Origin of the sequence: Bacteroides sp. FSHCM14E1 (assembly GCF_019633785.1) — a bacterium.
GTDB lineage: Bacteria > Bacteroidota > Bacteroidia > Bacteroidales > Bacteroidaceae > Bacteroides > Bacteroides hominis.
Genome location: NZ_JADKYL010000014.1, coordinates 57672 through 115342 on the forward strand (window position 1 = coordinate 57672; position 57671 = coordinate 115342).

The 57671-nt window shown below is 41.6% G+C and carries 42 protein-coding genes (2 of these 42 cut by a window edge); 18 read left to right on the forward strand and 24 right to left on the reverse strand.

Translation table 11 applies throughout. The annotated features are described in order from the left end of the window. A protein-coding gene (locus ISX59_RS18000; RefSeq protein ID WP_220576132.1) for a TonB-dependent receptor crosses the window boundary here: on the forward strand, positions 1-286 show its end. 2975 nt of this gene lie to the left of the window's left edge; 286 of the gene's 3261 nt are visible here — the last part of the coding sequence; the start codon falls outside the window, past its left edge; its stop codon occupies positions 284-286. A gap of 14 nt (positions 287-300) precedes the next feature. Further along, a complete protein-coding gene (locus ISX59_RS18005; RefSeq protein ID WP_005781777.1) occupies positions 301-2328 on the forward strand; it encodes a RagB/SusD family nutrient uptake outer membrane protein in 2028 nt (675 codons plus the stop codon). A gap of 228 nt (positions 2329-2556) precedes the next feature. Here the strand turns inward: ISX59_RS18005 and typA are convergent, their stop codons facing one another. Continuing rightward, positions 2557-4356 (reverse strand): translational GTPase TypA, encoded by a 1800-nt coding sequence (gene typA / locus ISX59_RS18010; RefSeq protein ID WP_005811760.1) that lies wholly within the window; start codon positions 4354-4356, stop codon positions 2557-2559. A gap of 155 nt (positions 4357-4511) precedes the next feature. Between typA and rpsO the strand changes: the two genes are divergently transcribed. From rpsO to ISX59_RS18025, 3 genes are all read left to right on the forward strand, one after another. Further along, positions 4512-4781: a 30S ribosomal protein S15 gene (rpsO, locus tag ISX59_RS18015; RefSeq protein WP_005781774.1), complete on the forward strand. Its 270-nt coding sequence runs from the start codon at positions 4512-4514 to the stop codon at positions 4779-4781. A gap of 158 nt (positions 4782-4939) precedes the next feature. Further along, entirely contained in the window at positions 4940-5515 is a 576-nt protein-coding gene (locus ISX59_RS18020; protein WP_005781772.1) for a helix-turn-helix domain-containing protein, read from the forward strand. Positions 5516-5550: 35 nt separating this feature from the next. After that, positions 5551-7200, forward strand: coding sequence for an AMP-binding protein (locus ISX59_RS18025; protein ID WP_032535413.1), 1650 nt, complete (start codon positions 5551-5553; stop codon positions 7198-7200). Between the two features lie 57 nt (positions 7201-7257). Here ISX59_RS18025 and ISX59_RS18030 read toward each other — a convergent pair whose 3' ends face one another. Then, the gene (locus ISX59_RS18030) at positions 7258-8826 is read right to left on the reverse strand and encodes a PAS domain-containing protein (RefSeq protein WP_005822395.1); all 1569 of its coding nucleotides are present in this window, start codon (positions 8824-8826) and stop codon (positions 7258-7260) included. 186 nt (positions 8827-9012) lie between these two features. On the opposite strand from ISX59_RS18030, the gene ahcY reads away from it, so the two are divergent. Beyond that, positions 9013-10431 (forward strand): adenosylhomocysteinase, encoded by a 1419-nt coding sequence (gene ahcY / locus ISX59_RS18035; RefSeq protein WP_005781763.1) that lies wholly within the window; start codon positions 9013-9015, stop codon positions 10429-10431. 104 nt (positions 10432-10535) lie between these two features. Continuing rightward, complete coding sequence (locus ISX59_RS18040; RefSeq protein ID WP_032539119.1) at positions 10536-13037, forward strand: YfhO family protein; 2502 nt, start codon at positions 10536-10538, stop codon at positions 13035-13037. Positions 13038-14208: 1171 nt separating this feature from the next. Here the strand turns inward: ISX59_RS18040 and ISX59_RS18045 are convergent. From ISX59_RS18045 to ISX59_RS18060, 4 genes are all read right to left on the reverse strand, one after another. Further along, a complete protein-coding gene (locus ISX59_RS18045; protein ID WP_032539118.1) occupies positions 14209-15750 on the reverse strand; it encodes an arylsulfatase in 1542 nt (513 codons plus the stop codon). A gap of 131 nt (positions 15751-15881) precedes the next feature. Then, the gene (locus ISX59_RS18050; RefSeq protein ID WP_005781752.1) at positions 15882-17831 is read right to left on the reverse strand and encodes a RagB/SusD family nutrient uptake outer membrane protein; all 1950 of its coding nucleotides are present in this window, start codon (positions 17829-17831) and stop codon (positions 15882-15884) included. A 21-nt stretch (positions 17832-17852) separates the two neighbouring features. After that, positions 17853-21365 carry a TonB-dependent receptor gene (locus ISX59_RS18055; RefSeq protein ID WP_005811775.1) on the reverse strand — a complete coding sequence of 1171 codons (3513 nt, stop codon included), beginning with the start codon at positions 21363-21365 and terminating at the stop codon, positions 17853-17855. A gap of 51 nt (positions 21366-21416) precedes the next feature. After that, positions 21417-22397, reverse strand: coding sequence for a FecR family protein (locus ISX59_RS18060; RefSeq protein ID WP_032529846.1), 981 nt, complete (start codon positions 22395-22397; stop codon positions 21417-21419). 129 nt (positions 22398-22526) lie between these two features. Between ISX59_RS18060 and ISX59_RS18065 the strand changes: the two genes are divergently transcribed. Then, entirely contained in the window at positions 22527-23078 is a 552-nt protein-coding gene (locus tag ISX59_RS18065; RefSeq protein WP_005781745.1) for an RNA polymerase sigma-70 factor, read from the forward strand. A gap of 242 nt (positions 23079-23320) precedes the next feature. Here the strand turns inward: ISX59_RS18065 and ISX59_RS18070 are convergent, their stop codons facing one another. The 5 genes from ISX59_RS18070 to aroQ all read right to left on the reverse strand — a co-directional run bounded on the left by ISX59_RS18070 (position 23321) and on the right by aroQ (position 27602). Next, on the reverse strand, positions 23321-24559 hold the full coding sequence (locus tag ISX59_RS18070) for an FtsX-like permease family protein (RefSeq protein ID WP_005781743.1): 1239 nt from the start codon (positions 24557-24559) through the stop codon (positions 23321-23323). Continuing rightward, positions 24556-24888 (reverse strand): 30S ribosome-binding factor RbfA, encoded by a 333-nt coding sequence (gene rbfA / locus ISX59_RS18075; RefSeq protein ID WP_005781741.1) that lies wholly within the window; start codon positions 24886-24888, stop codon positions 24556-24558. Before rbfA ends, ISX59_RS18070 begins: the two co-directional genes overlap by 4 nt. Before the next feature lie 164 nt (positions 24889-25052). Continuing rightward, entirely contained in the window at positions 25053-25691 is a 639-nt protein-coding gene (locus ISX59_RS18080; protein ID WP_005811781.1) for an O-methyltransferase, read from the reverse strand. 6 nt (positions 25692-25697) lie between these two features. Continuing rightward, complete coding sequence (gene pyk / locus ISX59_RS18085; protein ID WP_005781737.1) at positions 25698-27155, reverse strand: pyruvate kinase; 1458 nt, start codon at positions 27153-27155, stop codon at positions 25698-25700. Positions 27156-27182: 27 nt separating this feature from the next. Further along, complete coding sequence (aroQ, locus tag ISX59_RS18090; RefSeq protein ID WP_005781735.1) at positions 27183-27602, reverse strand: type II 3-dehydroquinate dehydratase; 420 nt, start codon at positions 27600-27602, stop codon at positions 27183-27185. 73 nt (positions 27603-27675) lie between these two features. Between aroQ and xerD the strand changes: the two genes are divergently transcribed. The 6 genes from xerD to ISX59_RS18120 all read left to right on the forward strand — a co-directional run bounded on the left by xerD (position 27676) and on the right by ISX59_RS18120 (position 36366). After that, positions 27676-28635: a site-specific tyrosine recombinase XerD gene (xerD, locus tag ISX59_RS18095; RefSeq protein WP_005811782.1), complete on the forward strand. Its 960-nt coding sequence runs from the start codon at positions 27676-27678 to the stop codon at positions 28633-28635. A 203-nt stretch (positions 28636-28838) separates the two neighbouring features. Further along, complete coding sequence (locus tag ISX59_RS18100) at positions 28839-30530, forward strand: tetratricopeptide repeat protein (protein ID WP_005811783.1); 1692 nt, start codon at positions 28839-28841, stop codon at positions 30528-30530. Positions 30531-30640: 110 nt separating this feature from the next. Then, positions 30641-31711 (forward strand): TlpA disulfide reductase family protein, encoded by a 1071-nt coding sequence (locus ISX59_RS18105; RefSeq protein WP_032539117.1) that lies wholly within the window; start codon positions 30641-30643, stop codon positions 31709-31711. Between the two features lie 35 nt (positions 31712-31746). Beyond that, complete coding sequence (locus ISX59_RS18110; protein WP_005781730.1) at positions 31747-33285, forward strand: YifB family Mg chelatase-like AAA ATPase; 1539 nt, start codon at positions 31747-31749, stop codon at positions 33283-33285. Between the two features lie 22 nt (positions 33286-33307). Beyond that, positions 33308-34990 carry a hypothetical protein gene (locus ISX59_RS18115; protein WP_032539116.1) on the forward strand — a complete coding sequence of 561 codons (1683 nt, stop codon included), beginning with the start codon at positions 33308-33310 and terminating at the stop codon, positions 34988-34990. 176 nt (positions 34991-35166) lie between these two features. Then, positions 35167-36366 carry a 6-bladed beta-propeller gene (locus ISX59_RS18120; protein WP_005811787.1) on the forward strand — a complete coding sequence of 400 codons (1200 nt, stop codon included), beginning with the start codon at positions 35167-35169 and terminating at the stop codon, positions 36364-36366. Between the two features lie 280 nt (positions 36367-36646). Here the strand turns inward: ISX59_RS18120 and ISX59_RS18125 are convergent, their stop codons facing one another. From ISX59_RS18125 to ISX59_RS18185, 13 genes are all read right to left on the reverse strand, one after another. After that, complete coding sequence (locus ISX59_RS18125) at positions 36647-37030, reverse strand: DUF3244 domain-containing protein (RefSeq protein WP_233484689.1); 384 nt, start codon at positions 37028-37030, stop codon at positions 36647-36649. Positions 37031-37270: 240 nt separating this feature from the next. After that, positions 37271-38938 (reverse strand): tetratricopeptide repeat protein, encoded by a 1668-nt coding sequence (locus ISX59_RS18130; protein WP_234191562.1) that lies wholly within the window; start codon positions 38936-38938, stop codon positions 37271-37273. Positions 38939-39111: 173 nt separating this feature from the next. After that, a complete protein-coding gene (locus ISX59_RS18135; RefSeq protein WP_005822416.1) occupies positions 39112-40197 on the reverse strand; it encodes a TIGR04133 family radical SAM/SPASM protein in 1086 nt (361 codons plus the stop codon). Then, complete coding sequence (locus ISX59_RS18140) at positions 40187-40675, reverse strand: radical SAM-associated putative lipoprotein (protein ID WP_032539115.1); 489 nt, start codon at positions 40673-40675, stop codon at positions 40187-40189. The genes ISX59_RS18135 and ISX59_RS18140 overlap by 11 nt, the downstream gene beginning before the upstream one ends. Before the next feature lie 98 nt (positions 40676-40773). Next, complete coding sequence (locus tag ISX59_RS18145; protein WP_032539114.1) at positions 40774-42834, reverse strand: acetate--CoA ligase family protein; 2061 nt, start codon at positions 42832-42834, stop codon at positions 40774-40776. A 271-nt stretch (positions 42835-43105) separates the two neighbouring features. Further along, a complete protein-coding gene (locus tag ISX59_RS18150; protein WP_032536902.1) occupies positions 43106-44341 on the reverse strand; it encodes a redoxin domain-containing protein in 1236 nt (411 codons plus the stop codon). Positions 44342-44461: 120 nt separating this feature from the next. Continuing rightward, the gene (locus ISX59_RS18155) at positions 44462-45625 is read right to left on the reverse strand and encodes a 6-bladed beta-propeller (protein WP_005811797.1); all 1164 of its coding nucleotides are present in this window, start codon (positions 45623-45625) and stop codon (positions 44462-44464) included. Positions 45626-45641: 16 nt separating this feature from the next. Further along, positions 45642-46532, reverse strand: a complete 891-nt coding sequence (locus tag ISX59_RS18160; protein ID WP_005811800.1) for a formylglycine-generating enzyme family protein — start codon at positions 46530-46532, stop codon at positions 45642-45644. 556 nt (positions 46533-47088) lie between these two features. Further along, positions 47089-47619 (reverse strand): hypothetical protein, encoded by a 531-nt coding sequence (locus ISX59_RS18165; protein ID WP_234059415.1) that lies wholly within the window; start codon positions 47617-47619, stop codon positions 47089-47091. Positions 47620-47701: 82 nt separating this feature from the next. After that, positions 47702-48883 carry a 6-bladed beta-propeller gene (locus ISX59_RS18170; RefSeq protein WP_005822422.1) on the reverse strand — a complete coding sequence of 394 codons (1182 nt, stop codon included), beginning with the start codon at positions 48881-48883 and terminating at the stop codon, positions 47702-47704. Positions 48884-49102: 219 nt separating this feature from the next. After that, positions 49103-50227, reverse strand: a complete 1125-nt coding sequence (locus ISX59_RS18175) for a 6-bladed beta-propeller (RefSeq protein ID WP_032539112.1) — start codon at positions 50225-50227, stop codon at positions 49103-49105. Between the two features lie 35 nt (positions 50228-50262). Further along, positions 50263-50553, reverse strand: coding sequence for an NVEALA domain-containing protein (locus tag ISX59_RS18180; RefSeq protein WP_032539222.1), 291 nt, complete (start codon positions 50551-50553; stop codon positions 50263-50265). Positions 50554-50659: 106 nt separating this feature from the next. Continuing rightward, positions 50660-52054, reverse strand: coding sequence for a hypothetical protein (locus ISX59_RS18185; RefSeq protein ID WP_005822425.1), 1395 nt, complete (start codon positions 52052-52054; stop codon positions 50660-50662). Between the two features lie 688 nt (positions 52055-52742). Between ISX59_RS18185 and metG the strand changes: the two genes are divergently transcribed. From metG to ISX59_RS18205, 4 genes are all read left to right on the forward strand, one after another. Then, positions 52743-54782 (forward strand): methionine--tRNA ligase, encoded by a 2040-nt coding sequence (gene metG / locus ISX59_RS18190; protein WP_022012088.1) that lies wholly within the window; start codon positions 52743-52745, stop codon positions 54780-54782. 117 nt (positions 54783-54899) lie between these two features. Next, positions 54900-56345: a lipopolysaccharide biosynthesis protein gene (locus ISX59_RS18195; RefSeq protein WP_005781688.1), complete on the forward strand. Its 1446-nt coding sequence runs from the start codon at positions 54900-54902 to the stop codon at positions 56343-56345. A 3-nt stretch (positions 56346-56348) separates the two neighbouring features. Continuing rightward, complete coding sequence (locus ISX59_RS18200) at positions 56349-57533, forward strand: glycosyltransferase (protein WP_022012087.1); 1185 nt, start codon at positions 56349-56351, stop codon at positions 57531-57533. 12 nt (positions 57534-57545) lie between these two features. Next, positions 57546-57671: the start of a glycosyltransferase family 1 protein gene (locus ISX59_RS18205; RefSeq protein ID WP_220576134.1), read on the forward strand. The gene runs 882 nt beyond the window's last position; only the first 126 of its 1008 coding nucleotides appear in the window; it begins with the start codon at positions 57546-57548; the stop codon falls past the right edge of the window.

The following is a 57671-nucleotide window of genomic DNA, read 5'->3' on the forward strand; positions in this document are numbered from 1 at the left end:
AAGAAACGGCGGTAAGAATACGAATGTACAAAGCCGTTATTTGCAAAACGCAGCTTATTGCCGTCTGAAAAATATCCAGATAGGTTATACTTTGCCCAAAACATGGACAGAAAAGGCAGGCATGTCGTCTGTACGTGTCTATGTATCCGGAGACAACTTGCTTACTTTCTCCGATATCACAGGCATCTTCGACCCGGAAGCAATCGGAAGTACATATGATGCGAACAACGGTAAACTGTATCCGTTGCAGAGAGTCATTTCAGTCGGTTTAAATGTTAACTTCTAAAAAACACCAAGAATATGAAAATTAAAATGAAATATATCGTGGCGCAGGCTTGCCTCGTAGCGGGAGCATCCATGGCTCTGACTTCGTGCAACGACTTTCTGGACAGAGAGCCGCTGGATCAAGTCACTCCGCAAGAGTATTTCCAAACTGCAGACCACCTGGCAGCATATACTATTTCAAAATACAACTCTATGTTCTCAACACATAGCGGATGGAATGCCGGTACGGTAAACAATGATGGCGGTACAGACAACATGGTAGTAGGTGGTTATAACTCTACCTACTATGAAAAAGGGATCTGGAAAGTACCTTCAAACAATGACAACTGGTCCAACGGATTGTCACTGGCCCGCTATTGCAACTACTTCTTCGAACAGGTATTGCCTAAATACGAAGCCGGAAAGATCTCGGGATCAGAAGATGACCTCAAACACTACATCGGTGAAATGTATTTTATGCGTGCATTGGTATATTACAACCAGCTACGCAAATACGGAGATTACCCTATCATCACTGAGGTGCTTCCGGATGATGAAGCGATACTGATTGAAAAGAGTGTACGTCAGCCACGTAATAAAGTGGCCCGCTTCATTCTCGAAGATCTCGACAAAGCCATCGGGTTAATGAAAAACCAAGGCTTCATGAACAACAATCGCCTGAACAAACAGTGTGCTTTGCTGATCAAATCACGTGTGGCATTATACGAAGCTACATTTGAGAAATATCATCAGGGAACAGGCCGCGTGCCGGGTGACGAAACATGGCCGGGAAAGAGCGTACATCCGAATTTCTCACTTGATGTAGCAGCCGAAATCAACTTCTTCCTCGACCAGTGTATGGATGCAGCTTCACAAGTAGCGGACGCTATCACACTGACTGAAAACACAGGGGTATTCAATCCGCTTAGCGACAGCGAATATTCCGGTTGGAATCCCTACTTTGAGATGTTCTCTGCCGAAGATATGAGCGGTTATTCCGAAGTTCTCTTCTGGAAAGACTATCTTCGTTCGGGAAGTATCAACATCAGCCACGGTGCTCCCAACTATATTTATTCAGGTGGAAACAATGGAATGTTGAGAAGCTATGTACAGACCTTCCTGATGGAGAACGGATTGCCTTGGTATGCCAGCAACAGCGGATTTAAAGGCGACAGCAGGGTTCAGGAAGAAAAAGAAGGACGTGACCAGCGCTTGCAACTTTTCTTATTCGGTGAGAAAGACAAGCAGGCTCCGAGAGCCGATGGTGACGGCACTATGCCCGAGTTCGGCGAACCTGCTCTCTTTGAGCTGCAAGAAGTAAGAGATTTGACAGGATATCGCATCCGTAAATGCCTGACTTATAAAAAGGATCAGATTATCTCCGGTTCCGACCAGTCGACCACAGGATGCATCATCTATCGTGGTGTGGAAGCTTACCTCAACTATCTGGAAGCATATTATCTGAGAAATGGCAAGGTAGATGGAAAAGCAGCCCAATACTGGACCGCCATCCGCAAACGTGGTGGGGTGGACACAGATTACGAAAAAACCATCCGCAATACAGATATGAGCAAAGAAGTAGACTGGGCTAAATACTCCGGTTCTACATTGGTAGACGCAACTTTATTCAATATCCGCCGTGAACGTCGTTGCGAATTCATCGGTGAAGGTATGCGTTGGGATGACCTGATGCGTTGGAGAGCTATGGACCAATTGCTCACAACCAAATATGTTCCGGAAGGATTCAACTTCTGGGATGAAGCTTATGATGACTATGTGGCAATGAAAAACGACAAAGGCGAGCCTAAATATAAGATTGTATCAGACGGTAGTTCAACAGCCAATATGTCAGCAAAAGAATTAGGTAAATATGTACGTCCATACTCAATCGTAAAAGCAAATAACGCTGTATTCGACGGTTACACATTCGCTAAGGCATACTACTTGTATCCGGTGCCGATACGGCAGATGGAGCTACTGTCTCCGGACCGTTCAGTCAACAGTTCTGTACTTTACCAGAACCCATACTGGCCAAACAAAACAAGCGAGCCTGCTATCGAATAATAGTTTTCCAATAGGAATCAAAATATAAAAAAGTATTGATTTTTAGTATATAATAAAGTTGTTGTGGTAAGAGATTTATAGCAACTACACAAATTTAAAAAAGGAAAATTGGAAAAAGGGCGTCCGTGAGGATGTCCTTTTTTATATTACATATTAGAAGAACGGTATATATAAGCAAAAAGGCCGCGCAAATTGCACAGCCTTTCATTATATAAATATCCGGAAATATCAGCTCTTGTTAGCGCGTTTACGTTCGTTTTCATCCAAAAGCACTTTACGCATACGCATAGCCTTCGGAGTAACCTCTACATATTCGTCTTCCTTGATGTACTCTAATGCCTCTTCAAGAGAGAACTGTACAGGAGGAATCAAACGGGCTTTCTCATCAGAACCGGAAGCACGCATGTTAGTCAGTTTCTTCGACTTAGTCACATTTACAACCAGGTCTTTTTCGTGAGCATGTTCACCCACTACCTGGCCAGCGTATACCTCTTCCTGAGGGAAAATAAAGAATTTACCACGATCCTGCAGTTTATCGATTGCATAAGCAAATGCAGTACCACTTTCCATAGCGATAATCGAACCATTGGTACGACGTTCGATATCACCTTTGAACGGTTGATATTCTTTAAAACGGTGAGCCATAATGGCTTCACCTGCCGAAGCAGTCAGAACGTTCGTACGAAGACCGATGATACCGCGTGAAGGCATGTCAAACTCAAGGTTAATACGCTCACCGGTATTCTCCATCATGGTCATCTCACCCTTACGGCGAGTCACCATATCGATGATTTTACTTGAATACTCTTCCGGTACGTTGATTGTAAGTTCCTCGATCGGTTCACACTTCACTCCATCTATTTCTTTATAAATTACTTGCGGCTGTCCAACCTGTAACTCGTAACCTTCACGACGCATCGTTTCGATCAAAACAGAAAGGTGAAGCACACCACGACCCGATACTACCCATTTACCGTCTTCTTCACTCTTACGCACGCGCAATGCGAGGTTCTTATCCAACTCCTTGGTCAAACGATCATGGATATGACGTGAAGTTACAAATTTACCATCCTTACCATAGAACGGAGAATCGTTGATGGCAAACAGCATGCTCATAGTCGGTTCATCAATAGCGATAGGCGGCAATGCTTCCGGATTTTCATAATCGCAGATCGTATCTCCAATCTCAAATCCGTCAATACCCACCAAAGCACAAATATCTCCTGAAGAAACCTCAGTCGTTTTCACGCGACCCAGCCCTTCAAAAACATGAACTTCCTTTATTTTAGATTTTACAATACTACCGTCGCGCTTAGCCAAGGATACATTCATACCCTCCTTGAGCGTACCGCGGTGAACACGTCCTACAGCGATACGGCCTGTATATGAAGAATAATCGAGTGAAGTGATCAGCATCTGCGGAGTACCTTCCAATTGTTCCGGAGCAGGAATGTTCTCTACAATACAATCCAGCAAAGGCACAATGCTGTCTGTCTGCTCTTTCCAGTCCGTACTCATCCAGTTGTTCTTAGCCGAACCATAGATTGTCGGGAAGTCAAGCTGCTCTTCAGTAGCATCGAGGCTGAACATCAGATCGAACACCATCTCGTGTACTTCGTCCGGACGGCAGTTCGGCTTATCCACCTTATTAATAACAACAATCGGTTTCAATCCGATTTCCAAAGCTTTCTGTAATACGAAGCGCGTTTGCGGCATCGGACCTTCAAAAGCATCAACCAACAGAATACACCCATCGGCCATGTTGAGCACACGCTCTACTTCACCACCGAAGTCGCTGTGTCCCGGAGTATCAATAATATTAATCTTAGTTCCGTTGTAATTGATAGAAACGTTTTTAGAGAGAATCGTTATCCCTCGTTCACGCTCCAAGTCGTTGTTATCCAGAATTAATTCACCGCTTGTTTGGTTGCCGCGAAACAAGTTTCCGGCTAAAAGCATTTTATCGACGAGAGTCGTTTTCCCATGGTCAACATGGGCAATAATTGCAATGTTTCGAATATTTTGCATAGAATACCTATTATTTGGCGACAAAGGTACAAAAATTGGATTAGAAAAAAGGGATAGTATAGAAAATATTTCCTGCAATTCATTGTGGGATAAAAGATAATGCCTATCTTTGCACGCTCAAAGAAACATTTTATAGATCAATAATTTTATTAATTATGTATTTAGACGCTGCTAAAAAGCAAGAAATCTTCGGTAAGTACGGAAAGTCTAACACTGATACTGGCTCAGCTGAGGCCCAGATAGCTTTGTTTTCATACCGTATTACTCACCTGACTGAGCACATGAAGCTCAACAGAAAAGATTATAGTACAGAAAGAGCTTTGACTATGTTAGTAGGTAAACGTCGTGCTTTGCTCGACTACCTGAAAGCAAAAGATATCACCAGATATCGTGATATCATCAAAGAGCTTGGCTTGCGTAAGTAATCACTTACCGCGAACAAAATTTAAAAGCCGTTTCTTCCATCGGGAAGAAACGGCTTTTATTTTTTACCCTTCCCCTTGCTTGGATATAAAATTTCATTAATTTTGCAGCAAAACGAATTAAATTATAACCTTTTACCAGGAAAATACATTCAAACATTATGGATACAAGTAAAATCGTAGGAGAAAAGATAAAATCACTCCGTGAGAACAAAGGAATCTCAATAGAAGAACTTGCCGAACGCTCGGGACTGGCTATCGAACAGATAGAACGTATCGAAAACAATATTGACCTGCCGTCATTGGCACCGCTTATCAAAATAGCCCGTGTATTGGGCGTACGTCTGGGGACTTTCCTCGACGACCAGGATGAAACAGGTCCGGTTGTTTCGCGCAAAATGGAAGCAACAGACACGATCAGCTTTTCAAACAACGCCATCCATTCGCGCAAACACATGCAGTACCATTCACTGTCCAAGTCAAAAGCCGACCGCCACATGGAACCGTTCATTATCGATGTAGCCCCTACACAAGACAGTGATTTCGTGCTATCTTCCCATGAAGGAGAGGAATTCATCATGGTCATGGAAGGAGTCATGGAAATCAGTTACGGAAAGAGCACCTACTTGCTTGAGGAAGGCGATAGTATCTATTATGACTCCATCGTCCCTCATCACGTTCATGCCTACGAAGGACAGGCTGCCAAAATTCTGGCAGTGATCTATACACCGATTTAATGATCAACGATTATCGCTCCACACATACTAAAAACATGCAACTATACGAAAAAACACTCGGTCAGTGGCTTGAACATTGGGCCGAAACAACACCCGACAAAGAATACATTGTATACTCCGACCGTAACCTGCGTTTCACCTGGAAGCAATTCAACAAACGGGTGGATGACATGGCGAAAGGATTGATTGCCATCGGAGTGGAAAGAGGTACCCATGTAGGCATCTGGGCGGCAAACGTACCGGACTGGCTGACTCTGCTATATGCCTGTGCAAAAATCGGTGCAGTCTACGTGACAGTAAACACCAACTATAAACAAGCTGAACTGGAATATTTGTGCGAGAACTCGGACATGCATACACTCTGCATTGTTAATGGAGAGAAGGACAGCGACTTTGTTCAGATGACCTACAATATGCTTCCGGAACTGAAAACCTGTGAACGCGGACATCTGAAGAGCGAACGTTTCCCCTATATGAAAAATGTGATCTATGTAGGACAAGAGAAGCACCGCGGGATGTACAATACACAGGAAATCCTGTTATTAGGCGATAATATAGAAGACACCAGACTCAATGAACTCAAAGCCGGCGTCGACTGTCACGACGTGGTAAATATGCAATATACCTCCGGAACAACCGGTTTTCCCAAAGGGGTCATGCTGACACATTACAATATAAGCAATAATGGTTTCCTGACCGGCGAGCATATGAAATTCACAGCCGACGATAAACTATGTTGCTGCGTACCTCTGTTCCATTGCTTCGGCGTAGTGTTAGCCACCATGAACTGCCTGACTCACGGCTGTACCCAGGTGATGGTTGAACGCTTTGACCCACTCATCGTACTGGCATCCATCCATAAAGAAAGATGTACCGCACTCTATGGAGTACCTACCATGTTTATCGCCGAACTAAATCATCCGATGTTCGATATGTTCGACATGTCGAGTCTTCGTACAGGCATCATGGCCGGCTCACTCTGCCCGGTAGAGTTGATGAAACAGGTGGAAGAAAAAATGTATATGAAGGTGACCAGCGTATACGGGCTGACTGAAGCAGCTCCGGGTATGACTGCCACCCGCATTGACGATCCATTTGACGTACGCTGCAACACTGTAGGACGTGACTTTGAGTTCACAGAAGTAAAAGTGCTTGATCCGGAAACAGGTGAAGAATGCCCGATCGGCGTACAGGGAGAAATGTGCAATCGCGGATATAACACCATGAAAGGATATTATAAGAACCCACAAGCTACAGCTGAAGTGATAGATAAAAACAACTTCCTGCACTCAGGAGACTTGGGAATCAAGGACGAAAATGGAAACTATCGCATCACGGGGCGCATCAAAGATATGATCATACGTGGAGGGGAGAATATCTATCCGCGTGAAATCGAAGAATTCCTCTATAAGCTTGAAGGAGTAAAAGACGTGCAGGTATCAGGCATTCCGTCTAAAAAGTATGGAGAAGCAGTAGGCGCCTTCATCATTCTGCACGAAGGGGTAACCATGCAGGCATCAGACGTGCAGGACTTCTGCCGTAATAAAATCTCCCGCTACAAAATACCCAAATATATTTTCTTTATTGATGAGTTCCCTATGACCGGAAGCGGAAAGATACAAAAATTCAAACTGAAGGATTTAGGATTGAAACTCTGCGAAGAACAAGGTATCCAGATTATATAAAAACAGACATGATAAGTGATTAACCGGAGAGAAATTCCAAACGTTAATCACTTATCATTATCGCTTCACAGGTAAAGTAAAATAAAAGACAGTTCCTTTGCCCTGTTTGGAACGTACCCAGATTCGTCCGCCCATCTTTTCGACAAGCATACGGCAAATAGTCAGTCCCAACCCTGTGCCTTGCACAAAATCATCTATCTTTCCGAAACGCTGGAAGATCGTAGCCACCCTTTCTGCAGGGATTCCTTTCCCTGTATCCGATACATAAAACTGCACCATATCGGCCTTTTCCTGAAATCCGAAATGAATTTCTCCGGCAGAAGTAAACTTAATGGCATTGGTGATCAGATTGACCAAAATCTGCGAAATGCGCTCCCAATCTCCTTGTATGCATAGCTGCGGATCTACTTCGTCCAACATAAGTCGAACTTCCGGTTTAACCGATTTCACATACAATTCATGCAATTGCAGACAGATATCTTTCAACTTCACAGGATGATAAGAAAGTTCCAAGGAACCGGCCTCAAGTGCAGAAAGATCGAGAATATCATTGAAGAGATTCAACAGGACAGACGAATTGTGCTCTACGATATCGGCATATTGCCGCTTTTCATACTCATCGTCCGCCTCGATAATCAGTTTGGAGAAACCTACAATCGCATTTAGCGGAGTGCGTATTTCGTGGCTCATATTTGCCAAAAACGAAGATTTCATCCGGTCGGCCTCTTCGGCCTTGATCCGGGCCGCTATCAATTCTTTTTCCGTCTTCTTTGTTTCGGTCACATCCCATGACACTCCAATGATATAAGGATACCGTCCTCCTGAAGGAACCACTGTTTTCATGGTGGTCACTGTACGGGCTTCACCACTCATAGTGGTATAAGTTTCCAGATACTCAATGCGCCCCAGCTCCATCGCTTTCAAATCATCTTGCCGGAGACGCTCCGCATCCTTTTTATCCGGAAATATCTCCGCATCTGTACTCCCCACGGCCCTCTCGACAGAGATACCCGAATATTCGGCAAAAGCTTTATTCCAATAAAGATAACGAAAGTCGTTCCCTGTATCTTTCACAAACAAATAGACAGGAATATTATTCAGAATATCATTCATCAACGAATTGAGACGTACGATCTCACTTCGCTGAGCCTCGTTGGTTCTTGCCATTTCAGTCTCTTGTGATACATCACGGCACATACACAACAAATATTGATCATCCAACGGAAAAATACGATTTTCATAATGGTGAAGAACACCGTCCAACGTTAACGAATGTTCGGCTATCGAACTCTTTCCGGTACGAATCACCTTATCCATGTTCTGACGAACACTTTCATAAGCTTCCTCAGGAACAATATCTCTTACATTTGAATTTATAATACTCTCGGCTGTCGTACCTTCAACATGATTCGTAGTAGGTGATGAAGCTAACTCTACTATATTGGCATTATGGTCAAAAACAGTAAGCATATCGGGCAAAGCATCCAAAATCCGGGTACTGTACCGCTCGCGAAACCGTCCTTTTTTAAGAGAGTCGAGTTCAGAAGAGAGCCCCTCTACTTTTTTCTCCAATTTCTCTACAATCTCCAGTAGTTCTTCTTTTGTTTTATGCTCGTAGTATCCCATGGATTTCAGTCTGTTTAAATCTATATTGTTGTATATAGCATTTGATTACTTGCAAATATAATACATAAATCTGAAAAATATCCTACAAATCGAAGTTATTATTGATTAAAAAATCCGATAGCTTTTGCCCTACTATTCAGAATGTTCTATCTTTGCACCACTTTATATTTTAAACAATTTACATTTATGTCCACAGAATTATTCTCTACCCTGCCCTACAAAGTGGCAGACATCACACTTGCCGACTTTGGTCGCAAGGAAATCGACTTGGCAGAAAAAGAAATGCCCGGCCTTATGGCTCTTCGCGAAAAATATGGAGAATCCAAACCGTTGAAAGGTGCCCGTATCATGGGTTCGCTGCACATGACAATCCAGACTGCCGTCCTGATTGAAACGCTGGTGGCTTTGGGAGCTGAAGTCCGTTGGTGCTCTTGCAACATATATTCGACACAAGATCATGCAGCAGCAGCCATTGCAGCTTCAGGTGTTGCCGTATTTGCCTGGAAAGGTGAAACTTTGGCAGACTATTGGTGGTGTACCTTGCAGGCTCTGAATTTCGAAGGAGGCAAAGGGCCGACAGTGATTGTCGACGATGGCGGGGATGCCACAATGATGATCCATGTGGGCTATGAAGCAGAAAATAATGCTGCCGTATTGGACAAAGAGGTACATGCCGAAGATGAAATAGAACTGAACGCCATACTGAAAAAAGTGCTGGCAGAAGACAAAGAACGCTGGCACCGGGTAGCGGCTGAAGTGCGCGGAGTTTCGGAAGAGACAACGACCGGCGTGCATCGCTTATACCAGATGCAGGAAGAAGGCAAGTTGTTGTTCCCTGCCTTCAACGTAAACGACTCGGTTACCAAATCTAAATTCGACAACCTGTATGGTTGCCGCGAATCACTGGCAGACGGCATTAAACGTGCCACAGACGTAATGATTGCCGGTAAAGTAGTTGTAGTATGCGGCTATGGAGATGTAGGTAAAGGCTGTTCACACTCCATGCGCTCTTATGGGGCCCGCGTGTTAGTGACAGAAGTCGATCCCATCTGTGCACTTCAGGCCGCTATGGAAGGTTTTGAGGTAGTGACCATGGAGGACGCCTGCAAAGAAGGTAACATCTTTGTTACCACAACCGGTAACATCGACATCATCCGTATCGATCACATGGAACAGATGAAAGATCAGGCCATTGTTTGCAACATCGGTCACTTTGACAATGAAATTCAGGTAGATGCCCTGAAACATTACCCGGGTATCAAACGTGTCAATATCAAACCACAGGTAGACCGTTATTATTTCCCTGACGGGCACAGCATCATTCTGCTGGCAGACGGCCGTTTGGTAAACCTGGGCTGCGCCACAGGACATCCCTCTTTCGTGATGAGCAACTCTTTCACTAACCAGACACTGGCACAGATCGAGCTGTTCAACAAGAAATACGACATCAACGTATATCGCTTGCCGAAACACCTGGATGAAGAAGTAGCCCGACTGCATCTTGAAAAGATCGGCGTAAAGCTGACCAAACTGACTCCTGAGCAGGCTGCCTATATCGGAGTTTCGGTTGACGGCCCATATAAAGCCGACCACTACAGATATTAAAAAGTTACGATTGGACGATTTACGAATAACGGTTAAGCCGGATTGTAAATCGTCTAATCCTACAGTCAAACCTCAATCATAAATTGTAAATCGTCTAATCGTAAATGAAAAAGTTTCTTCCAGACCTTATTGCCATTCTGGCATTCATAGTCATCTCTTTCATCTATTTCTTCCCGGCGATCACTGAAGACCGGATTCTCTTCCAGCACGACACCGTAGCCGGAGCCGGAGCCGGACAGGAAGCTAAAGAGTACTATGAAAAAACAGGTGAACGCACACGTTGGACAAACGCCCTTTTCGGAGGAATGCCCACCTACCAGATGTCCCCAAGTTACGACTCCACCGAGCCACTGACATTCGTACAAAAAGTATATCATCTTTTTCTCCCAAACTACGTATGGCTCACATTTATCATGATGCTCGGATTCTATATCCTGCTAAGGGCATTCGGCATACCGGCATGGCTCTCGGGGTTGGGAGGAATTATCTGGGCCTTTTCGTCCTACTTCTTCATTTTGATTGCTGCCGGACATATCTGGAAATTCATCACCCTTGCCTATATACCACCTACAATAGCAGGTATTGTACTTGCTTACCGGAAAAAATATTTGTTAGGAGGGATTGTCACTGCTTTGTTCATGGCCATGCAGATTCTGTCCAACCATGTGCAAATGACCTACTATTTCCTGTTTGTCATTCTCTTCATGGTAGGTGCATTCTTCGAAGATGCCTGGCGCAAAAAAGAACTTCCCCAGTTCTTCAAAGCTACCGGTGTGCTGATTATCGCCGGATTAATCGGTGTATCCATCAATCTTTCGAGCCTATACCACACTTACGAGTATAGCAAAGAAACGATGCGTGGCAAAAGTGAGTTGAAATATGAAGGAGCTGCCGCAAAGCAGACAAGCAGCGGGCTCAATCGTGACTATATCACCCAATGGAGCTATGGCATCGGCGAAACATTCTCATTACTGGTCCCCAATGTCAAGGGAGGCGCCTCGGTGCCATTGTCACGAAGTGAAAAGGCAATGGAAAAAGCCAATCCGATGTACAGCAGCCTCTACTCACAACTGACCCAGTACTTCGGCGACCAACCCATGACAAGCGGTCCTGTCTACGTAGGTGCTTTTGTACTAATGCTTTTCATTCTGGGCTGTTTCATTGTAAAAGGTCCCATGAAATGGGCACTGTTAGGAGCCACCATTTTCTCTATCCTGCTTTCGTGGGGTAAAAATTTTATGGGGCTGACAGACTTCTTTATCGATTACATCCCGATGTATAATAAGTTCCGCGCCGTATCTTCCATTCTGGTAATTGCCGAGTTTACCATTCCCCTGCTCGCGATTCTCACCCTGAAAGAGATACTTACCAAGCCGGAGCTGCTGAAAGAGAAACTGAAATATATCTATATCAGTTTCGGACTGACCGGGGGACTTGCGCTACTTTTTGCCATTGCTCCCCGCCTATTCTTCCCGACTTATATTCCTGCTAACGAGATGGCAGCCCTGCAGAATGCTCTGCCCGCCGATCAGTTATCGCCTATAGTGGCTAATCTTGAAGAGATGCGTGTGCACCTTTTCACTTCTGACGCTTGGCGCAGTTTCTTTATCGTTACTATCGGTACCCTGCTCTTACTGGCTTACAACGCAAAAAAACTGAAAGCGACCTGGACTGTTGCCGCTATTGCCCTGCTATGCCTGGGAGACATGTGGAGCGTAAACAAACGCTACTTGTACGACGAACAGTTCGTCCCGAAATCCGAACAGGCTGCAACGTTCCGGAAGAGTCAGACAGATGAACTGATCCTGCAAGATCAATCACCGGATTACCGTGTATTGAACTTCGCAGGCAATACATTCGAAGAAAACAATACTTCTTATTGGCACAAGAGCGTAGGTGGCTACCATGCTGCCAAACTCCGCCGTTATCAGGAAATGATAGACCACCATATTGCCAAAGAAATGCAGGCAGCCTATCAGGAAGTAGCAACAGCAGACGGTCAAATGGACAGTGTGAACGCAGCTAAATTCCCTGTACTGAATATGCTGAATACAAAGTACTTTATATTCCCTGCCGGGCAACAAGGGCAAACAGTCCCCATTGAAAACCCATATGCTTTCGGTAATGCGTGGTTCGTAGATAAAGTACAGTACGTGAACAATGCGAACGAAGAAATCGATGCCATCGGGCAAGTCGACCTCCAACAAACCGCTATAGTAGACTCTAAGTTTAAAGAGGCCTTGAAAGGGGTGAACGAGGGCTACAAAGACTCACTGTCCACCATCCGGTTGACCGGCTATGAACCCAACCAATTAGTATACGAGACTTCCTCGCCCAAAGACGGTGTAGTTGTATTCTCGGAAATATATTATCCGGGATGGACGGCAACCATTGATGGCAAACCTGCCGATATTGCCCGTGCAGATTACATCTTACGTGCTATGAATGTACCGGCGGGTAAGCATACTATCGAAATGCGTTTTGATCCGCAAAGCCTGCACGTCACAGAAGGTATTGCATATGGAGCGATGGCATTATTGCTGATAGGAGTAATTATTCTGGTATGGATCAACCGGAAAAAATATGGAGAAAGCATAAAAAAATAACCGTCTACAGAGACCGGTTCATCATTTACAAACACGAACTCCTCAGACAGAAGTAGTCTGAGGAGTTTGTGTTTTATTCTATACGTAATTTATTATTAATTCTTTCATACTCTCTATAATTTCTTTTTCATTGATGGCATCTAAAAAAGAGTAGCCTCATCGAAAGTGATAAATTCCGGATTCATATACACCGCTTGAGTTATTAAAACACATTATTTTTACCCAACACTTAAATCAAGACCTTCAATATCGCTTAGGAAGCTATTCTGTAAATTCAGCAATGCGATCATAAGAACAGCCTGTATCAAATGTGCCATACCTCTTATGCCATTCATCTATATTCAACCGATTCATTGCCCCTAAATTCTTTGAATAAATCGTAGAATCAGCTACAAAACTATTCAATGGACGACACAAGGTTATAGAAAAAACATTCTGACATCTTGTTCTATCTTAGAGATTAAACATCAACCAATACAAAAAGGTTGCAATAAAAATATATTCAAGTAAATAAATCCGCGATAGCTTTTTGTCATTTTGTCTAAATGTATTTTAAACACCCTTTAGAGTCGTTTTTTTGCACACCAATAACAAAGAAAGAATAAAAAAACTCAGAAATAGCGTTGTTCTAAAAATCACATAGCCACCAAATACAGTGAAATACTATAAGAAAGATAATTAGCCGATCCCATTTACTATTCACAAGAAAGCCAGATAACAAACGAACGTTCAGAATGATATTAAAAAAAGAGGCCTCTAAAACTTTATTATAGAAAAAAAAGCCACTTTCTTCCCCTGAATTAAAGGCTTTTCCAAGAAAAAAAGTGCGTTTTTCATCAGAAAACAAACTTATTATTAATAAGAAGTTAACTTCCTACTCTCAGGAAATTAATTCTCTGCCGACAGGAAGTTAGTTATTTGCCGGCAGGAAGTTAACTTCGTGCCGGCACCTCTCACATTATTTCCCGGTAACAAGTGATCTAAAAAGAAATATCCGATGATTCCTCCTCTATTTCGCTACATTTCGCCAAAGTGGATGTCAGCAAATAAGTAGAATATCAAACATTTTGATACCAAACCACATTTTAAACCATCAAATTAAAAGCGCCATCCTTCCTCTGAATAGAGGATAAAGGATGGCGCTTGATATAACTTCTTACTAAGCACCTTCTTACATCACGGCAGGTAACGTTACCTTGAAATTCGGATTTTCCGTATGTTGCCGGTGGATAATTCCAACCATTTTCTTCACAATATCCGGATTCTCGGCAGCTACATTATGGTCTTCATGGATATCTGTTGCCAAATTATAAAGGAAAGGAATACCTTTCTTAACAACCATTTTCCAATCTCCCATGCGTACGCCTATCTGGTTCGTTTCATTAAATTCCCAATAAAGAAAATCATGTTTCTTCTGGTTCTTCTTACCCAACAGAGTCCGGGCAAAAGAGATACCATCAAAATAATCGGATTCTTTCTTCTTATTCACATATTTTTTCGGGAAATTCTTCACACCCGTCAAATCACACAAGGTAGGCATGACGTCGTAGAAAGCACATTGGTGATCATTCACTGTTCCGGCAGCAACCTGACCGGGCCAACGAACAATAAACGGAACACGGATACCGCCCTCGTAACACTGGCGTTTCAAGCCACGCAACTTCCCGTCACGCCCGAAGAAAGTGGGATCGGCCCCGCCTTCCTCGTGGGGACCATTATCACTGGTAAAGATGACAATCGTATTTTTATCCAATCCTTTCTCTTCTAACTTCTTCAGGACCTCACCCACATAATGGTCCAAACGGGTGATCATACCTGCAAACTGCGCATGTACATGGGTGATAGCGTTATATCGGGACCCCTTCTGACCACCAAAAGCTTTATCATCAGTAAACTGTGTCTTGTAATGGTTCAGAATAGAGTCTTCCGGCTGCACCAGTTCTGCGTGAGGCAAAGTATAGGTGAAAACACCGAAAAAAGGTTGATCTTCATTCTGTTTATCGATCCATTCCATCGCTTTCTGATGAATCAAATCGGCTGAGTATTGAGTACGTTTATGATAATCGGGACCGTACATCGGATATTTGATATTCTCTTCCATCACAACACGTACGACACCCGTATCGCCCAACGACTGGCTATAACGGTTCAGGAAATTGGGATAATAGAGGTGAGCCTGAAACTGACAGATATATCCGTAATATTCATCGATTCCCCTTTTATCCGGAGTGGACACAGAACCTTCGTACCCCCCTGCCCATTTGCCAAACATACCGGTAGTATATCCGTTACCTTTCATGATCTCAGGCAAAATGATATGTTCCGGATCATAAGGGTGTTGTCCGACAACCGAGAATTCTTTATTATCGCCATACATCACCGTAGATGCTTGAGTCCAATACTCTTTATTGCCACGTACTTCACAATGCCCGGTATGCTGTCCGGTCATCAACGACGCACGCGAAGGTGCGCTCACCGGACTTCCGGCATAGGCTTGCGTAAAGCGCATACCTTCACGGGCCATGTTGTCGATGTTGGGCGTACTGATGTATGGCTGTCCGTAACAACCCAAATCTCCATACCCCATATCATCGCACATGATAAAGATGATATTCGGTTTTTGAGGGTCATGTGCCTTCTCTTGATGGGCAAATGCTTGCGAGCTACCCAGCCCGACAAGCAATGCACTGCTATAAATGATTTTCTGGTTCATTCGTTGGGTTTATTTCGATTTCACCACAGATTACACGGATTTTCACAGATTAATAATTTATTTCACTGAGAGCTAAGTTAAATAATCTGTGTAATCTGTGGTGAGTTTGGTTCATTTATATTCCGCTTCAGTTATTCCCATCCCGGATTGTTAGGTGCAAGTGCAGGATTCAGAATAATCTCCTGGCTGGGAACTTCATAAAGATAATATCTCTCCTGCCAGCCTTCGCCTGCTTTGATAGGGTCGGGTTGCAGATAGATATATCCTTCTGTCATGGCTCCGTCGGCAGGATCCGGTCCGCCGGTCGTTTCATCCAGCAAGAACTGGGCACCATGTCTGAACTTATCTTTCGTCATCCACATTCCTTTGAGCTGACGATTAAGGAACCAGGGAGCCATTCTCCAACGACGGATATCATAGAATCCGAAGCCTTCACCCATTAACTCGATAATACGTTCACGACGGACTTCCCACAAAACAGGATCTACCAGAACACCTTGTTCATTACCTTTCGGGTAATAGCGGCCACGATTCGGGTCAAAGCTATCGTTGATCTCGGCAACCTTCATATCTGCCACACCGGCACGTTTACGTAGTTTATTGATAGACTCGTCGGCCACTGCCTGAGTGAACTGCCCTGTCTCGCACATAGCCTCAGCATAATTCAGCAATACCTCTTCTATTTTGAAGATAGGTTTATCCGATGTGTTCAGAGTGATACCTCCATTTCGGTTCGTTTCCCAGTTGCTCCAGTTCTTCCAGAAGTAATATCCCGAACGGCTTCTCACGAAACCTGTAGCTCCGATACCTCCCATAAAGTTGGGTGAAGAAGGAACCAGTGAGGCTGCCCAATTCTGTCCGGGCAGACGTTTCATACCGATACCGGGGTTATCACACGATTCGTTAGGTCCCATTATGTCAATGTATTCACGGTCGGCAGGATCATCGGTATAATCCCATGTTCTGGGATCATCTTTCGTCTTGGCCTTTGCTTTTACTTTATACGGAGGCATCACCACATGATATAAACGCGGGTCACGGTCGCGGAAAGTAGCGTATGGCGTTTTGTCTCCATGATAGTTCTCAGAAGTAGCAATCGGCTTACCGTCCTTACACAGATAGAGATCAACTGTGTGCTGGTTCATCTCCACATTATGGCTATCCATGTGTTCCAATGCACTGAAGTTGGCCATCTTGATGTCCTGAACAAACTCCATGTACAGAATGACTCCCGGCACTTTGCCCAAATCTTCTGTAGTCCACATCTCCCCATATCCGGCTGCAGGCTGACCGTCTGTTCCGTAGTAAAGAGTAGGATAATCATTCATCAACAGGCGAGACACCCGGATACATTCGTCAAAGAACTTCTGGGCACCCTCCATTCCGTGATATTTGCGCCAAGTGGCTTCACGCAACGTAAATCGTGAGATAGCTGCACGAATACAATCACGATTGATGGTATTCGCACCGTCTTGTTTCTCAAAATCCCCGATATTCGCTTCAGCCCATTTCAAACGATTCAATACGGAGTCTGCTACAATCTCACGGTCAACACGGGGGCCGTAAGCTTCGGGAGAACTTTCGTTAAGAACCGTATTGACCCAAGGCACTGCCCCGAAACGGTTGATAAGCTCCATGTACCAATATGAGTGGAAGAAATATCCCACCGCACGCCAATGGTCTTTTTCAGCATCAGTCATTTCTGACTTATCGATATTGGCAAGCAAGATGTTAGCACGACGGAATGTGCCGGAAAATCCCCAGCCATTGCCCGAAGCCACACTCTGCACCCTTCCGAAAGCATAGTCATTACCTGACTCATTGGCACGACTCTCCAAGTATCCGGCATTCATATCACCTGCGTAACAAGATCCTTGCCCGGTTCCGTTGATTGTATTGGCTATATTATTGTCTTTGAATATCTCATAGCAGGGCCATGCAAACGACTTAAAGTTATCGTAAGATTTAAAAGCATTATTCTCTGTCAGACTGGTGACAGGCGCATGCTCCAAAAAGCTGTCATTACATCCGGCCAGTCCGATTCCGGCTAAAATAGCCAATGATAGATATATCTTTTTCATTTTTAATTCTTGGTTATGCGTTTATAATGTAAAGTTGATACCGAACGAAACAGTACGGAATGCCGGATAGTTCCAGCTCAAGGTTTCAGGATCGATACCTGAAGGCAATGAAGAGAAAGTTGCCAGATTCTCTACACTGACAAAACCCTTCAACTGATTCAAGCCGATTCGGGATATCCATGTTTTAGGAACAGTATACGACAAAGTAACGTTCTTGATGCGGAAGTAAGCGGCGTTAGATAAGTATCTGTCTGTCTTACGTCCATAGTTGGAGCCGACTGTCGGATTCTGTCCGTACATACGTGGATATTTTGCATTCGGATTTACAGCAGTATAATCTCCATTGGCGGCATCTACCGGTTTCCAGTAGTCGGTCAGACCGTCAAATAACGGTTGGTACTTGATATCATTCACTGAGTAAATGTACATCGGGAATACCAGGTTGTTGGCAATCCATGCATCACGTTGACCGGTACCCTGCATCATAATATTCAGGTCGAAACCTTTATAATTGGCACCGAGAGTAATACCATACAGGTATTTAGGCAGGCTATTACCTATTACTTTCTGGTCACCGGGGTTATCCAATGTACCGTCTCCGCTGTCGATCTGGTTCGTACTCTTATCGTCATCACGGAGATTCTTGAATTTCAAGTCACCGGGACGCGGGCTGACACCTTTAATAGAGGCTACCCCGTCTTTAAGTTTCCAGCTGTTGGTATCTACAAAATCATCTACTGTATAGAATCCGTCTACTTCATATCCCCAGATCTCACCCAGTCTTTGTCCCGGATAGAAATTACTCAGCAATTTAGAAGCAGCATTGTCATCGTACTTAGTGATTTCAGAGTAGCTGTCAGAAAGATTGAATCCGACACGGTAGTTGAATTTACCGATGCGGTCTCTCCAGTTCACAGCCAGTTCCCAACCACGGGTACGCATATCAGCTGTATTCTGGAAAGGAGAACTTGCACCCACAACAGCAGGAAGCTGCATACCCGGTGCCAACATTCCTTTTGTGTCACGCTGATACCAATCGAACACGGCATTCAGACGATTGCCAAACATATTCAGATCCAAACCGATATCAGTAGTCGCTACTTTCTCCCAGGTAAAACTTGTACTTACCAGATTCGGCAAAGAGTTAATGGCAGTTACATAATCACCGCCTGACAACCAGCCGTTGTACTTGTTACTGACACTCATAGTCGGGAAATATGCATAGTTCACTACATTCTGGTTGCCGATCACACCATAAGATGCACGAATCTTCAGACCATCAATATAATTGCGTGTAACCTCCATAAACTTTTCCTGAGCCACGTTCCATCCCAAAGATACAGACGGGAAGAAACCGAAACGGGAATCTTTCGGGAATTTGGATGATCCGTCATAACGCCCGTTCACCTCCAGCAAATATTTATCCATGTAGTTATAATTAACCCGGAAGAATCCGCCACGAACAGAATATTCATTATAGCTGTCTGTCGCTTTCAGGTCACCAGTACCTGAGCCTAAGGCCGGCACTTCGATAACAGCTTGATTGTAAGACAGCACATTTACTCCTTCCGTATATTTAGACTCCTGGTTGAAACCGGCCATTACGCTAAAATGGTGGTCTTTCTTAATATCAAACTTATATGTACCATAAATATTGAAGGCATTGTAATCGGTGAACTGTTTTTCTTTCTGCAAATAGTCTTTTGCAGCATTCCAGATGTTGTTACCTCCCTGTATGTCTGTATACTGAGTTTTTCCGGTATAGAAATTATAGTCATACATGTTTTTGTCAAACGTGTATTCAAATACCCCTTCAAAGCCTTTGAATGGCTTCAAAATAGATTTCACGAAAACACGCGGATTGTCATACGACTTTTTCCATTTATTCGCCAACAACACCTGATTGCGCGGTGTATTGAAAGGCAAATCCTGAGAGATTGTAGAACAAACGTCCGCAGGCATATTACCTTCCGGTTGATAAGAAACCTGATTACTACCGAACATGCTTCCCAGACCGGAACTCGGTTGTGACTGATTGGTACGCGCATAGCTCATTGTCAGTTCCTGAGTAAACCATTTGGTAATATCAGCAGAAATATAAGAATTGATATTCAGACGTTCATACGTATCTTTATCGGTAATCAAAACACCGTCCGTAGATACATATCCGGCTGACATACGGTAACGCAACTTATCTGTACCGCCGGATACAGAAAGATTATGATTCATCTGGAAACTGGTCTCCATAAAATTCTTATATGGATCATGTTCGTTCAGATAATATAAGGCTCCGTCCGTATCGGCAAAAATACCATCACCTACAGTTTTGATAGATGAAGGATCCTGCCTGTACTGTGTCAGGTATTCCTTCCATTTTGAAACACTGGGTGAACCATAAGACCAATAAGCATCAGAATATCCTCCATCCTGATAAGCCTGCAGGTAATCCATTAACGATGCTTGCTTCGGCAGATTCATTGCAGTAGCAAAACCGAAATTATTGTTATAGTTCAGGCGGAAAGCCGTAGCTTCTTTCGGGCGCTTAGTAGTCACCAGAACCACACCACCGGCCGCACGCGCACCATAAATAGCTGCCGAAGCAGCATCTTTCAGTACCGTCACCGTTTCGATATCTTCCGGATTCAACATGTCGAGGCTACCCTCTACATTATCAATCAAGATAAGAGGCGCGACATTGGCACCATAGCTTCCGTCGCTATTCTTGATACCTACTGAATAGGCACCACGCAGTTGGAATGACTTTCCGCTACCCGGTGCATTCCCGCTATTAGATACCAGCAGTCCCGGAACCGTACCTTGCAATGCATCGGAAGCTGTCATAATAGGACGGTCCCCGATAATCTCATCCATTTTGATAGATGAAACAGCACCTGTCAGGTTTGCTTTCTTTTGTGAACCGAAACCGACTACCACTACTTCGTCTAAGGTACGAGAGTCATCTTTCAGCACTATCTTCAAAGGAACACCGGCCACGGCTTTCACTTCTTGTGTTACATAACCGATATAAGAGATAACGATAACAGCACCCGGATTTACCGACAAAGAGAAATTTCCCTCTACATTACTGATCGTACCATTCTGGGCATTGTTTTTTTCCATAATGGTAGCACCAATAATCGATTCTCCCAGGTTATCCCTGATATTACCTTTTACAACGATCTTATTACTCTGCTGTGGTGTGGAAACTACCTCCGGAGCACTCTTCAGAATAACTTCATTGCCCTTGATGACATAGCTGATACCACTGTCTTTAAACAGCACATTCAGTACCTCCTCTATGGAGCCTTCACAATTGATGTCACGGATCTTTGCATTACCCAAATCGGCTGCCTTGTAAAAGAACGTATATTTACTGTTCTTTTCAATAACCTGGATGGCCTGTTTAATGCTCATTGCCTTTCCCTGCACGGCTATCTGTCCCTGCACGGCAAAAACGGACATAGGATACAGGAGCATAAACATAATTACGCCTGCCAGAAAACGCCTGTTACAGACGCTAAAACATTGTCTCATGTCTTTCATTTTTTTGATTATACGATTAATTAGTGATTGATAAAAAAGCGATTATTTATAAATAATGATTCTCTGTGTTTCTTTTCTAAATTTCAAATTCATATTGATACAAATCTTTTCGATAACTTTAGATGCGGGGTCATCATAACGCATATAGCCTGTGAACAAGTCATTTCGGGATACTTTCTCGTCGAGCTCTACCGGAATATGGTAAATATCATGAATGGCTTCTATCAAATCATCCATACGCATGTCGACAAATTTGTAACGTCCCTCATCCCAACTGATATTACCTATATTCTTTAATATCACTTCATCCTTTTCGGGATGAAAAATAACCTGTTGCAAAGGTTTCATTTCAATCTTCCTCTGCGAAGCCTTAGCGTTGAAATCAACCTTTCCACTGAAAAGAGTCACTTCCGCACCATACTGCCGGGTGGACTGAACACGAAAAACCGTCCCTTTGACTTCTACAAATGCCTGATCAATATATACCTTAAAATTACGTCCCTTACGTTTGGTTACCTCAAAAGTAGACTCTCCCTCCAACCAGACTTCCCGTTTATCCATAAAGTCCTGTGAAAAACGGATTCGACTTCCGGCTTGCATCCAAACCCTTGAACTGTCGGGGAGCACGTACAACCGGCTATTTGAAGAAACAATCTCAGTATACTCAATGATATGTTGCGAAGTGACAGGCTCCTCATTAAAAAAGAAGATACTTCCCCCAACAACCAATAACACTGTAATACATGCAGCGAGAGCAATCTTCAAGTACCTGAGCTGGAGCCGTTGCTTACGTTCAAAAGGAGTCTGACATTTGGAATCAATCTTATTCCAAATCCTACTTTCAACAGCAGCATCATCCACTATATTCCTTGCAGCATCAAATTGTTTTTTCATCTTTGTCTCCACAACATCCCAGTGCGCCAGCTCTTCTACTTCTCCCGGAGAAGACTTACCGGCAATCAATTTGCGGACAAGCTGATCGTATTTATTAGAAATCTTCATATTCTTTATATTTCTTTCCAAAAGCCCAAGCTATATTTATAAATCTATCCATAAATACACAATTTATAAAATTCCCCCCTATATGTTTTCCGCTTTTTTTCTGTTTTATAAATTGAGTATGCTATATTTGTAATCCAAACGTAACTCTTAATGAACGAAAAAGAAGCAATTATTAAACTGAAGACCCGCAATGATAAAGCTGCCTTTGCATTCCTGTACCACTCTTATTGGGCTAAGGTTTACAACTTTACGCGACTTTATGTCACTTCTTTGGTTGATGTGGAGGAAATCGTTCAAGAGGTTTTTATTAAAATCTGGGAGAGCAGAGAGTCTTTGGATGAAGAGCAAAACTTTGCAGGATATCTGTTCATCACCATGCGTAACCTTGTTTTTAACCGCTCCCGCAAGAATCTGAACGAGGCTTTCTACCAACTGTCAGTGATAGAAGCAGTAGAAGAGTCATATGATATAGAAGAAGAACTGGATGCAGCCAATCTACGGACACATATCGAATCACTTATTTCAATGTTACCACCCCGGCAACAGGAAGTATTCCGTCTGAGCAGGGACGAAGAACTTTCTTATCGTGAAATTGCAGAGAAACTGCAAATATCGGAAAGAACAGTGGAACACCACATATCCGATGCTTTGAAGTTTCTAAGAAAAAACATCAAGCTTTACACATTATTCCTTTCATTATAAATGAAGTAGCGCTGCTCTTCCCCGTTGGGACAGAACAGCGCCGATCATCAGTTTTTATGAAAAACGAAACTTTCTTTCATAGAGAGGTATTACACTTACATAACAATTCTCTCTTCACAGAGATACTATTAACACTATATATAAACATGATGATTTTCATTAATAAATCAAAAATAAACATTTCTATAAAAATAAGAAATGGAAATCGACTAATAGAACAATTTAATCGATCAAAATGTTCTCTACATTTTCAGTAAACGCTTACTCAAATACCTTACCGGATACCAGACAGATAAAAATCCGACAGTAAATACGGTAATAAATATCACGATGACATCCCCCAAATGAACACTGACCGGATAGGAATCAACTACAAAATTACCTGCAGCATTACCTCCACCCAATGAAACTATCCCGTAGGCCATCTGAACCCAACATAGAACCAAGCCGAGTATAATCCCGATTATAGCCCCATAAAAGGAAATCATACACCCTTCGAAAAGGAAAATACGCGAAACAAGCCGATCGTCAGCTCCCAATTTACGAAGTGTATTCACATCTTCCTTTTTATCCAGAATAAGCATCGACAGCGAACCTATCACATTGAAACAGGCGATCACGAGAATAAAGGTAAGAAACAAATACGAAACCAATTTCTCTATCTCCATGATGCGAAACACATCCTCCTGCTGCTCGTAACGGTTACGAATAACAAAACCATCTCCTAACGCCTTCCCGATCTTTTCTTTCACTACAGAAATATTAGATCCCGGCTTTAGTTTCAGTTCTATTGCAGACACTTCGGTAGTATAATCAAGCAAACGCCGGGCAAAATCCAACGAAGTGAGAATATACTGTCCGTCATACTTCTGCTGATTGACTACAAACACTACACCGGGCGAATACAAATAATCCATATTAAAGGAAGCAGCCGGATTTGCAAGATTAACCTTTCCATTCCTTTTAGGAATATATACCTGCAAAGGATCGACAAACCTGATTCCGGTCCCCAATGTAGAGACAAGCTCAATCCCCATCACTCCATAATCCACAACAGAATCGTTCAACAAAAACTCGCCTGCTCCATAAAGGATACTATCTATCGCAGTCAACTGCTCAAAATTATCTTGTACCCCCTTTATAACAGCCATTGTTTGACGATCCTTGTATTGCACCATCGCATTCTCTTCAAGTGTTTCAGTCAACACATCTACTTCCGGCATCTGCCGGATAGCCTGAATACGCGGATCCTGTGCATCGAAAACTTTCCCTTCGGCAATCGTCACTTTCAGTTCCGGATCAAACACAGTAAACAGATCGGCTACTGTATCCTGAAAACCATTGAATACGGAAAGTGTACACACCATTGCCATCGTAGCCAATGCTACTCCACACACGGAAATAGCCGAAATGATATTAATGGCATTGTGTTTCTTCTTTGAGAAAAGATATCGCCGGGCTATGTAGAAGGGAAGATTCACTTCAACAAGGCATCTATCTTTTCAATGTAGTCCAGCGAATCGTCCACAAAAAATTTCAATTCGGGGATAATGCGCAACTGATGACGAACACGGGTACCGAGTTCGAAACGGATGGACTTCATATTATTATTGATATTCTTTACCATTTCTTCGCTTTTATCAGAAGGGAAGACACTTAAATATACGCGGGCAATGCTCATATCAGGGCTGATACGTACAGCACTGACAGATACCAACACACCGGGCATGGCCTTGGTCTGCAACAGAAAAATCTCACTGAGTTCTTTCTGTAACAAACGGGCTATCTTATTCTGTCTCGTTGTTTCCATAAACTTTCTACGTAATTATTTTATCAAACAAGCAATTAGCACTTGTTACAATAGAACACAAAATTAGAGAAATATATCGTTTGAAAGATAAAATATGTACTATTTTTAATCTTCATTATTGAATTATTCTTCCAATGCTAAAGAGTAATCAACTAATACACATCTCACTTTTTACGAATAATGGTCAGTCCATCACGCAAAGGGAGGATTACTTTCTCCACTCGTTCATCATGTGCCACCAATTCGTTGAAAGCCTTAATACCGATGGTCTGATAGTCGTTGTTATGTGGCTCTTCCAGCACATGACCATCCCATAAAGTGTTATCGGCTATGATATATCCTCCGGGAGAAAGATGCGCAAGAGTCATCTCATAATATTCAATATACTTACGTTTATCGCCATCCACAAAAGCAAGGTCAAACGTAACTCCCAATGCAGGTATCAATTGGAGAGCATCTCCAATGTAGAATTTAATTTTATCAGCATAAGCTGAATTTTCGAGCCAGGGACGGGTAAAGTCTTCCTGTTCGTCATTTATCTCAAATGTGTGGAGCATTCCACCCTCCTCAAGTCCTTCGGCCAAGCAAAGGGCGGAATAGCCACTATAAGTTCCTATTTCTAATATCTGACGAGGCCGTATCATACGAACAAACATCTTCAACATACGCCCCTGCAGATGACCGGAAGCCATACGGGGACGCAGAAGCTTGACATGCGTATCCCGATAAAGAGCTTTCAGGTATTCACCTTCTTCATCGATATGCTTTAGGATATATTCGTCTAAAAGATCGGTCTCTTTCATCTCATCCTACAGATAACGGTTGCTATTAGGCAATACACTGTCACCGGCATGCTTCAAAGCATCTTCCACGACATTGATCTCAAGGAAAGAGGTTTGTGTCCCGGCTTTACCGCTACTCAGATAACCCACCATATCAGTAGGATGTAAACGTCCTTCTTTCAATAAACGACGCAGAGCGGCAAAATAATACTCCTGTCCGTTGGCCAACTCAGGCATGTAGATCGCCTCCACTCCATAAGAGAGTGCCAGGTGACGCATCGTTTTCTCCTTATAACAAATGGCAAGCACCGGATATTTACCACGGAAAGCAGCCAGATTACGTGCAGTGCGCCCTTGATAGCTATCAGTAATGATAGCGCGTATTTTTAGTTTAGTAGTTGCTTTCACAGCCTGTTTGGCAAGGAAAGCTGTCACGTCATTACTATTCTCATCCAGAGGAATACGGATATCATTTTCTTCCAATTTGTCTTTTTCAGCCTGCGCAGCAATCTTAGTCATGGTTTTCACAGCCTCCACCGGATATTTACCATACGCGGTTTCACCACTCAACATCAGAGCATCCGTACGATAATAGATAGCATTCGCAATATCGGTTACTTCAGCACGAGTCGGACGCGGATTATTTATCATCGTATGTAACATCTGTGTAGCTACGATTACCGGCTTCTTGGCAAGAATACATTTACGTATCAATGTACGCTGAATTCCCGGAATGCGTTCCTGTGGAACTTCAATACCCAAGTCACCGCGAGCTACCATCACTCCATCAGCGACTTCCAGAATCTCATCTATATTATCTACACCTTCTTGATTCTCTATCTTAGCAATAATACGGATATCGCTGTTGTGTGCATCCAGAATTTCACGAATATCAAGCACATCCTGACGGTTACGTACAAAAGAATGTGCTATGAAATCGATATCTTTTTCTATCGCATAAAGAATGTTATTACGATCTTTTTCAGTCAGAGAAGGCAGGTTGATGCGGACCCCGGGAACATTTACACTCTTACGGCTCCCCAAGGTTGCTTCATTCTGTACCTCACAAAGCAAATATTCGGACGTTTTATCAATAACCCGCAACTCAAGATCACCATCGTCAATCAAAATAGTCCCACCTATATTCAAATCGTGTACGAAGTTCGGATAAGAAACGGCAATACATTCACGGGTAGTCTCACGTTCGGGATCCCCCACAATTTTAACCTTCTCGCCAATCTGATAAAGTATTGGTTCCGCATTGGCAGTGGTACGTACCTCCGGGCCTTTAGTATCCATAAGGATAGCGATGCGATTGGACACGGTACGAACATTGGCAATCAACGCTTCAAACCCTTCACGACTGGCGTGAGCTGTGTTCATACGAACCACATTCATCCCTGCATCAAACAACTCTTTTATAAAATCTACATCGCAACGTCTGTCTGAGATGGAAGCTACGATTTTAGTCTGTTTCAGCAACATAATCTATCTACCTATTTATATTTATACCTATTTATCTAATAAAGCCTCAAGTGCCAGACGATATGAGTTCAATCCAAATCCACAAATCACACCTTTACAGGCACAAGCAATCATAGAAACATGACGGAACGACTCGCGGGCATGAACATTGGAAATATGAACCTCAATCACAGGAGAGGGAACGGAACGGATGGCATCCTGCAAAGCAATGGAAGTGTGCGTATAAGCTCCTGCATTCAAAATGATTCCATCCACATCGAAACCGGTCTGCTGAATTTTATCTATCATTTCTCCTTCAACGTTCGACTGGAAATAACCCAACTCCACATCGGGATATTTTTTACGAAGCTCACCTAAATACTCTTCAAATGTAACGCTTCCATATATAGAAGGTTCACGCTTGCCCAAAAGATTAATATTGGGACCATTAATAATTTGTATCCTCATAACACAATCCTGCTATTTTTAATACCTTTGTCTTCGAGAACAATATTTCAAGATGCAAAGGTAGAAAAAAGAAATGAAATTAGACGAAAAAACAAAAAAGAAGGATGTGCAAGGGTTGATTATCAAAAAGTACCAACAGTATCTGAAACTGGAAAAGTCATTATCCAAAAACACATTGGATGCTTATTTGACGGATTTGGACAAGCTATTGAACTTTTTATCGGACGAAGGTGTGGATATACTGGAAATCAGCCTGAAAGACCTTCAGCGTTTTGCAGCCGGACTGCATGATATCGGTATCCATGCCCGGTCACAGGCACGCATCATTTCCGGCATCAAGTCTTTCTTCCATTTTCTGATAATGGCCGATTATATAGAAGCTGATCCGAGTGAATTACTGGAAGGTCCCAAGATTGGTTTTAAACTACCGGAAGTATTGACTGTAGAGGAAATAGACCGTATTATCTCAACTGTAGATCTGAGCAAAAATGAGGGACAGCGAAATCGGGCAATATTGGAAACACTCTATAGCTGTGGTTTACGGGTTTCGGAATTAACCAACTTAAAACTATCAGATCTTTATTTTAATGAAGGATTCATTAAAGTAGAAGGAAAAGGTAGTAAACAACGATTGGTGCCCATCTCCCCCAGAGCCATTCAGGAAATAAAATACTATTTCATGGATCGAAACCGGATTAACATAAAAAAAGATTATGAGGATTATCTGTTTTTAAGCAGACGGGGAACACACCTATCACGTATCATGATCTTTCATCTTATCAAAGAACTGGCCGATATGGCAGGTATCACCAAAAACATCAGTCCACACACATTCCGGCATTCTTTCGCAACACACCTTCTTGAAGGAGGCGCCAACCTGAGAGCTATTCAATGTATGCTCGGACATGAATCAATTTCGACCACCGAGATTTACACACATATCGACCGTAATATGCTGCGAAGTGAAATCATAGAACACCATCCGCGCAACATCAAATATCGGCAAGAAAAAAGGCATTTCAATAAACAATAAAGTCTGGTTTGGCGTTATTTAGAGAGAGAAATAATGCTGAACAGCTCAGGAATGCGACAGTTTTCATTAAATTATAATAAAATTAAGGGTGTATTTGCCTAAATGTATAAGAATTAATATCTTTGCGTGGCATTTATGGGCAATCCACAGATGCGTATTGAATAGACAAAATTTCAATTACAAACATTTAATTTATACCTAAAATGATCAAGAAGTTGTATTTGCCTTTACTTATGGCATTGGTTGTTGCATTGTCATCATGTAGCAACAAAATGGGTGCACTGTCATCTGATTACTTCACTACGACTCCTCAGGTACTGGAAGCTGTAGGTGGTAAAGTTCCTGTGACTATCAACGGAAAGTTCCCTGAAAAGTATTTCAAAAAGAACGCAGTTGTTGAAGTAACTCCGGTCCTGAAATGGGAAGGTGGACAAGTGAAAGGACAGCCTGCTGTATTCCAGGGTGAAAAGGTAGAAGGTAACGACCAGACTATCTCTTACAAGATGGGTGGTAATTACACGATGAAAACTACATTCGACTATGTTCCTGAAATGGCCAAGTCTGAACTGTACCTTGAATTCAACGCAAAAGTTGGAAAAAAAACAATCGCTATCCCTGCAGTGAAGATCGCAGACGGTGTGATCTCTACTTCTGAATTGATTAACAATACTTTGAGCAGCGCTAATCCGGCTTTGGGTGATGACGCTTTCCAACGTATCATCAAAGAAGCACACAACGCTAACATCATGTTCCTTATCCAACAGGCTAACATCCGTTCAAGCGAATTGAAAACCGCTAAGGAATTCAACAAGGAAGTTGCTAACGTAAACGATGCAGAAAACAAAAAGATCAGCAATATCGAAATTTCGGCTTATGCTTCTCCTGATGGTGGTGTGAAACTGAACACAGGTTTGGCTGAGAACCGTGAAGGTAACACAACTAAACTGATCAATAAAGACCTGAAGAAAGCTAAAATCGAAGTTCCGGTTGATGCTAAATATACTGCTCAGGACTGGGAAGGTTTCCAGGAACTGGTTTCTAAATCAAACATTCAGGATAAAGAACTGATTCTTCGTGTTCTGTCTATGTATCAGGATCCGGAACAAAGAGAGACAGAAATCAAAAACATCTCTTCTGTATACAAAACTTTGGCTGACGAAATCCTGCCGCAGTTGCGTCGTTCTCGTTTGACTTTGAACTATGAAATCATCGGTAAGTCTGATGAAGAAATCGCTAATCTGGCTGCAACAGATCCGAAACAGTTGAATCTGGAAGAAATCCTGTATGCTGCTACACTGACTAACGACCCAGCAAAGAAGGCTGACATCTATACAAAAGCTTCTCAGCAGTTCCCGAATGACTACCGTGCATTCAACAACTTGGGTAAACTGGCTTATCAAGCAGGTGATTTGGACAAGGCTCAATCATACGTGAAAAAGGCAGAAAGCATTAAAGCTGCTCCTGAAGTAAACATGAACTTAGGTTTGATCGCTCTGGCTAAGGGTGACAAAGCTGCTGCTGAGTCATACTTAGGTAAAGCTGCCGGTGCTAAAGAACTGAACGAAACATTGGGTAACCTGTACGTAGCTCAGGGACAATACGAAAGAGCAGTAAACGCATTTGGAGACACTAAAACAAACAGTGCTGCTTTGGCACAGATCCTGGCTAAGGACTACAACAAAGCTAAAAACACTTTGGCTGGTATCTCAACTCCGGATGCTTACACAGACTATCTGATGGCTGTTCTGGGTGCAAGAACTAACAACACTTCTATGCTGACAAGCAGCTTGAAGAGCGCTGTAGCTAAGAACCCGGCTTTGGCTAAGAAAGCTGCTACAGACCTTGAGTTCGCTAAATATTATACGAATTCTGATTTCATGAACATCGTAAAATAAGCGAGACTTAATTGAGAAAAATATAAAAAAGGAGTTGTCCGCCACATAAATGGCGGGCAATTCTTTTTTTTTATCTACAAAACCCTTACTTTCGCAGAAAAGAAATAAGAATGAGAAAGATAGGGATTCTATTTATTACCGTGTTTTGCCTGTTTGCCTGTAAAAGCAACAGCACCCAAATCAGTCTGGAAGGTGAACTTAAGGGACTGACTAACGACACACTCTACTTATATGGAACAGACGCTCTATATGATCGCATAGATACTATTTATGCACAAGAAGGTAAGTTTAGCTACAATCTCAACGTAGATTCGACAGTAATCGATACGCTCACAGCAACTGTACTCCTGATAAACGGGAATGTAGAGTATCCGCTCTTCCTGGACAAAGGAAACCAAATTAAGATAAAGGGAAATGCCAATGATCTCAGCCATTTGGACATAGATGGCAATGAACCGAACACAAGCTTGAGTCTTTTTATGAAAGAACAGAAAAGTTTGGGTCAGGCATCCAATAAAATGATGCAGGAAAAAGCCGAAACATTTATCCGCCAACACAACTCCTCACTGGCCAGTATTTATCTCCTCGACAAATATTTTGTGCAGATACCACAGCCGGATTATACCAAAATAAAAGAAATAACCGAAAGCATGACGGGAGCACTCCTTGATCGTCCTTATATTGAAAACATCAGCGACTATATTGATCAACTGGAAAAAGTGACTGTTGGTAAATCTGCTCCTTATTTTAGTTTACCCAATAAAAAAGGTGAGAAGTTATCACGTTCAGCTGAAAAGTTCAGAGACAAATATCTTCTACTTAATTTCTGGGCCTCGTGGTGTGACCAACGATCGGAAACCAATACAGAGCTGAAAAGACTAAATAAGGAATATAAGAGAAACAAGAACTTTGCCATATTAGGCATATCGCTTGATATAGATAAGAAAGCATGGGAAACAGCCATCAGTAAAGATAGCCTGAATTGGGAGCAAGTATGCGATTTTACCGGTTTAAGCTCAGAAACAGCGAAGCAATATGCAATACTGACGCTACCAACCAATATCCTGATCTCGCCAACCGGCAGAATTCTGGCAAGAGACATCAAAGGAGAAGCACTTACCAATAAACTAAAAGAATTACTGAAAACCGAAGAAAAGAAATCCGGAAGAACTAACCGCTAAAATCGAGTCACTAACCTCAAAATCATTAGAAACACGTGCTTATAAAAGTATTCGGAGCGGCTGTACAAGGCATTGAAGCAACCCTCATCACTATAGAAGTCAACAGTTCACGAGGATGTATGTTCTACATGGTAGGCCTTCCCGACTCAGCAGTTAAAGAAAGCCACCAGCGTATTCTGTCCGCCCTGCAAGTAACCGGGTACAAGATGCCTACCAGCAATATTGTTATCAACATGGCTCCGGCAGATATCCGCAAGGAGGGCTCATCTTACGATCTGCCATTGGCTATCGGAATGTTGGCTGCCAGCGAGACAATTTCATCCCAGAAACTATCTCGCTATATGATAATGGGAGAACTCAGTCTCGATGGAACAATCCAACCCATCAAAGGAGCTTTACCCATAGCTATCAAAGCACGGGAAGAAGGATTTACCGGGTTAATCGTTCCTTTGCAAAACGCACGGGAAGCGGCAGTAGTCAATCACTTGTCGGTATACGGAGTGAGTAATATACAGGAAGTTATTGAATTCATCAATGATAAACACGAACTGACACCGACTACAGTCCAGACCCGTGAAGAATTTTATGCCTGCCAAAGTGACTTTGAATACGATTTCGCAGATGTGAAAGGACAAGAAAATGTGAAACGTGCACTTGAGGTGGCGGCTGCAGGAGGCCACAACCTCATTATGGTAGGAGCGCCAGGCAGCGGTAAATCGATGATGGCAAAAAGGTTGCCTTCCATTTTGCCCCCTCTATCCTTAGGTGAAAGCCTTGAAACAACCAAAATACATTCAGTAGCCGGCAAGTTAGGACGCAACTCTTCTCTGATATCCCAACGTCCCTTTCGGGACCCACACCACACCATCTCACAAGTAGCTATGGTGGGTGGAGGCAGTTTTCCGCAACCGGGAGAAATCAGCCTGGCACATAATGGAGTCCTCTTTCTGGACGAGCTACCGGAGTTTAACCGCAGTGTGCTCGAAGTATTGCGTCAGCCTCTTGAAGACCGTCGTATCACCATTTCACGCGTAAAAAGCACGATTGACTATCCTGCCAGTTTCATGCTGGTAGCATCTATGAACCCGTGCCCGTGTGGCTATTACAACCATCCGACCAAACCATGTGTCTGTAATCCGGGACAAGTACAAAAATACCTGAATAAGATATCTGGTCCTCTACTGGACCGGATTGATATTCAAATTGAAATAGTTCCTGTACCATTTGAAAAGATCTCAGAACAACGACAAGGAGAATCCAGTGCAGCCATCAGGCAAAGAGTGATCAAGGCCCGACAGATACAGGAAGAAAGATTTGCTTGTTATCCGGGAACTTATTGCAATGCTCAAATGACAAGCAAGCAACTATCGGCTTTTGCACAGCCTGAAACAAAAGGTTTGTCACTGTTGAAAAATGCCATGGAACGCCTCAATCTTTCAGCCCGCGCTTATGATCGTATCTTGAAAGTATCTCGTACGATAGCCGATCTGGAAGGAAGCGAACAAATAAAACCAGAGCATTTGGCAGAAGCCATCAGCTACCGGAACTTAGATCGAGAGAATTGGGCTGGATAATGTTATGAAGAGCAAAGTTATAATGAAAGAAAACCTCCTTATCACACTCTGTCTTATCTTGTTATCATATGGAATGACCGGATGCAAAGACTCTACACGAACTTTGCTTAGTAAGTCTGTAGAAATGGAAAAAATCTCTACAGACAGTATGCTGTTTTATCTTCAACAAATACAAGAACCAAACCATCTAACCAATAAACAGCGGGCTGAATACTGCTTCCAATTATACAAAGCCACATTGTGGAAAACTCAAAAGCCCAAAGATTCTCTACTTAAAGTATGCATCCCACTTTTTTTACAATATGGAGATACAGCCCAATGGCTACAGGCTCAACTGGAACAAGCTAACAGTTACTTTTACAAGCACCAGCCGGATTCTGTTTTACATGTCGCTTCATCCCTTCAAAACAAGAAAAAGTATATGACATATAGCCAACAGAGGTATTATTACAACATGCAAAAATTTGCCTACTTTAATCTAAAAAAATATTCGCAAGCCCTTGATCTGGCAAATAGCGTACTGACACTGAATAATCCATCTAATGATACTCTATCTTTATTTTACGACCATCGGAGCCGATTGGAAATATTAAAAAAAATGGGAAAGACAGACGAAGCAATAGAAGGATATTATAAGATGCTTGAATGGCTTGCCCCTTCAAAAGAATACCGTTATCTAAACTATTCCATAGCCGAAGATATTGTGAATTATCATCTACAGCAGCAAGATTTCAACAAAGCACTGGAATCCATGCTGGAGCTCCGCTCGTATCGCCGTAATCGTTATGACGTACCTTACTATCAATTGATCCGCGGACAAATATTCCAATCCTTGCACCAACTGGATTCGGCCCAATACTATTATAAACAAGCAGCTATCTCAACCTCACCATATATCGCGGCAGAAGCAACCTCCCGCCTGTTCCGGTTAATAAATGCGACGCAATATCCTGAGCAGGCATATTATCTGGCAAAAAATGAAGATATACTGTATGACAATCTTACATTAAACGTTAAAACAGAAGAGACTACCAGAAAATACAACGAAGCCAAGCTTCAGAATGAACTGTATCAACTACGTCTCACTCAGCAAGAAAAAGAATTATGGATGATGGGAATCACAGTTATTCTATTATTCATAGCCCTACTGATATCATTTTTCTATCATCAGGAAAAGAAGAAAAGATTGCTATCGGAGCGAAAACTGCAAGCAGAACAGGCAGAAGAAGAGGCTCGCCGATTGCAACACGAGAATGAATTATTGCATAAAGAAGCTGAACTAAGTGCGCTACGCGAAAAAGAGATTTTCATGCGTAATAAAGAAAGTGAAATGCGTGAAGCCCTATTCCGTCACATCTCTTTCTTCCAGAAGCTTCCTTCCCTCCATACAGAAAACTCTCCGGAAGATGGTCCAAACAGCCGGAAAATCACTGTAAATGATGCAGAATGGAGCGAAGTAAAACAAGCGGTAAATGATGCATTTAATAATTTCGTTGACCGGCTGCAAGAAAATTATCCGCAACTCAGTGAGAAAGATATTTGTTTTTGCTGTCTGGTAAAGATCAATGTGAACATACAAGACCTATCGGATATCTATTGTGTCAGTAAAGCAGCCATCACTAAACGCAAGTACCGAATTAAAACAGAAAAGATGCATATTTCTGATGAAACTCTCAGTTTAGACGCCATTCTCCAAAGCTTCTGATAATAGTTGTCCGCCAGACGAAAAGGAAAGTCCACAACTAATACACTGAGCAACAACAAACTAAGCAACAGTCAAGCGTCTATTTTTGTCCGCCTGTTTTTTTGTCCTCCCTCCCACTAATAGCTAATTTTGCTATTACAAAACGCGTTTGATTATTCATCTAATTATTTATGCTTATGAAAACCAGAATGATTTATCACAGTTTGGCAATCTGCTGTTTATTGCCAACTTTTGCTTTTACAACGGGGGACAACGATCCACTCGCAAAATCACCCACAGTTGCCAAACTTACGAATACTCCCAATGGCCCGTTGATCAGTTGCGACTTAAAAGCACTGAAAGATACCGTAAATTTCCCATTGAGCCAGTTGACAGAAGAATTACAAATTGTAAAACTCGACAATCGGGATGAAGCGCTTATTGGTGACTGGGTACGAACGACCATCGGAGAGAAATATATTTTAGTAAGCAATAACAAACAGACCCCTTACAAACTATTCGATCGTTCGGGTAAGTTTATTGCCACTATCGGATCGTATGGACAGGGACCAAACGAATACCTTAATACATATGCCGAACAACTGGACGAAGCAAATAACCGCATCTACATTTTACCCTGGCAAAGCAACAAGATATTGGTATTTGACTTAAAAGGCAATGCATTAGACCCTATTCCCCTATGTTTGCGAGTTCCCAAAGGAAAATTCCGGGTAAATACTGCTAAATCAGAAGTCACAGTCACCGTTTTGCCATTCCCCAACTGGCCTGCAGTAGTATGGACTCAAGATTTAAAGGGTAAGCGTAAAAACTTTGTAGCACCGGGCAGTCTTTCTATGCCACAGGATTTCAGCAACGAAGTATTGATGGGAAATAATACCTCTGCTTATGATGTCATGCTACTCAAAATTATACCCAAACCAAGTATAGATACTCTATACCACTATAATGCCGCAAAAAACAAACTGGAAGGGCGTTTTACTGTAAAATATCCATCAAACGATAATCTGCCTTGGCACGGTTATTATGAGATACCCAATCATTTCATAGGCGATGTATCTTTCCCAGTACAAGTAGACGAGAACACATTCTCCAGTTCTAAACCGGCTTATTACATAGTTAACAAGAAAACTTTGCACGGCAATTATGTGCGTCTTTACAACGACTTCCTTACTACTCCCAGTTCGACAATCTACCCTTCATTCAGTAATGGGTATTATGTCACTAATATGGAACCACTGGCATTGAAAGAAATACTTGAGAAAGAAGTCAATAAGAAAGGACTGGCAGCTGACAGAAAGAAAAAGGTACAAGACTTAATTAAGTCTCTCAATGAAAACGACAATAATATCGTATTATTCGCCAAATTGAGAAAGTAAAAGAGTGATTGTAAATAGTAGCCATTGATAACTTAAGGGAAGTGCCCCGGTGAATTAACCTTCGGCACCTCCCTTATTGTCAAGCCATTGCGAATAATTTTCTAAAATCTTATAATCAATTCCTGCTATATAGAATCTGTTTCTTCCCGAGACTGTATTTACCAAATGTACGTAATAATCTATCAATCACCCCTGCTATGCCCCAACAACCCGAAATAACAAATAAAACAGTTGGATTTGCAGGACCTTTTATAAATACATTATCTCTCTATATGCTTAATTATAAGAAAAATAGTCCGGTTGCTTCTCCGTATTGATTATGTATATGTAACTTATATCCTTTATTTAGCGGCAAACCTTTCATCGAGATAGTATAAGTCATATTCTCGATTGGATGGACGAGATCATGGACAAGGACAGTGTTATGTGCATCCTTAATCTCGATATTTACATTATCAAAAGTTGTATTAAATTTTATATACAATAACTCCTCTTCATAATTTATCGACGCTTCAACAGACGGTAAGCCTCTTACAACTTCCCAGCTTTCTGAAAGACTTATGTTCCGCTCCTGCACTGCGTTCAAAGATGTATTTTTTGTTATGGCTCTTGGAACCAAACAAAATAATAACGATAGAATAAATAGTAATTTTACTTTTTTCATAACTTGCTGTTTTTTTTGATTAGACACAGCAAAATTAATAGTAAATTTAATAAACACATCCATTTTGCTGCAATTAGGCATGGACAATCACATATTGAATATCAGTAACTTATATGATTTTTGATGGACAAAGGGAATAATGCCTATCTGTTTCTCAAGCAAATATTGTATTTATACCGAATAATTGGAAGTATATTGAAAAAAAGTAAAATCCGACACCGATTTTATGCTGTACCTAAGTTATAGATTAGTAAGTAAATGCTCGTAAAGAGTTGTTTTAGGTAAAGAGTTTAATCCAAGACGCTGGCGTAATCTTACTCTTTTTTTAGAGACAGAGTTTGGAGAAATACCCAACAAGTCAGCTTCAATATTAGAATCGAAATTAAACATAACCAGACAACAGTACTTCCACTCCTGTTCCGTAAGTTCCAGACACAGGCTATATACATGAGATTTGAGATTTGGAAATGTATCCGTACTCTCTTCCACTATGGAGTTCCATAGCTTTTCTGTCAATAAACCCTCTTCCCGGGGAACTTTATGGTTGGTTAATTCCAACAGTTTTTTATAAATGGGGGAACTATTAATTTTCACTCTTTGCAACTGATGATATTTTTGTGTTAAATTGTCAATTTCTTCTTGCAATTCATTAATTGCGCCCTCATTTTTATCTTTCAGGTCAACTAACTGGGACAGCTGCTGCCTCTTTTCTTCCAATTCAATAGTTGAATTCAATAATTCGATTTTCTTTGCAGCTAATTCTATCGTTTGTTTGTCCAGTTTGTTTTTTATCTTTTGTTTATAAAGAAAGTACATGAAAATTATAACACTCAGAAAGAAGACGCACATACAGAGGATTATGATGTAACGTTGTTGCTGGATTGTCAGCTCATTAACTTTTTCTCTTAATTTAAAGTTACTATACTTTTTCTCTATTTCCAACACTCTTGATGCATGTTGAGCCATAGTAATAGAATCAACAGCGCATTGATACTCTTCCAGATTCTCTAATGCAGACTGGTAATTACCCTCTGCTTTATTAATCCTATAGTAAGCCTTTCTAATTGAAAATTCTCCCGGAGGGAATTTCGAAGAAACCTTGTTCAATGCCATTCGTGCTTTTTGGGGGAATCCCGTTTCTAAATATAGATTGATTAGCCCCAAATAGCTGTAAGTTGTATTAATAGAATCGTAGGAAACCGATTTTATATAATAGTCTTCTGCTTCTTCGTACCGTTTCAAATCACGATATATATTCCCAAAAGCATTTTCTATAATTGATTGAATCCTTTTATCACTTAAACCTTGTGCAAGAGAATCAGCTTCTTTTATACAACACAATGCTCGATCAAAAGAGTCCAAAGCACACCATTGTCGGGCAATATTCCTTATTGCATAGATGTGGCTTTTTCTATTTCCCGCTTTCTCAAACAATACCTTAGAGTCTTCATATTGATTCATTGCCATTTGTGGCATATCGTTCAAGTTATATAAATCAGCTATATACGTACAGATATAGCCTGAAGTATTAAACAACCCATTATTTTTGGCAGAATGCAAGGCTTCCACATAGTTACTCATAGCCTTATCATATTCACCGTCGGCATAATAAGAACGTCCCAAATAAAGCTGCATCTTCGCTTGATCTTCGGTGCTTCCATGTTTCATGTACCATGCCAGTGCACGATCCAGATCACAGGGAGAAGGCAGATTGTTATTGTTCAGTTTATCAGCAACTTTTCCTTTCAGCATACACCACAAAGAGAATTCGGCTATACTTAGAGCGTCAGGAGAAGGTATTCCAGCTAAAATTATATTGGCACTGTCAGGGTAAGTTTCGATTAACCTTTCGGCATTAAGTAATAAAGGCAATGATGGGTGTTGCTTTTCACATCCTATAAGTATCATAGTGAATAATAGTAATAGAATATTTTTTGTGTGTTCACTCATCATTGTCTGATTTTGGTATCTGCAAAGGTAAGTCCTTCATGTATATGATCAAAATACTATAATAGCCTCTAAATAAAGCATGAATCAGTCCCTAATTATCCCAATCTATAAAAATAGCTCCAAATAATCTCCTAAAGTTTTACAATCCTCTTCTGATGACAAAAGAGGAGCTCCCCTTCGTCATTGTGCAAATGCATACCGTTACCTTCACAATAACGGAAAAAGCTACAATCCGCACATTCACCCTTACGTGCCCACTCACGATCACGGAACATCTGAAAGCGCTTCTCCCATACTTCCATAAAGTTATCTTTATAAATATTGCCTTGATGAAAATTACTGCGTATGCTGGGACAGGCTGAAATAGAGCCGTCGGCTAAGACAGAAGCCACACTGATACCCGCATTACACGAATAGAAATGATCACGTACTTCACTCTCATAATTACCAAGAAAGCCCTCACAACCATAGCTCAGATGGACACGCCCTTCCTTCCGTACCTGCTTGATAAATTCCAGGACTCCGGTAAATTCTTCATTTGTCAACTGAAATTCCGGATGACTGGCCGCACGCCCCACCGGAAAAATAGTAAAAATACGCCAGTTACGCACTCCTATAGTATACAAATAGCTTTTTAACTCTCCCAAATGAGAGTAATTCTTACGATTGACACAAGTAACAACATCCCAGGTCAGTTCGGGTTCGTGCACCAACATCTTAATGGCCTCCAACGCCTTTTCATAACTATCCGGATTACCACGTAACCAGTTATGCTCCTCTGCAAAGCCATCCAGACTAATTGTAACAGCATGCAGCCCGGCAGCCATCAGACTATCGAGCCGTTCACGGGTTAAATATAGCCCATTGGATACAATTCCCCATGGATATCCCCTACGATAAAGAGCTAACCCCACTTTCTCAAGGTCATTCCGCATCAGCGGTTCACCTCCGGTTATAATAATGTTAACCTCATTAGGATTGACGTGCGGTGTAATCGAATCTATAACCCGAAGAAAATCCTCTGCAGGCATATCCTTCTGTTCCGACATTTTCCGGCAATCACTTCCACAATGTTTACATGCCAAGTTACACCGTAATGTACATTCCCAGAAAAGTTGACGCAACGGATGCAATTCCCGGAGATTGTTTCTCATTTTAAGGGCTATCTCCAATCCCAGGCGTTTGCGAAGTGACAATCGTCCCGGATTATTTTTCATCGTCTTTTACCGTTTCCTTCTTGATTTGAATTGTTTTCTCTATAACTGTTTCTCCCCGATACCAATGGCTTCCACCTGTAAACCCACCAGCGTCTACATCTACGCTATCTTTAGAGTAACTGCCATTGGAATCACCATCCACATCACGGACGATAAAACGATATTTCTTAGACGGAAACTCTACCCTTTCAGTGGCAAAAGCCCCATCCTTATCAGTGATCAACGTATCCGGATAACTCAGCCATGCTCTGCCGTCACCTTCATGTATGGCTCCGGAAACTACTTCAATACCCGGAACAGGTTCCTGTGTATCAGCGTCGATAACTTTACCTTTCACCCGATATTTGGCAGAAGGCATACCATATTCGAGGGGCGTATCGCCCCCTCCATTGTCACAAGACATAAATCCAAGCAACACAAGTAGTCCAGAAAGTGCCCGATTACTATATCGCAGCCATTGTTCGTTTTTCTTTTTCATATATAGAATTCGCGTTTAAGTCCATCTCTTTTTAGTAAACGCAGGAATAAGTGTAATACTGCATCTGCTTTCCTTCTTTTTTATTCTGAAAACAGCATTTATTTTTCTATCCGGATACGGGCGTCTACGGCAATAACCTCCTTATCAGTGGCCAGCAGAGGGTTCATATCCATTTCTTTTATTTCTGTAGCAAAGCGAAGTAACGTGGACAGACGTACAATAATTTCCGCGAATTTATCTTCGTTCACCCCTCTCTGTCCGCGAGTTCCCTGGATAATCTTATAAGCCCGAAGCGAATGAATCATCGAATAGGCCTCCTCATAAGACAAAGGTGCCAAGCCGGAAGAGACATCTTTCAAGACTTCCACAAAGATACCACCCAAACCGCAAAGCACTACATGCCCGAACTTCTCCTCGTATTTAGCTCCGATAAACAACTCAGTCCCTTTCAGCATAGGTTGCACCATGATGGCCCGCGCCTCAGATATCTGCATCATACGGTCGAACTCAAGTGCCAAATGTTGCTCACTTTTTATATTAAGTACCACCCCTCCTACATCCGACTTGTGTACAGGTCCCACAACCTTAGCTACCACCGGAAAGCCACAACGTCGGGCAAAAGCAAGAACTTCATCTTTATTGCCGGACACAAACTCCTCAACTACCGGAATACCGGCAGAATGAAGCAAGGCCTGAACATAATGAGGTTCAATATAACCGTTCTGCGGAATAGAATCAATAATCCGGCGAATGCGAGGTACATCTACTCCAAACAATTCAATCTCCGGCACAGCCGGTTTAGGAGCATTGATGATACGCGACAAAGCCGTGCCCAACATCACCTCATCGGCAAAGTTAACATGTCCTTTCTCCAAAAAAAAGGCTACTTCCTCACCGGCAGTTCGTACTGAAGGAAGAACCGGAAAAAGAGGTTTCTTACAAGTCAGCATTTTCTGGTGCAGCACCTCATAGGTCTCAAACATTGTCACCAGTCCCGGCGTACCGAATATAGCAAGAATTGCATCTATATTCTCAAACTTTTCCTCACAATAATCAATGGCGATCCCCAAATGTTCAGGAGTTCCCGTTGCCAAAATATCAATTGGATTGCCTACTGAAGCACCGGGAAACAGCTTACTCTTCAACTCATCGGCAAGGGGACCCTCCAATTTCGGAACGTTCAGACCTCCTTTCGACAAAGCATCGGTCAACATCACACCGGGGCCCCCGGCATGAGTAACAATAGCAAAATTCCGTCCCTTCAATTCAGGCAAGGTAAAAATACAACCAACCGTTGTCAACTCTCCGCGTGAATAACATCGCACAATGCCGGCTTTACGAAATAAAGCCTCAACTGCCGAATCGGAACTGGCAATAGCTCCGGTATGTGAAGATGCCGCACGACTACCGCTTTCCGAACTGCCTGCTTTAATAGCTGCGATTTTACATCCTTTCCGAATTAACGAAGAAGCATGGAACAACAGTCGGTCGGGATTCTTAATGCTTTCAATATAGATAAGTTTAATTTTTGAGTCTTTTTGTGGATCGAAAGTTTCATCCATGTATTGCAGGACATCCTCTACTCCAATTTGTTTGGCGTTTCCTACTGACCAAACAGAATTGAACTGAAGCCCTTTGGCTACTGCGGACTCCAAAATAAAAACAGCGGTAGCCCCGGAACTGGAGATCAGGTCTGCTCCTTGGGGGTTCAGGTTCGGAATGGGCTGAGTAAACACACTGTGATGCCACGTATTGAGCAATCCGATACAATTCGGACCAATCAGTGAAGCACCGTATTTATTAACAGTCTCAAGAATGCGCTCTTCCAATAAAGCGCCTTCCCGCGTTTCTTCTCCAAATCCGGCCGAAAGAATTATGAAAGCCCGCGTCTGCTTCTCTCCGGCCAGTGTTTCCACCACCTCCGGACAAAGAGCCGCAGGAATAGCAAGAATAGCGAGATCTGTATCGGGTAACTCCTTTGCATCGGCAAAAGAAAGCACTCCCTGCACTTCTGTTTCTTTGGGGTTGACAGCCCGGAGCTCTCCCTGATAACCACCGTTTATCAGATTCTTCAAGATAGCACCGCCCGGCTTATGTGTATTGTTCGACGCCCCTACCACAACAATGCTTTGGGGATGAAGTAACTGGGTTGTAATCATAGATTGTATATTATACGATTATTCATTCACAAATATATCGTTTTAGAAACAACCGACAAACAAATCTTACCTAAAAGATACAAAGCAAGAAGATCTCCGAACCGGACTCACTCATGTTTCAGGGAAATTAATACTATAACGGATAATAATGGGATTATCCTTAGGAGTCATTTGTTGCAATGCGGTTTTAAGTTGTCCTTCCGGTAAAAATGACACCAGTCGCATCGCCAAATAAAACTCATTCCATATATTATCAGTTCAAAATATAAATTCAATCACCAAACTCCGATTTCATCACCTCCTGTGCTTTGTCAAAAGCCTTATGAAAGTCACGAGAGATAATTTTCCCATCCGGTGAAATAAAAACAAAATAAGGTAGACCTGCAAAAGCAAAATCTTCTATAATCTTATGATTATCTCCCTTACTTTCTACTTCAGGCCATGGATGTGCCACCATATTTTCGAGAACAGGTTTCAGTTTCATTCCCAATACCTCGTCATCTTCTCCCACATTTTTATTCAGTTCACAAATAGTTTCCATATCATCCGTTATTCCAATAACGGAAAGATGATCCTTATATTTTTCATAGAAGGCAGTGACCCGCTTATCGACGGAAATAGAACCGGGACACAGCCCCCAATGATAAAGAAGAAGATATTTACCTCTGGCATCGTCAGAAGTGATCCTTTTCCCGTCAGTAGTAGTGACAGAGAATAAAGGAGCCTCATTACCGGGAGCAAGTCTTTCTATTGCCTCCACCTCCCGTCTAAATATCTGCCCATAATAACTATTCAGAGCCTCTTGGTTCATGTTCGACAGCACAGATTTCATTTCCTCCGGGGCAGCATACGAAACCTTTTGAAGATATTCCACTGTCACCCAAGTAGATGATGGATTGTTTGCTATCAATTCTTTTATCTTTTGCCGTAAGAGAGTGTAAGATTCTTGATGATTGCTACGAAAACGATTGAACTTATCAACGTATTCCTTAGCCTTCTCCATATCACCTTTCTTTCTTGCCTCATCGATAATCTTTCCATATTTTGCTCGTATGATTTCCAAAGAGTCTTCCAGGTGTACTATTTCTTTCAACGAAGGATCGTTATACAGTCCACCGCTAATGGTACTATAGTATATAAAATCAGTTTCTCCCTTTAGGTGATAGTCCCCTTCTTCCACAATAATCATCAGGGCTTGTCGTGAACTCGCTTGATATCCACCTGAAACGGGTTTATATATCATACTATAATATTGAGTATGTGGCTGTTCACCTGAGTAAAAGAATTTATTGGGATCACTTACAATTACGTTAAAAGCGACTTCCCCCTCCTCTCCTTTATAAGGAAGAGTGGTTTTCCGGAAGGAAAGAGTATCATTGGGCATTAATCCGTCTATCTCACCGGAAATGCTAAACTGATGACTTTCTTGGGCATCCGTGCCACTCACAAAAATCGGAAGAAAGAAAAATCCCAAGACAAGTATACACGAAAAAATTAGCTGCTTCATATATTTCGAATTTATGTTTTATTGCAAATAAAACGGTAACCGATTAATTCTTATAAACCTGATATTTAGGTATAAATATTAAAAATCCCCCTGCGAAATTCTCACCGGAAACCTTAAATATTATTCTCTATTTTTCACCAGCATAATCACCGGATTTGACTCTTCATCCAGTCCGGCAGCTATTTCTTTCAACTTCCCTTTCAATCCGTCATTTTTATACGCATCAACAATTTTGTTGGCTGCCAATGGTTGGATGGCTACTATTTCATCGCCATTCATAGGATCTGAAAGCATATCTACGTTTTGTTTTTCTACAAAATCACCATTGAGCACATTGGCTTCAAAAACTGCATTCTCCTGCTTGTCGTACATTAAATCGGTAATAAGAAATCCTCTTCCGGTAGTAAAATCAAAATCCTTCTTTACAGTATGCATAAAACAATAGCGGTCTGTAACAACTCCCATTGTGAGAAGTATCTCCAGATCCCTGGTAGGAGATTTTATAAGAAAAGGATTTAATTGATTCTTTTCCGGTACATAGTTATATACCGTATCGGAGGAAGTTTCAACAAGTAACCATTCTTTCCGATATGGAATTATAGAACGTATAGAAGTCATTGCAACCGCCCCACCCTTCTGTACAACCGGAGTTTTAATGACATCAAAAGGTATATAAATTTTTTGGGTGACACTTCCGTCTTGCTTCGATATTATCAGGTGATAGGATCTGTTTTCTTCTCTCGGTTGTCCCTCCTTATAATACAAAGACATATCATAACAAATCAGATTGTTCTTATCGTAATTAAATACTTCTAAATATTCACCACCTTCTACATGCTTAAAGTCCCGTTTAAAGTTTCCCGATAAATCATATACATATATTTTCTTTGTCGAAGCACAGTTGACAAACATTTCGTTGTTATCTTCATCTAAAATAATTCCGTTGATAAAACTATATTCTCCATCCCCCTGTCCTTTCCGGTTTATTTTTCTTATCCCTTTACCGGTTTTTCTGTCAAAAACAAAAATATTACCATCATGGCTCCAGTTTTTTACTAATATATATTTTTCACCTATAGCCATCACACTACCCTGAGTTATAAATTCATCGTTCGTTTCCAACGGGATATATTCTACATCCATAAGATCTTGAAGAACCAATTCTTTCTTAGGATAAGTTGTAGTAACATCCACTGTGATTACATTTGTCTTTTCCTCTTTTTCCACGCATCCCAACAATCCCATCATCAGGAATAACGACATAATAATCTCTACTCTTCTCATAATATATGTTTTAAGTTTACTCTTGGTTTGAATCTAAAGCGAACCGGAAGCCTCCATATTCATCATTATAGTTTCCTATATCATAATCAATATATGACACTCGACACCCCAGGGAAGTACCTCCCCAACTACCTCCCCGCAATACACGCCTAAAGAAAAGAGTAGCTCCTTTTAACGGCCATTCCGGACTGACTGATTTGCCATCGTGATAATATTCTTTAGTGTACGTATCCTCGCACCATTCCCACACATTTCCACTCATGTCATACAATCCCAACTCATTGGGCTTTTTGAGCCCTACCGGATGTGTGGTTTTCATTTCTCCAGTTCCATCCTCTTGATAATTCTTAACATACCACGCCACCTCATCTATGTTATTACTTCCACTGTACTTATATCCTTCACTTCGCTTCCCGCCACGTGCTGCATACTCCCATTCTGTTTCTGTTGGAAGGCGGAAAGTTTTACCAGTAAGAGCATTTAGCTTACTTAAAAACTCGTGGGCTTCATTCCAGCTTACATTTTCTACCGGGCAATCATCACAGCCGGTATTTGCAGACGGATTAGAATCACTTCCCATCACGGCTTTCCACAATTTTTGTGTGACCTCATATTTACCCATGTAAAAAGTAGATACAGTTTCTTTATGCGCAGGCTTTTCATTGTCCTCACAATCACACCCTTGTTCATCTGTACATCCCATCATAAATGTACCGCCTTGTATTTGGATCATCTCAAAATCTTCTCCATTCACGGTAAACGTAACACTTTGTATAGGGTCTTGTACAGATTTGTTTTGCGTACAAGAAAAGGTGAGAAACAGTGCCCCCATAATTGTCAGGGTTCTGACTTTTGACATTCCGGTACAAGTACACAGATGTTTTATACTAAAAACAAAATCTCCCATTCTTTAATTCATTTAAAATTCTAAATAAGGCACATCTGTATACTACAAGATAGGATATTTACCGATTTGCCGTTGTGTATTTACGTATATCTCTTCAAATACCTTTTGCCTATGGTTTTTATAGATACAACGTATTATTTATTTCATGTGGTCGTAAATGTACGATAATTAATTCAAGCTTTTGAATAAAGTTGTTTTTTTATTTCCCGGAAGTGTTCAACAACATAATTTCACTTCCTAAAAAACACAACCTGGCAAAAGGAAAAGATGACAAGACGTGGTATTTCCACCTATTTTATCGTTGATTATCCGGTCTCATCTGTCAATAGTACACCGGCTTGCCACCCTCCAATAAGAAAGGACGCTGCATAGGCCCCATATATGTATATACCAGGAACAGTGAGCGGACAGGTACTTCTCCAAAATCGAGTGTACGGAAACAGGATATAAGGTCCGTCACCCAACTCCAAAACCCGCTTTACATCCTAAGTGAGAATACCACACACTCCAAAGAAATAACAACAACACTGTTTTCTACGAGTCAATCAAATTTTATCTAAGGAATTCTAAAATAATATTGTAAAATCTGGCGAAGATATGTTTTTGTTACGCTACTTTCATCTATTTGCGGAACATACGTGCTATTTATCCTAAAATTAGAATCAATTATAAAAAAATAGGGCCGTTCTATATCCGGAATACATTCATTCAGATTAGCACCTATATTAAATATTGGATATTTTATTTTTGAAATTCTTTTAAATTGCTTCATATAGAAATTACTATCATAATTTGTAAGCAATATAATATGATCAGCACCTATTGAGTCAACATACAGATTCAATAATTCTATTTGCTTATTTACACAAGTATTACAATTTAATTCAGAGTAACGTAACACTAACTTATTTCCATCAATAATCTTTGAAAGGGTTCTTTTATTCCCGTTAGTATCAAAGACTTCCAATGAAGGATTCAACACCTTCCCATTAGCCCTCAACTCATAGTTTCTAATTTCCCGCTCAATTCGATGACTACTCTTTTTTACAGAGTCTTCATTAACTAATCGTATAATAGTATCCTGCATCCTATCAGAGGTACTATTCCGTTTAAATATATATATGTTAAAACAGAGTAATAGTACACATATAATCAGAATTAAAAAATAATTAAGTTTCATCGTTTCTTATTTTACACTTTATAAGTACTGGATTATCATCTATATCCAGAGAATCAATTAATCTTTTCCATGTTTCTACTCTACCTTTATCTCTAAAGGTATTAGGACTAAAATGATTTTTCCACAAATTCAGGAGTTTAACAGGTAACCATGAAATAAAGTAATTATCTTCAATCAAAAAATTATGTGGAATAGTCAGATTACCTTCTTTCCTGACTCCCAATTGTCTCCCTATTTGATATTGCCCCGTTTTTTTATCAACTAACATATACCTATATTCCTTACCATCAACATAAGTACCTAACATCCATTGGTCTGAATGTTGAAGGTGAATTGGACCTCTTACATACCCCTCTTGGAAAGCTAAATCCATTATTTCATCTCCACTATGACTTTCTTTAAAATCATCAGGTATACTTCGTTTTGAAAACTTCAATGTATATACGGGGATAGCTTTATCTTTATTTACTTGATAGATTGTATCACTAAGGGCATAAAAAATAAACGACCGCTCACAAACCCGACTACATTGCTCCTCAATAGACCACGCACTTCTATTTACCGCAATTTTTTGAGAAAAAGGTAAATAAGACTCCATACTCGAATTTCTAAGATCAAGCCGATGGAGATTATAACATCCAGAATCTGCAGGGAAATATCCCGAAACAAAGTAAAGGATATCCGGATATGCAACAATCGAGTGATGATGAGGTTTATAGCGAATATCACCTACAAACCGATTTTCTTTTATACTATATACCAAATATTTATGAAGATTATAATCTTGAATCAGTAACGAATCTCCGGTTATAGTAAAATTACTAATTGTGCTATATTCTCCAGGTCCTCCTCCTTGGCTACCTATACTTTTTACAAATTTCCCATTTTTATCAAACATGAATATTTTTTGGCTAACATAAGGATCAGAAACAAAAATAAATTGATCGGTAAATGATACTTTTTTTATTTCTCCTATAAGACACTCATCACTGGTTTCCAATTTTATAATTTCAATCGAATCAGTTAAGATGCATGATAAATCCAAATCATCGGTAAAACGATCCGGATCTATTATAATGTCAAAAGTTTTATTTTGTTCCAGAATTCCATTTTTTGAACCAATACAACTCGCGCAAATAAATAAGAATAATAATAACAGATATTTTTGCATGTTTTCTATACTAATGCCACATGATTATTTTACCTCTCTACACGGCCAGCTATTGCATGTGCCATTAGTACCATCACAAATTCCTTTTTTGCCAGGAACCGTTACATTTATGATATGGTCCGCACCTTCAAGGAATACACTGGCAAATAGAATAATACCTACCATCCATTTTGTACTTCTCATAATCTATTAATTTATAGTTAATTATTTATGTTTCTCTTATTTCACCCGGCATCTAAATATGACGGGATTATCATCATCTTGAGATAAATCAATGATAGATTGTATTCTTTGTTTGTCAGCCGGATTAGTAAATTCAGCTTTATCAAAATACCTCCTCCATAACTTCAAACTTTGCATAGTATCCCAAAAAATCAGATAGTTATCCTCTATAAAAAATTCATTATTTATAGACTTTCTATCCAAACTATTAAAACGCAACAGTTTTCCCATCTGGGAACTATAATCGCGCTTATCAATCAAAAAATATCTGAGTCCTTTTCCTTCTGTGTAAGTTCCTAATATATATCCAGCAGATTGTTGTAAATGAACAATTCCGGAAATATGTCCTCCTTGTGTAGAAGATGTCCGGTCTTCACCATTAGGGAAGTGAATGACGCATTGAGGTGAGACTGTCAATTTATCAATCTGATATATGGTATCATTTGATCGATAATAAGCAAAAGACTTTAATTTATCTATCCGCCCACAAGGATGATTTATTGTCCAAGCCGGCTCGTTTGCAATACGATCTGCCGTAAAAGGCAAATAACCTTCTGTTTTCCGCATACTTAAATCATATCGGAAACAATTATAATCACCTATTGGAGAAGTAAAATAGTTAGATATAAAATAAAGATAATTATCAAGTGCAACCACTCCGGAATGATGAGCATTATAGGGTATATCATCTTTAATTTCATCAGCTACCATATCATATACAACATACTTATTCTGATAATAATCCTGGATAAATACAGAATCCCCTTTTATCGTAAAATCTCCAATTACACTGTATTCACCAGGACCGTTTCCCTTATTGCTAATATAACGGATAAACTTGCCCTCTTTATCAAACAGATATATCTTTTGACTTACACGTGCATCCGAGACTAATATATACTTGTCAGTAAATGAAATCTTGTTAATAAAGCCAATAAGGCAACTGTCCGTTGTCTCTAATTTGATTACTTCTATCGAGTCCTTCATCATAACAGAGATATCTAAGCTCTTCAGGCAACTATCCGGATGCATAGCAATAGTAGGAATAGGACCTTGCAATGTATTTCGCTGACAACCTATGCAGCAAAAAACTACTAATATAAATAAATACAGTTGTTTCATCCTCTATTTGATTATAACCAGACTTCTGTGCATGGTCAACTTCTACATGCCCCTTCGGTACCATCACAAATACCAATTCTGCCTTCAACAGGGATATGCTCTAACCTACCCGTGCTTTCATCAAAAACTTCATTATTAAGATAGCACACATGTTTAGTTGCTATTCTCATATCACTACCTATTCCACCTTCCGGAAAGGCGAGACTCTCAACATTAACCAACATAATGTCTTCTATTTTCTTATTTTTTTGATTACTCTTAACGATATTAACTACCGTAAACAAGCTTATTAATAATACACCAACTACTGAAAATTTAACTTTCATATATTTCATTTTTATAATTTTGCGCAATATAATAAAAAATAAAAACAAATTCAAAACATTTTCTTATTTATAATATAAAAACAGATACCGGCAAAAGTTTCATCTGTCAATAGTACACCGGCTTGCCACCCTCCAATAAGAAAGGACGCTGCATATGCCCCATATATGTATCGCCGTATACCAGAAACAGTGAGCGGACAGGTACCTCTCCAAAATCCAGTGTACGAGAATCTTTAGAGGTTACTTCTTTTAGTGGTTGCCAGCCATCTTTCCAATAAAGCAGCGTATAAGGTTCGTCACCCAACTTCAAAACCCGCTTTACATCATAAGTAAGAATACCATCCAACAAAGTAGGCTGCCGAGTCGGAGTAATGAAGTGAATGCTATCCGGGGTCATCACAAACGGATCACCTATCGGAAACAACTTTCCCTCCTTATCCGCCACCTGAAAATAAAGTAATCCGTAAGGCAACACGCGGTGCAATACACTGTTATCTTTCACTCTTCCCTGCGACACTACCTTGAAAGTTCCACGATTAAAAGTAGCGATATAAGCCACCGTATCCGATGTATGCACAGGTAACCGGACACTGTCGGACAAATAATACTGGGCAGTCACCCCCTTCAGTAAGCGATTGACCAATTGCGCATTCCAACGGTTGCGCTCTATTTCCGGCTCTGGTTGGCGTTCATAACAAACACGCTGCACCAAAGGAGCAATCCATCGATTCCGCTCCGGTTCACGCTCATAAGGAGAAAAGTAGAAAAATTTTCCGTCTTCATCGGTAAAACTGTTGTAAGCATGTCCTCCGTTTACCTTACCGTGGTATGGAAGAATATCCAGATTCAGCGGGATACCGACAGCGCGCATCAATTGAACCGCATTCAATGCCAGATGATCACAGGTACCTCCGCCCAGCTTCTCTATCAACTCGATAGAGAAGTCCCCCGGTATTTTGGCAGCATCATGAAGATATTTCTTTCCATGTTGTGAGTTAAAGAAGAAAACGACCTCCTGCATGGTAGCTCCTGCCCGTGCCAACGAGTCGGCCGTCGTCTTATAACGCATATAGTAGTAAGAACGCCACCGGTCCAAAGGCTCCTGTTTTAACCGATAAGGCAATATATTCCGGCAAAACTCTCCAAAAGACAATTGTTTGCACCAAGAATATTTTTGCCAAACCTCAAAAGCTAAATCAATGTTTTCTATCAAATAGTCGGCAGTAATACACGTTAAGTCCGGTTCAGGCTCTTGCCGTATATAACAGCTATCACTTTCTTGAAGCAAATAACGGATGGTCCCTTTACCAATCATATTTTCGATCAAAAAGCAGGCAGCTTTATGTTTCAACGAATCGTCTTCGTAATGCCCTAATACTTGTTGAAGTTCCTTCCGATTGTCTCCTGCCATTGTGAGAGCCAACTTTAACGGAGCATCATGTATCGGCGAACAAGAAAAATGAAGCAAAGACAAAAGCAATATGCCAATAAAGTGTTTCATCAGAAATCAGTCTTTAGTTTTTCAAAGTTAACAAAATTGTTCTTTCCCAAAGATATATCTTTTTTATAACGATACAGAGAAAACAGTACGTTATTTTAATACATCCCGATTTGTCACTCCCAATTTTTCGGACACACTTTATATATAACATTGAATATACTCACCACGAAGTTAAAATCAGAAGTCCTAAAGATGGCATTCAAAGTTTATCCGAACCCTCAGAGAAACAGTTTCCTTCACACATCTTTCTTCATCTTAGCGTTGAAGATACACATCTTGGCGTACAAGATATACATCTTAGCACGCAAGATGCACATCTCAGCAGCTAAGATGAACTATAACTACCGACAAGAACAAGTTTACTTCCGGTTCTTTAACTTTTTGAGAAGAACAGTGTGCTATTTATAATCAAACCCTTAACATTGATCTTTCCCTTAACGGACAATATTGGTCCATCACACCTATATCCCAAACCGGAAGCATGCAACCGGAGACACAAAAGAACTCTCAGTCCAACTGTTCCACCCCGCCATTTTATTCATTCCTTAAGATCATGATCTTTATTGAAATTAACAAAGAGTATGGGGGTATTATTCAAATCATCCACCTTATTTATAAAGAATTCATCAGAAAGTCGTTATCTTTGCACGTTCCCAAGTAGATAACAATAAATACACGCAATATATCAATGGAAAAGAACTTTAAAAGAACTACCGTCACATCGGCACTGCCGTATGCGAACGGTCCCGTCCATATCGGCCATTTGGCCGGTGTATATGTACCGGCAGACATCTATGTCCGCTATCTGCGACTGAAAAAAGAAGATGTACTTTTCATCGGAGGTTCCGACGAACATGGGGTACCCATCACCATCCGTGCCAAAAAGGAAGGTATCACTCCGCAGGATGTGGTAGACCGCTATCACTTCCTGATTAAGAAATCATTCGAAGAATTCGGTATCTCGTTTGACGTATACAGCCGTACATCGTCCAAAACACACCACGAACTGGCTTCCGACTTTTTCAAGACCTTGTATGAAAAGGGTGAGTTCATCGAAAAAACTTCAGAACAATATTATGACGAAGAGGCACACCAGTTCCTGGCCGACCGTTATATCACCGGAGAATGTCCGCATTGCCACTCGGAAGGTGCTTATGGCGACCAATGTGAAAAGTGTGGAACTTCACTTTCACCTACCGATTTGATTAACCCGAAAAGTGCCATCAGCGGAAGCAAGCCGGTCATGAAAGAAACCAAACACTGGTATCTGCCACTTGACAAACATGAAACATGGCTGCGCCAGTGGATATTGGAAGATCACAAAGAATGGCGTCCGAATGTATACGGACAGTGCAAAAGCTGGCTCGACATGGGTTTGCAGCCACGTGCAGTCAGCCGTGATCTGGACTGGGGTATTCCTGTGCCGGTAGAGGGAGCCGAAGGTAAAGTCCTCTATGTATGGTTCGATGCCCCGATCGGTTACATCTCAAATACGAAAGAGCTGCTTCCCGATTCATGGGAGACCTGGTGGAAAGATCCTGAAACCCGCCTGGTTCATTTTATCGGAAAAGATAACATCGTATTCCACTGCATCGTATTCCCTGCCATGCTGAAGGCTGAAGGCAGCTATATTCTACCGGATAACGTACCGAGCAACGAATTCCTGAACCTGGAAGGAGACAAGATATCGACCTCGCGTAACTGGGCAGTGTGGCTGCACGAATACCTGGAAGACTTCCCCGGAAAACAGGATGTATTACGTTATGTATTGACAGCCAATGCACCCGAAACCAAGGATAACGATTTCACCTGGAAAGACTTCCAGGCACGCAATAATAACGAATTGGTAGCCGTTTACGGGAACTTCGTGAACCGTGCGATGGTATTGACACAGAAATACTTCGAAGGTAAAGTACCTGCTGCGGGTGAACTTACTGATTATGATAAAGAGACGCTGAAAGAGTTCTCCGACGTTAAAGCTGAAGTTGAAAAACTACTCGATGTATTCAAATTCCGCGACGCGCAGAAAGAGGCGATGAACCTGGCCCGTATCGGTAATAAATATCTGGCTGACACAGAACCCTGGAAGCTGGCAAAAACTGACATGGAACGTGTAGGCACTATCCTGAATATCTCTCTGCAACTGGTAGCCAACCTGGCCATTGCTTTCGAACCGTTCCTTCCGTTCAGTTCGGAACGCTTACGCCGGATGCTGAATATGGATAGCTTCGACTGGGCAGAATTGGGACGAAACGACCTGCTTCCTGCCGGACATCAACTGAACAAGCCGGAACTACTGTTCGAAAAGATAGAAGATGCCACTATTGAAGCACAAGTACAGAAGCTGCTCGATACGAAGAAGGCAAACGAAGAAGCAAACTACAAAGCCAAACCAATCCGCGCCAATATCGAGTTTGACGACTTCATGAAACTCGATATCCGTGTAGGCACCGTTCTCGAATGTCAGAAAGTGCCTAAGGCCGACAAACTGTTACAGTTCAAGATAGACGACGGACTGGAGACACGTACCATCGTCAGCGGTATCGCACAACACTACAAACCGGAAGAGCTGGTAGGCAAGCAAGTCTGCTTCATCGCCAATCTGGCTCCACGTAAACTGAAAGGCATCGTCAGCGAAGGTATGATCCTGAGTGCCGAAAACAATGACGGCAGCCTGGCTGTCGTAATGCCCGGACGGGAAGTGAAACCCGGAAGTGAAGTGAAATAAGTAATAAAATAAAGGGTGTACTCAGGGCTCTATTGAATGGGGCTCTGGGTGCACCCTCTGTTTTTTTATTCAACCGTACTAACGTTTTAAGAACGAAAAGGAGGAATCTGCTTTAATATGACAGAGCAATCGCTAAAAGAGAAAACAGCCAAAGGATTATTCTGGGGAGGATTCAGCAATGGCATCCAGCAATTACTGAACCTTCTGTTCGGAATCATCCTCCTTCGTATGCTGGATGCAACGGACTACGGCATGATAGGCATGCTGGCCATATTTACCGCTATAGCCAATTCCATACAGGAAAGTGGTTTTACTGCCGCTCTCGCCAATAAGCAAGTGTTCCGTCATGAAGATTACAATGCGGTGTTCTGGTTCAGTTTTCTGATGGGGGCATCGCTTTATCTGCTACTCTTTTTCTGTGCCCCTCTTATAGCGGATTTTTATAAGACTCCGCAGCTCGTTCCCTTATCCCGTTTCCTCTTCTTAGGATTTCTGATCTCCAGTTGCGGGACCGCCCACAATGCGGTGTTGTTTAAAAAACTAATGGTAAAAGAGAAAGCGAAAGCTACGATTATCGCACTACTTTGCTCGGGGACCATAGGAATCGTAATGGCATACAACGGAATGGCTTTCTGGGGCCTGGCCGTACAGCAGATCACTTATATTTCCATCGCCAATGCGTTACTGTGGCACTTCTCTCAATGGCGTCCCACTTTTTCATTTAATTTCAAACCCATCAGAGAGATGCTTCCATTCAGTAGTAAGCTACTTATCACCAATGTATTCCATTACATCAATGATAATATATTCTCTGTTCTTCTGGGACGTTTTTATACCAGTCAGGATGTAGGATATTATACCCAAGCCAACAAATGGACCAATATGGGATTCTCACTGATCAGCAACATGATCAACGGGGTGTCTCAGCCTGTCCTGGTCGAAACCTCTTCCGACGCCATGCGACAGAAAAATATATTTCGGAAGATGCTGCGTTTTACAGCCTTCGTATCGTTTCCCTCCATGTTCGGACTGGCATTGATAGCCAACGAGTTCATCGTAATTGCCGTCACCGCCAAATGGCAGGCATGTGTACCCATCATGCAGATTCTTTGCATCTGGGGAGCATTTGTCCCCATTACTTATATGTACTCCAATCTGCTGATCAGTAAAGGAAAATCGAATCTGTTTATGTGGAATACCATTGCACAGAGCCTGGTTCAACTCACAATACTTCTTTGTACGATCTCACAAGGCATACTCGTCATGGTCGCGATTTATACGGTTATCAACATCGGCTGGCTGTTGATATGGCATTACTTCGTAAACAAGCAGATACACATTACCCTGTGGGAGGCCCTGAAAGATATCACCCCGTACCTACTGATTTCCATAGCAGTCATAGGCGCCAGCCATTTCTTAACACTCGGCTTCCACAACCTTTATGTGTTGCTGATACTCAAGATAACAATAGCCGTGAGCCTTTATGTATTCATCATGTGGATCGGCAAATCGGTGATTTTCTTTGAAAGTGTACAGTTTATCCGGAAAAAACTCCAGAAATAAGCTATGAATATCCTGATTCAACAAACCAAAGCATTTCCTCACCGTGCCAATAGTTTTTATTGGTTCTATGCGCAACTGACCGAATGGCTGACTGCACACGGGGTAGATAGCAAACTTTACTTTTCGTACCTGGAACTGGCTGACAGTGAATTTGAGAACGGGCTCTTGCTGCCCGATCATTATCCTCAGTTCTACACTCCCCGGAACATCGAGGCAATCTGTGAATTTATTGTCGATAAGAAAATAAATGTAATTCTTGACTACTCACATGTCATCACCGGAGACACACGCAGATATTACCTTGAAATCAGGAAAAGAAATCCCGGTATAAAAATATTCACGATGATTCACAACTGCCCCAGCCACACAACGCAGTTGAAACAATACGAATTGTCTACACTCCGTTTTAAGGATGTACGCGGGGCAAAACAATTCTTTCAATGGATGTTGCCACAACTTTATATCAACTTGTTAAAAAGAGTGGTCAGCCACCAGAACCGTTCAGCCTACGACACGCTTGATGAAGTAGTGCTGCTTTCGCCTGCCTATATCCCCGAGTTCAGAAAACTTATCGGTAAAAAAGATGCCCGGAGGCTATCTGCCATTCCCAATGCTATACAACCTGTACATAGCGTCATCCCAATAGAACAGAAGGATAAAGAAATTATCTTTGTGGGCAGAATGGCAACCGAAAAGGCATTACCCAGATTATTGAAAATATGGGAAATGATTCAGGATAAACTGCCGGACTGGAAACTTACACTCGTAGGAGACGGACCGCGATTCGACACATGCCGGCAGATCATCAGGGAAAAAGAATTGAAACGTGTCCGACTGACAGGTCATCAAATGTCTATTCCCTATATCGACCGTGCACGGATCATCTGTCTGACTTCTGTCATAGAAGGATTGCCCACCGTATTTACGGAAGCGATGTCATTAGGGGTAATTCCCATCGGATTCGACTCTTTCAATGCAATCTACGATATGATAGATGACGGGGTAGACGGATTTATTATCCCCGACAACAATTATGAGCAATATGCGGCAACTATTCTTCGTTTAGCCGGAGATGACACACTTCGCTGCCGGATAGCCCATAAAGCACAAACCCGTAAAAGCAGGTACGACATCGAACATGTAGGCCCGCTATGGATGGACACTTTCCGCAGACACGGATTAATTTAACAGAAGAGCACCATGAAAGTAACGATCTATCCTCATTCTACCAGTAAGGGCGATATACGGGTTAACCCGTATATCAGCGACTTTATCCAAACATTGGAACAAAACGGAATGATAATAGCCAATCCTCCGCATAAGAAT

Bases quoted from the DNA above. Each gene is read 5' to 3' on its own strand.
- ISX59_RS18175 (WP_032539112.1), bottom strand. From the start codon at position 50,227: ATGAAACAACTGTATTTATTTATATTAGTAGTTTTTTGCTGCATAGGT.
- metG (WP_022012088.1), top strand. From the start codon at position 52,743: ATGGAAAAGAACTTTAAAAGAACTACCGTCACATCGGCACTGCCGTAT.
- ISX59_RS18040 (WP_032539119.1), top strand. From the start codon at position 10,536: ATGAAAAAGTTTCTTCCAGACCTTATTGCCATTCTGGCATTCATAGTC.
- ISX59_RS18135 (WP_005822416.1), bottom strand. From the start codon at position 40,197: ATGAAAAATAATCCGGGACGATTGTCACTTCGCAAACGCCTGGGATTG.
- ISX59_RS18080 (WP_005811781.1), bottom strand. From the start codon at position 25,691: ATGAAAGAGACCGATCTTTTAGACGAATATATCCTAAAGCATATCGAT.
- ISX59_RS18150 (WP_032536902.1), bottom strand. From the start codon at position 44,341: ATGAAGCAGCTAATTTTTTCGTGTATACTTGTCTTGGGATTTTTCTTT.
- rpsO (WP_005781774.1), top strand. From the start codon at position 4,512: ATGTATTTAGACGCTGCTAAAAAGCAAGAAATCTTCGGTAAGTACGGA.
- ISX59_RS18115 (WP_032539116.1), top strand. From the start codon at position 33,308: ATGAAAGAAAACCTCCTTATCACACTCTGTCTTATCTTGTTATCATAT.
- ISX59_RS18030 (WP_005822395.1), bottom strand. From the start codon at position 8,826: ATGGGATACTACGAGCATAAAACAAAAGAAGAACTACTGGAGATTGTA.
- ISX59_RS18170 (WP_005822422.1), bottom strand. From the start codon at position 48,883: ATGCAAAAATATCTGTTATTATTATTCTTATTTATTTGCGCGAGTTGT.
- ISX59_RS18160 (WP_005811800.1), bottom strand. From the start codon at position 46,532: ATGGGAGATTTTGTTTTTAGTATAAAACATCTGTGTACTTGTACCGGA.
- ISX59_RS18155 (WP_005811797.1), bottom strand. From the start codon at position 45,625: ATGAGAAGAGTAGAGATTATTATGTCGTTATTCCTGATGATGGGATTG.
- ISX59_RS18125 (WP_233484689.1), bottom strand. From the start codon at position 37,030: ATGAAAAAAGTAAAATTACTATTTATTCTATCGTTATTATTTTGTTTG.
- xerD (WP_005811782.1), top strand. From the start codon at position 27,676: ATGAAATTAGACGAAAAAACAAAAAAGAAGGATGTGCAAGGGTTGATT.
- ISX59_RS18045 (WP_032539118.1), bottom strand. From the start codon at position 15,750: ATGAACCAGAAAATCATTTATAGCAGTGCATTGCTTGTCGGGCTGGGT.
- ISX59_RS18020 (WP_005781772.1), top strand. From the start codon at position 4,940: ATGGATACAAGTAAAATCGTAGGAGAAAAGATAAAATCACTCCGTGAG.
- ISX59_RS18180 (WP_032539222.1), bottom strand. From the start codon at position 50,553: ATGAAAGTTAAATTTTCAGTAGTTGGTGTATTATTAATAAGCTTGTTT.
- ISX59_RS18105 (WP_032539117.1), top strand. From the start codon at position 30,641: ATGAGAAAGATAGGGATTCTATTTATTACCGTGTTTTGCCTGTTTGCC.
- ISX59_RS18200 (WP_022012087.1), top strand. From the start codon at position 56,349: ATGAATATCCTGATTCAACAAACCAAAGCATTTCCTCACCGTGCCAAT.
- aroQ (WP_005781735.1), bottom strand. From the start codon at position 27,602: ATGAGGATACAAATTATTAATGGTCCCAATATTAATCTTTTGGGCAAG.
- ISX59_RS18185 (WP_005822425.1), bottom strand. From the start codon at position 52,054: ATGAAACACTTTATTGGCATATTGCTTTTGTCTTTGCTTCATTTTTCT.
- ISX59_RS18145 (WP_032539114.1), bottom strand. From the start codon at position 42,834: ATGATTACAACCCAGTTACTTCATCCCCAAAGCATTGTTGTGGTAGGG.
- rbfA (WP_005781741.1), bottom strand. From the start codon at position 24,888: ATGGAAACAACGAGACAGAATAAGATAGCCCGTTTGTTACAGAAAGAA.
- ISX59_RS18140 (WP_032539115.1), bottom strand. From the start codon at position 40,675: ATGAAAAAGAAAAACGAACAATGGCTGCGATATAGTAATCGGGCACTT.
- ISX59_RS18005 (WP_005781777.1), top strand. From the start codon at position 301: ATGAAAATTAAAATGAAATATATCGTGGCGCAGGCTTGCCTCGTAGCG.
- typA (WP_005811760.1), bottom strand. From the start codon at position 4,356: ATGCAAAATATTCGAAACATTGCAATTATTGCCCATGTTGACCATGGG.
- ISX59_RS18100 (WP_005811783.1), top strand. From the start codon at position 28,839: ATGATCAAGAAGTTGTATTTGCCTTTACTTATGGCATTGGTTGTTGCA.
- ahcY (WP_005781763.1), top strand. From the start codon at position 9,013: ATGTCCACAGAATTATTCTCTACCCTGCCCTACAAAGTGGCAGACATC.
- ISX59_RS18130 (WP_234191562.1), bottom strand. From the start codon at position 38,938: ATGATACTTATAGGATGTGAAAAGCAACACCCATCATTGCCTTTATTA.
- ISX59_RS18165 (WP_234059415.1), bottom strand. From the start codon at position 47,619: ATGCAGGATACTATTATACGATTAGTTAATGAAGACTCTGTAAAAAAG.
- pyk (WP_005781737.1), bottom strand. From the start codon at position 27,155: ATGTTGCTGAAACAGACTAAAATCGTAGCTTCCATCTCAGACAGACGT.
- ISX59_RS18025 (WP_032535413.1), top strand. From the start codon at position 5,551: ATGCAACTATACGAAAAAACACTCGGTCAGTGGCTTGAACATTGGGCC.
- ISX59_RS18050 (WP_005781752.1), bottom strand. From the start codon at position 17,831: ATGAAAAAGATATATCTATCATTGGCTATTTTAGCCGGAATCGGACTG.
- ISX59_RS18120 (WP_005811787.1), top strand. From the start codon at position 35,167: ATGAAAACCAGAATGATTTATCACAGTTTGGCAATCTGCTGTTTATTG.
- ISX59_RS18065 (WP_005781745.1), top strand. From the start codon at position 22,527: ATGAACGAAAAAGAAGCAATTATTAAACTGAAGACCCGCAATGATAAA.
- ISX59_RS18195 (WP_005781688.1), top strand. From the start codon at position 54,900: ATGACAGAGCAATCGCTAAAAGAGAAAACAGCCAAAGGATTATTCTGG.
- ISX59_RS18055 (WP_005811775.1), bottom strand. From the start codon at position 21,365: ATGAGACAATGTTTTAGCGTCTGTAACAGGCGTTTTCTGGCAGGCGTA.